Genomic DNA, 54,244 nt, shown 5'->3' on the forward strand with positions numbered 1-54,244 from the left:
CGAAGGCGGACTCTCCGCCGGTCATCGGGCCTGCGACTGCGACGGTGACATCCTGCGCGAACGCCGCGCTCGATAGCGCGAGCGACGCGCCGAATGCCAGACCGATGAGCTTCAGTGATTTCATGAGATACCTCGCGGGTGGTCGCCTGTGGAAGTTGCCGGGTACGCCCGGTCCAAACCGGCGCCATTCTCGAATGAATCTCGGGAGAAGTCACCGGCAAAATACGGGCATTGGCGGAGATATCTCGCCACATTCGGCCGCACGGGCTCCGCCGTCGGGCAACCTCAGCCGTGCCGGCCGCCTTCCAGGTAGGCGGCGCGAATCTCGGGGCGCTGCAACAACTCGGCGCCGGTCCCGGCCAGCGTGATCAGGCCGTTGACCATGACGTAACCGCGATGGGCGAGCTTCAGCGCATGGTTGGCGTTCTGCTCGACGATCAGGACCGTCAGGCCGTCCTGGCGGTTCAGGGTGCGGATCGCATCGAAAATCTGGCGCGCGATCAGCGGCGCCAGCCCGAGCGAGGGCTCGTCGAGCAGAAGCAGGCGGGGGCGGCTCATCAGGGCGCGGCCGATTGCCAGCATCTGCTGCTCGCCGCCGGACAGCGTTCCGCCGCGCTGGGCGTAGCGCTCCTTCAGGCGCGGGAACAGCGTGAACACGCGTTGCAGCGTGGCCTCGCGTTCGGCGTCGGTGCATCCGGTGGCATCCGCCCCCATCTGGAGGTTTTCCGCGACGCTCATGCGCGGGAAGATGCGGCGGCCTTCCGGCGATTGCGCGATGCGCAAATGGGCGATCTCATGGGTGGGAACGTCGGTGATGTCACGGCCTTCGTACAGGATATGGCCGGCGCGGGCGCGCGGCTTGCCGAAGATCGTCATCATCAGCGTGGACTTGCCGGCGCCGTTGGCGCCGATCAGCGCGACGATCTCGCCGGCGCTGATCTCGACATCGACGCCCTTTAGCGCCTCGATCTTGCCGTAGGCGGCGCGCAGGCCCCGGATCGACAGCAGGGGAGCGGACGACGTCACGACCCGCTCTCCATCACGGCCACGGCCTCTTCCTCGTCGGTGCCGAGATAGGCGGCGATCACCTTGGGATCGTCGCGGATCTCGCGCGGGGTGCCTTCCGCGATCTTGACGCCGTGGTCCATCACCACGATGTGGTCGGAGATCTCCATCACGACCGACATGTCGTGCTCGATCAGCAGGATCGAGGTACCGAGCTCGTTGCGGATCGAGAGCAGGAGCTCGCTCAAGGCTGCGCTCTCGCGCGCGTTGAGACCCGCGGCGGGTTCGTCCAGGCACAAAAGCGCAGGCTCGGTGCACATCGCGCGCGCAATCTCGAGCCTGCGCTGGTCGCCATAGGCGAAATTGCCGGCGGCATCGTCGGCGCGGTCGAGCAAATTGACCCGCTTCAGCCAGTCGGTGGCGAGGTCGATCGCGCGCTTTTCGGCGTCGCGGTAGCCGGGCGCGCCGATGAGGCCGAGAAAAGTGAAGCCGGAGGCGCGCATCAACGCGTTGTGCTGTGCCACCATCAGGTTTTCCAGCGCGGTCATGCCGGGAAACAGGCGGATGTTCTGGAAGGTGCGCGCCACCTTGGCCTGCTTGGCGATGCGGAAATCGTTGAGCCGCTCCAGCGCAATCAGCTTGCCGTCGTCATGGGTGAGGCGAATGGCGCCGCCGCTCGGCTTGTAGAAGCCGGTGATGCAGTTGAACACGGTGGTCTTGCCGGCGCCGTTCGGTCCGATCAGCGCGGTGATCTTCTTCCGTTCGGCCGCAAACGACAGGTCCTGCACGGCGACGATGCCACCGAAGCGCATGGTCAGCCGATCGACGCCAAGAATCTTGTCGCTAATCTTGTCGGCGCTCATCCGTGCCCTTCCTTGACGAGGTCGGAAGAGATCGCCTGCGCCTTGGTCAGATACACGGTCGGCGCGCGATGGCCGATCAGGCCGCGCGGCCGCCAGATCATGATCAGCACCATGGCCATGCCGAACACCAGCATGCGGTAGGTCTCGAGGCTGCGGAACAGCTCGAAGCCGCCGATCATGGCGAGCGCGGCGAGCGCGACGCCGAGCTGCGAGCCCATGCCGCCGAGCACGACGATGGCGAGCACCAGCGCCGATTCCTGGAAGGTGAAGGATTCCGGACTGATGAAGCCCTGGCGCGTCGCGAAGAACGCACCGGCAAAGCCGCCGAACATAGCGCCGGTCGCGAACGCCGTGAGCTTGGTGGTCGTGGTGTTGATGCCGAGCGCGCGGCAGGCGACCTCGTCCTCGCGCAAGGCCTCCCAGGCGCGGCCGATCGGCAGGCGGCGCAGCCGGATCGTCACCCAGTTGGTGAGCAGCGCAAGCGCCAGGATCAGGTAGAACAGGAAGACGATGCGCTGGGTCGGCGAATATTCGATGCCGAGCCTGGCGGCGAGCCCGTTGTCGCTGTTGTCCAGCGGGATGCCGAAGAACGAGGGGCGGGGAATGCTGGAGACGCCGTTGGGGCCGCCGGTGAGGCTCTGCCAGTTGATGATGACGAGGCGGATGATCTCGCCGAAGGCGAGCGTCACGATGGCGAGATAGTCGCCGCGCAGGCGCAGTACGGGGAAGCCGAGCAGCACGCCCCAGAACGCGGCGAGGATGCCGGCAAGCGGCAGGCAGACCCAGAACGACCAGCCGAAATTGGTGGCGAGCAGCGCGTAGGAATAGGCGCCGACCGCATAGAAGGCGACGTAGCCGAGGTCGAGCAGGCCGGCGAGCCCGACCACGACATTCAGCCCCCAGCCCAGCATCACATAGGTGAGCACGAGGATCGCGAGATCGAGGATATAGCGCTGGTCATAGAAGATCACCGGCACAAGCACCGTGAAGATCAGAAGTGCGGGCGCCAGGTAGCGGCCCAGAAACGACATGCCGCTGCGTACAGCCGGCGGCACCAGCTTGTCGGTGCCGCTGGACCCGATCCACTGTCGCAACAGCCCGAGCACGATCGAGCCGCCGAACACGGCGGCAACGAGGGAGGCGACCTCGCCGAAGCGGGTCCAATAGGTGAGCTGGCCGTCGGAACCCGCTTCGGTGCGGACGCCGACCATCAGCGAGAACAGCACCAGCGCGATCAGGGCGTTGACGAAGGCCGTCTTCAGCAGAGCGGGGATGTCCGTTGCAGGTTTGGCCGTATTGCTCGAGAGAATTGTCACGCGGCGACCGTCAGACTTTTTCGACTTCGGGACGGCCAAGCAGGCCGGTCGGCATGAAGATCAGCACGACGATCAGGATCGAGAACGCCGCGACGTCCTTGTACTCGACCGAGAAATAGGCCGACCAGAACGTCTCGATCAGGCCGATCGCGAGACCGCCCAGCATGGCGCCAGGCAGCGAGCCGATGCCGCCGAGCACCGCCGCGGTGAACGCCTTGATGCCGGCGACGAAGCCCATGAAGAAATCCACCAGGCCGTAATAGAGCAGGTACATCAGGCCCGCGACCGCGGCGAGTGCGGCGCCGATCACGAAGGTCATGGAGATGGTGCGGTCGACGTTGACGCCGAGCAGCGCCGCCATGGTCTGGTCCTGCTCGCAGGCGCGCATGTCGCGGCCGAGCCGGGTGCGCGAGACCAGCCAGGTGAAGATTCCAAGCAGCACGATGGTGGTGAGAACCACCATGATCTGGATGTTGGAGAGCTGGATCACAAAACCGTCCGCGCTTTCGTGCAGCGTATAGCCGCCGGTGATGAAGGGCGGGATCGGCTTGACGCGGGCGCCCTGCGCCACCTGCGAGTAATTGGTCAGCACGAAGGACATGCCGATCGCCGACAGCATCGGGGCGAGGCGGAAGGAATGACGCAGGGGCCGGTAGGCGATGCGTTCGATGGTCCAGCCATAGAGCGCGGTGATCGCCATCGACACCAGCAGCACCACCAGCAGGATCACCGGGATCGCGGTCAAGCCGAGTGAGATCAGGATCAGGAAGGTGATCAGGGCGATGAAGCCGCCGATCATGAAGACATCGCCATGGGCGAAATTGATCATGCCGACGATGCCGTAGACCATCGTATAGCCGATGGCGATCAGGCCGTAGATCGAGCCCAGAACGAGACCGTTGATGAGCTGCTGGGCGAAATAATCCATGGGCTGCCGTTACCAAACCTGACGCGGCTCAAAGGGAGCTCTTCGAGAGAAAGTGTGATTGAGTTTCTTCTCGGGCCCCGGCAGCCCCTAAGCATTCTTCTCGTTTTGTAACAGGAGGGAACTGGTGGCTGCAACTGGCCATGCCTCGACACAAAGGCTTGTACAGAGGTCATTTCGCTACGGATGTCATTTCGGTTCCGCAGGTGCGAGGAACCGGGTTCCGCAAAGCAACCAAACTGAATCCCGGCCGTTGTCTCTCCTCTGAGGTCCAACTAGGGAGTTCCCCCAAATGTCGAAGCAGCAAGATCAGAATCCGGGCCAGCAGACTCAGAAACCCGGGCAGCAGCAGGGTGGCGGGCAGAAACCCGGACAGCAGCAGCAGGATCCGCAGCGCCAGGGCGAGAAGCCCGGCCAGCAACAGGGCGGCCAGCACGGTCAGGACAAGTAGTTTCGGAGCCTAGACGTGAAGAGGGCCCCGCCGGGAGGCGGGGCCTTTTTCCTTGGGCGCGCCGCCCGGCGGGCCGGTTAAGGTAAACAAAGGGTTTAAATTGCCGCCATGGTCTGATGCGAGTTAGCTCCCCGGCAAAGCCTTTCCATGGAAGGCGCGCAGCGAGCGAAGCGGGAAGCGGCATGTTCAGGAATTGGCGGATCGGTTCGGTCAACGGCGCCCTGCTGGCGGCCTATTTCATCCCGGCCTGGACGCTCGTGGCCTTCAACATCATGGTGGCACCGGTGCACGGCCTCTACGAGCGGCCGAGTGTCGCGGTGGCGCTGTTCCTCAGCGATCATCTTCAGATGGCGGGGATGAGCACGGTGCGTGCCGCCTGGCTGCTGGCGCTGGGCCGGCTGACGGTGGTGGCGTTCTTTGCCATCTATCTCGCGCTTCTGTGTATTCCCCGCGTCCGCAAGAATGGCGGCAGCGACGAGGCGCTCGGCATTGCGCTTGCGATCGGCAGCCTCATCTCGTTTACGAGCATGTTGATGGCCTCGAAGGTCGGCGAGATGGCCGCGCTCCGGCTGCATGCCACCGAACTCCTGCTGCTGCTCGGCGCTGCCATCGTGGTGGTGATCGAGCGGCCCGCGCCGGCGCCCAAGAACGTTCGGGAGGCCGTCGAAACCGCCGCGCCGCTAGCTCTTGAGCAGGCCGAGCTCCTGCACAATCGCTGAGGCTTCCTTGACGGCGTGGTTCGCCGCCGGCACGCCGCAATAGATTGCCTGCTGAAGCAGGATTTCCTTGATGTCGTCGGGGGTGAAGCCGCCCTCGGCGAGCGCCGCGCGCACATGCAGGCGGAATTCGTCCCATTGCCCCAGCGCGACCATGGTGCCGATCACGAGCACGCGCCGCGTACGCTCGTCGAAATGCGGCCGCGTCCAGATCTCGCCCCAGGCGTAGCGCGTGATCATGTCCTGGAAGTCGGTGTTGAAGGCGTTGCGGCCCGCGATCGACTTGTCGACCCAGGCATTGCCCAAAACCTTCCGGCGCACATTCATGCCGGCATCGCGGCGCTTCTGGTCGTCCATGTTTTTTCTCCGGATAGCGGCTAGCGCTGCGTCAAGAAGCCCACCACCGCGTCGGTGAAGGCGTGCGGCTGCTCGACATTGGAAATGTGCGCGGCGTCGATGATGGTCATGCTGGCGCCGGGAATGTTGGAGCGGATCAATTCACCCGCCGAGATCGGCGTCGCCATGTCGTGGCGGCCGGCGATCACCAGCGTCGGGCTCTTGATCTTGGCGAGCATCTCGCGCTGATCGAGCGTCGACAGCGCCTCGCAGCAGGCGAGATAGCCCTCGACGGGGGAGGCGAGCAGCATCGACTTCATCTTCGCCGTGATCTGCGGCTCACGCTCGCGGAAATCCTGGGTCAGCCAGCCCGCGATGACGGCATCGGCCACCGCCGCGATGCCGCCCTTCTTTACCGCGTCGATGCGCTCCAGCCATTTGGTCGGCTCGGCGTAGTAGCAGGAGGTGTTGGCGAGGATGAGCTTGCCGAACCGCTCCGGCGCATTGGCCCCTAGCCACTGCCCGACCATGCCGCCCATCGACAGGCCGCACCAATGCACCTTCTCGATGTTGAGATCGTCGAGGATCGCCAGCACGTCGCGGCCGAAGCGCTCCATCGTGTAGGGGGCGGGCGGAACGTTGGACTTGCCGTGGCCGCGGCGGTCGTAGCGGATGACGCGGAACACCTGCGTCAACGCCTTCATCTGGGGCTCCCACATCTGCAACGTGCAGCCGAGCGAATTGGACAGCATCAGGGTCGGCCCGCCGTCGCGGCCCTCGACGGAGACGTTGATCAGGCAACCGTCGGCATCGATCATGGGCATGCTGGGCGTCTCCGTTCTGGAGCATGATCCGGAAAAGTGTGGGGCGGTTTTCCGAAAAAGATCATGCTCAAACAATTAATCTCGCTCGAGGCTGTCGAGCAGCCGGTCGATCAGGGCTTGGGAAGCCCCTTGATAGGCCATCGGCTCGAACAATGCCGCAATTTTTTCCGGCGAAAGATGCGCGGTGACCTGCGAATCGGCCGCGAGAACCTCGCGCAGATGCTTCTTTTCGGCGACCGCGCGCTTGCTCGCGGCCTCGATCAGATGATGCGCATCGCTCTTGCCGATCTTGTCGGCCAGCGCAAACGTAACGGCTTCCGCCATGATGAGCCCATGCGTCGCATCGAGATTGCTGCGCATGCGCGCGGCATCGACGTCGAGGCCCTCCGCGATATCGACGATGGCGGCGAGCGCGCCCGAGGCGACCAGCATCAATTGCGGCAGCGTCGGCCATTCCGCGTGCCAGGGGCCGGCGCTGCGCTCGTGGTCCTGCACCTGGGCTGCGAAGATCGTCGCGGCGAGCTGCGGCGCCATGGTCGCGCAGCCCAGCGCGCTCGCGGCTGCGACCGGGTTGCGCTTGTGCGGCATGGTCGAGGAGCCGCCGCGGCCTTCGCCGGCAGGCTCGAACGCTTCGCCAACATCGGTCTGCATCATCAGCGAGACGTCGCGCGCGATCTTGCCGCAGCTTCCGGCGAGAATCGCAAAGCATGATGCGGCTTCCGCGATCCGGTCGCGATGGGTGTGCCAGGGCGCCTCCGGCAGCGGCAGGTTGAGCTCCTGCGCCAATCGCTCGGCAACGACGAGCCCCTTGTCGCCGAGGGCCGCGAGCGTGCCGGCCGCGCCGCCGAATTGCAGCGCAAGACCCTCGCGGGAGAGCCGCCGCAGGCGGCAGCGGGCGCGGGCAAGGCTTGATGCGTATTCCGCGGCCTTGAGCCCGAACGGCATCGGCAGCGCGTGCTGGAGCCAGGTCCGCGCCACCATGGCGGTGTTGCGATGGCTCCGTGCCAGGGCGGCAAAGCCCTTGATGGCGCGGCTGAGATCGGCATCGAGCGCATCGATGCCGGCGCGAAGCGTGAGCATGGTCGCGGTGTCGATGACGTCCTGGCTCGTCGCGCCCCAATGCACGTAGCGCGCGGCCTCCGCATCGGCCTTGCCGACATTGGCCGTGAGCGCCTTGACCAGGGGAATCGCGAGATTGCCGGATCGCGTCGCGGCCTCGCCCAGAGCGGCCATATCAAAGCTATCAGCCTTGCACGCGGCTTCGATCGGGCCCACCGCGGATGCGGGAATCACATCCGTGGCGGCCTCGGCGCGTGCCAGGGCTGCCTCGAAATCGAGCATGTTCTGGAGGGTTGACCGGTCGTCGCAGACCGCGCGCATGGCTGCGCTCGACAGCATCGGCGCGAGCAGGGGGGAGAGGGCTGTGCTCATGTTGCGCGGGACCTAATCACCATGCCCCGGCTCTGCCAATCCCAAACCATCGGCGCAAAGCTCTTTGCAGTTGCGAATATGCATTGCACGTGGCCGGGGGCTGCCCTTTCCTTTGCGGCCTCCGTGCGTTACTTGAGCAGCATATAGTGAAGCATCCGGGAGGTACCCCATGGCCATGACGATGAACGGCGAAGTCCAGCTTGCGGCGCCGCGCGAGGCCGTGTGGGAGAAGCTCAACAATCCCGAGGTGCTGAAGGCCTGCATCCCCGGCTGCGAGGAGCTGGAAAAGACCGACGACGGCGGCTTTCGCGCGACGGCGAAAATGAAGGTCGGGCCGGTGTCGGCGCGCTTCAAGGGCAAGGTGACGCTGAGTGACCTCGACCCGCCGAACGGCTACAAGATCTCCGGCGAAGGCGAGGGCGGGGTCGCCGGCTTCGCCAAGGGCGGCGCCGTGGTCAAGCTCGCGGAGAAGGACGGCGGTACGCTGCTCTCCTACGAGGTCGAGGCGCAGATCGGCGGCAAGTTGGCGCAGCTCGGCCAGCGCCTCATCAACGGCACCGCCAAGAAACTGGCCGACGAATTTTTCGCGAACTTCGCCAAAGCGGTACAGGGCTGAAGGCTATCGCCTTTCGGCATGGCGCCTTGCGTCCGGGGCGATGTTGCCCCCGGGCATAATGGCCCATATGATGGGTTGGAATAATTATAAGAACCGCTTCGACGGGACCCGTCGGGGCGCTGATAGAGAGTGCTTATGGCAAAAATCTCCCTCATCGTGAACGGCAATCCTGTCACGGCCAACGTCGATCCCCGCACCCTTCTGGTGCAGTTCCTGCGCGAGAATCTGCGCCTGACCGGCACCCATGTCGGCTGCGACACCTCGCAGTGCGGCGCCTGTGTCGTGCATCTCGACGGCAAGGCCGTGAAGTCCTGCACCACGCTGGCCGTGATGGCCGACGGCCACGAGGTCAAGACGATCGAGGGACTGGCCGCCGACGGCGCTCCGCTGCATCCGATGCAGGAGGCCTTCCGCGAGCACCATGGCCTGCAGTGCGGCTTCTGCACGCCGGGCATGATCATGACGGCGATCGACATCGTCCATCGCAAGGGCCACGAGCTCGACGACCACACCATCCGTGAGGAGCTGGAAGGCAATCTCTGCCGTTGCACCGGCTACCAGAACATCGTCGCTTCGATCTCCGCCGGCGCCAAGGCGATGGCGAAATCCGATCTCGCCTAACCGCGCGCGCATTCTGCGATCAGGACATTCAGATGTACGAATTCAAATACCATCGCCCTGGGACCGTTCGCCAGGCGGCCAACCTCCTGGTGAAGAACGAAGACGCCAAGGTGATCGCCGGCGGCCACACGCTGATTCCCGTCATGAAGCAGCGTCTCGCGAGCCCGCCCCATCTGGTCGACCTCTCCCATATCGAGGGGCTCAACACGATCGAGATGAAGGGCCGTGCGCTCGTGATCGGCGCCACCGCCAGGCATGCCGAGGTCGCAAGCTCCGCGATCGTCGGTGAGGCGATCCCGGCACTGGCCAATCTTGCCAGCCAGATCGGCGACCCCGCCGTGCGCCACAAGGGCACGATCGGCGGCTCGCTCGCCAACAACGATCCGACCGCGGACTATCCGGCCGCGGTGCTCGCGCTCGGCGCCACCATCGTCACCAACAAGCGCCGCCTCAAGGCGGAAGAGTATTTCCAGGGCCTGTTCACGACGGCGCTCGAAGCCGACGAGATCATCACCAAGGTGATGTTCCCGCTGCCGAAGAAGGCGGCCTACATCAAGTTCCGCAACCAGGCCTCGCGCTATGCGCTGGTCGGCGTGTTCGTGGCGCGGCGTCCTTCGGACGTGCGCGTCGCCGTCACCGGTGCCGGCTCCGAAGGCGTGTTCCGCGTCACCGCGTTCGAGGAAGCCCTGAAGAAGCGCTTCGCCGCGAAGGCGCTCGATGGCATCGAGGTGCCGGCGGAAGGCCTCAACAGCGACATCCACGGCAGCGCCGAATACCGTGCGCATCTCATCGGGGTGCTGACGCGGCGCGCCCTCGACGCCGCCAATGCCAAGGAGTGAGTGAACCTCACGCCTCGGCCCAAACTTGTCCCCGGTGAGGGCGTAGCGAGACTGGCTTTTTCATGACTCTCACGGCCCTGCCGGCATCGGTCGATGCGATGCTCGAACTCTTGACTTCGCGCGGTTATCTCGCGGAGCGATCGCTGGCGACGGTGACCTATCTGTCGCTGCGCATGGGCCGGCCGCTGTTCCTGGAGGGCGAAGCCGGCGTCGGCAAGACCGAGATCGCAAAGGTGCTGTCGGCGGCGCTGGGGCGGAAGCTGATCCGCCTGCAGTGCTACGAGGGCCTCGACGTCTCCTCCGCCGTCTACGAGTGGAACAGCGCCGCGCAGATGATCGCGATCCGGATGGCGGAAGCCGCCGGCGACACCGACCGCGATCAGCTCTCGTCCGACATCTTCGCCGACCGCTACATGATCAAGCGGCCTCTGCTCCAGGCGCTGGAGCCCGACGTCGCGGGACCGCCGGTGCTGCTGATCGACGAGCTCGACCGCGCCGACGAGGCGTTCGAGGCATACCTGCTCGAAATCCTCAGCGACTTCCAGGTGACCATTCCCGAATTCGGCACCGTGAAGGCGCCGCATCCGCCGATCGTCATCATCACCTCCAACCGCACCCGCGAGATCCACGACGCGCTGAAGCGGCGCTGTCTCTATCACTGGGTCGACTATCCCGAAGCCGAGCGCGAGCTCGCGATCGTCAAGACACGCGTGCCCGGCATCTCGGCCAAGCTGTCGCAGCAGGTCGTGCGCTTCGTCCAGGCGCTGCGCAACCAGGATTTCTACAAGTCGCCTGGTGTCGCCGAGACCATCGACTGGGCCACAGCGCTGTCGGAGCTCGATGCCCGCTCGCTGACCCCGCAAGTGGTCGGCGACACGCTGGGGGCGCTGCTCAAGTACCAGGACGATATCACCCGGATGCAGGGCGATACCTTGCAGAAGGTGCTGAAGGAAGCGACGAGCGAGAATTGATCTTGCGTCACTAGTACTCCCGTCATTCCGGGGCGACGCCAAGTGGCGCGCCCCGGAATGACGAGGGGATGGATACGAGACCATGGCCATCAACCACCTTGCGCCCGACCAGACCGAGCAATTCGCCGACAACATCGTCGGCTTCGCCCGCGCGTTGCGCTCCGCCGGCATGCCGGTGGGACCAGGCGCCGTCATCGATGCCATGAGCGCGCTGCAGGTGATCGACATCGGCAACCGCGCCGACGTCTTCACCACGCTGGAGGCGATCTTCGTCAAGCGCCACGAGCATGCGCTGATCTTCAGGCAGGCCTTCAACCTGTTCTTCCGCGCCTCGGAAGAGTGGAAGCACATGCTGGATTCGGTGCCGTTGCCGGAGCAGGCCAAGAAGAAGCCGCAGGCCGGTTCCCGCCGCGTGCAGGAGGCGATGTCGCAGCCGCGGATGACGGAGACGCCGCAGCACCAGGAGCAGGATTTGCGCCTGTCGGTCTCCGACAAGGAAATCCTTCAGAAGAAGGATTTTGCGCAGATGAGCGCGGCTGAGATCACCGAAGCGCTCCGCGCCGTCGAGCGGATGCGGCTGCCGCAGGCCGAGCTTCTGACGCGCCGGCACCGGCCCGATCCCCGCGGGCTTCGTCTCGATTTGCGCCGCACGCTGCGCGCGTCCTTGCGCACCGGCGGCGACATCATCGACATCCATCGCCTCGGGCGCATCGAAAAGCCGGCGCCGATCGTCGCGTTGCTCGATATCTCGGGCTCGATGAGCGAGTACACCCGCCTGTTCCTGCATTTCCTGCATGCCATCGGGGATGCCCGAAAGCGCGTCTCGGTGTTCCTGTTCGGCACCCGGCTGACCAACGTCACCCGGGCGCTGCGCCAGCGCGACCCCGATGAGGCGCTGGCAAGCTGCTCGGCCTCGGTCGAGGACTGGGCCGGCGGCACCCGGATTTCGGCCTCGCTGCACAACTTCAACAAATTGTGGGCGCGGCGTGTGCTGAGCCAGGGCGCCATCGTGCTGCTGATCTCCGACGGGCTGGAGCGGGAGGCCGATTCCCGGCTCGCCTTCGAGATGGACCGGCTGCACCGGTCGTGCCGCCGGCTGATCTGGCTCAACCCGCTATTGCGGTTCGGCGGCTTCGAGGCCAAGGCGCAGGGCATCAAAATGATGCTCCCGCACGTTGACGAATTCCGCCCGGTACATAATTTGAGTTCGATCCAGGAGCTGATCACGACGCTCTCCCGGCCGCTGCCGCCGCATCATCGCAGCCTGATCCGTTCCGCAGCTTGAGAGGTTAAGCCATGCTCGATCGCGACGAGGATATTCTGAAGGCGGCGGAGGATTGGCAGAAGGCCGGCAGGGGCGTCGCGCTGGCCACCGTTGTCGAGACCTGGGGCTCGGCGCCGCGCCCGGCGGGCTCGAGCCTCGTCATCAACGATGAGGGCACGTTTCTGGGGTCGGTCTCCGGCGGCTGCGTCGAGGGCGCCGTGGTCACCGAGGCCATGGACGTGATCCAGAGCGGCAAGCCCAGGATGCTGGAGTTCGGCGTTGCCGATGAGACGGCCTGGAATGTCGGGCTGTCCTGCGGCGGCACCATCCGCGTCTTCGTCGAGAAGGTCGGCTAGCCGTGAAGCTCGCGATCCTGCACGAACTCAATGCCGAGCGCGCCGCGCGCCGACCGGTGATCCTGGTGACCGACACCGAGAGCGGCGATCAGCGTCTGGTGAAGGCTGCGGATTTTGCAAAAGACCCGCTGCGTGCCGAACTGGACAAGCAGCTTCGCATGGGCAAGAGCGCCAGCATCGAAGCCGGCGGCAAAAAGCTGTTCCTCAACGTCTACGCGCCCACCGCAAAGCTCGTCATCGTCGGCGCGGTCCATATCAGCCAGGCCCTGGCGCCGCTGGCGCGCTCGCTCGGCTACGACGTCACCGTGGTCGATCCCCGCACGGCGTTTGCGAGCGCGGAGCGCTTCCCTGACATTCCCCTGGTCGCCGAATGGCCCGACACGGCGCTGCCGCCGCTCAATGTCGATGCCTACACGGCTTTCGTCGCGGTGACGCACGATCCGAAGATCGACGATCCCGCGCTGCTGCACGCCTTCGAGCGCAACTGCTTCTATATCGGCGCGCTCGGCTCGCGAAAGACGCATGCCAAGCGCGGCGACCGGCTGCGCGCGCAGGGCGCCAAGGACAGCGACGTCGCGCGCATCCACGCGCCCATTGGGCTGGCGATCGGCGCTGTCTCGCCGTCCGAGATCGCGGTGTCGATCATGGCCGAGATCACGGCGGTGCTGCGGCTGCCTCCAAAAGAAAAAGAAGAAGCGGCATGAAATTCGGACCGGCGAGCCCCAAGGATGCGATCGGCGGGGTGACCGTCCACACCCTGCGCCAGGGTCCGCTGGTGCTGAAGAAGGGCACGACGATCGGCCCGGCCGAGGTCGAGGCGCTAACGCGCGCCGGCATCAAGGACGTCGTGGTGGTGCGCATGGAGGAGGGCGACGTCTCCGAGGATGTCGCCGCCGCCAGTATCGCGCTGGCCGTCGGCGGCGAGGGCATTCATGTCGAGCGCGCCTTCACCGGCCGCGCCAATCTGTTCGCCGCGCGCCCGGGCGTGCTGGTGATCGACCGCGCCGCGGTCGACCGCATCAACAATATCGACGAGGCCATCACCTTTGCGACGCTCACCGCCTACAAGCCGGTGGTCGAGGGCGAGATGGTCGGCACCGTCAAGATCATCCCGTTCGGCGTCGAAGGCAATTTGCGCGATGCCGCGGTGAAGGCGGCGGGCAGGGACGTGCTGAAGATCGCGCCCTACGTCATCAAGCGCGTCGGCGTGGTCTCGACGCTGCTGCCGGGCCTCTCGTCGAAGGTGATCGACAAGACGCTGCGCGTCACCGCCGAGCGGCTCGCGCCGGCCGGCGCCAGCATCATTGCCGAGCGGCGCGTGCAGCATGAGGAGCGAGCGCTGTCGGCCGCGATCAAGGAATTGCTCGGGCTTGGTGCGGAGCTCGTCATCGTGTTCGGGGCGTCCGCGATCGCCGACCGCCGCGACGTCATTCCGGCGGCCGTCACCGGGATCGGCGGCGAGATCGAACATTTCGGCATGCCGGTCGACCCCGGCAATTTGCTGCTGATCGCGCGGGCCGGCGGGGTGCCGGTGCTGGGCGCGCCGGGCTGCGCACGCTCGCCGGTCGAGAACGGTTTTGACTGGGTGCTGATGCGGTTGCTCGCCGGCATCAAGGTGACGCGTTCCGAGTTGATGGGCATGGGCGTCGGCGGCCTCCTGATGGAGATCGTCACGCGGCCGCAGCCGCGCGCAGAACCCGCGATCGAGGGCAACAGCCAGGTCGCGGCCATCGTGCTCGCGGCGGGCCGCTCGACCCGGATGGGCGGACCGAACAAGCTGCTCGCCGAGCTCGACGGCAAGAAGCTGGTGCGGATCGCGACCGAGCAGGCGCTGGCCTCCAAGGCCTCCGAGGTGATCGTCGTCACCGGCCACCAGACCGAGCTGGTCGAGCAGGCGCTGCAAGGCTTGAAGGTGAAATTCGTCCGCAACCCGGATTTCGCCGGCGGCATCGCGAGCTCGGTCAAGGCCGGCATCGCGGCCGTGCCGGAAAGTTGCGACGGCGCCGTGGTCTGTTTGGGCGACATGCCGTTGATCGATGCCGGCCTGATCGACCGTCTCATCGACGGCTTTGCGCCGGACCGCGGCAACCTCATCGTCGTGCCCGTCAGTGACGGGCGCCGCGGCAATCCCGTGCTGTGGTCGCGCCGCTTCTTCAAGGAATTGATGACGCTCGACGGCGACGTCGGCGCGCGCCATCTGATCGCCAAGCACACCGAAGCGGTGGCCGAAGTGCCCGTGGATGGCGAGAGCGCTTTCCTCGACATCGACACGCCGCAGGCGCTGGAAGCGGCACGACGCGGATGACGGTGCCGTAGGGTGGGCAAAGCGACTTGTCCGCCGTAGCTCGTAGAGCGAAGGCGGAAGCGTGCCTACCAATTTTGAATGATGGTGTGGATGGATGGTGGGCACGGCGCTTTGCGCCTTTGCCCACCCTACGGCACTCTCATTCGTTCGATTTCACCCCTCGTTCACCATCTGGAAACGTCCACCGCCTAGAGTCCTCTCCACCTGCCTTGGGGGGAGGGGTTTTTCCATGGCTTCGAATGTCGTCGCGCGCCGTTGCGCGATGTTTTTCTTTGCGCTGTCGGTTTGTGTCGCCGGCGCTCGCTACATCACGGATGCGCATGCTGCCGGTGCGTTTGCGGTCGGCAAGTGCGGGGCCTATGGCCAGGCTTTTGATTACGGCGCCGAGCGCGAGGCCCGTGGAGCGGCACAGAAGCAGTGCAAGGGGGACTGCACGACGGTGACCATGAAGCGTGCTTGCGCCGCGATGTCGGTCGATATGGCCAACCCGTGCGGCGCCTATGGCTATGCCGTCAAGCCGAAGATCTCGGCCTCGCTCAACGCCGCCACGCGCGAATGCTACAAATACGGCGGCAAGGAATGCGTGATCCGCGCCTGGGCCTGCGACGCCAAGGGTTGAATTTCTCTTGCTGTCATTCCGGGGCGATGCGTAGCATCGAACCGGGAATCCATTCGTCCACCGACTCTGTGGCCCGATGGATTCCGGGCTCGCGCCTTCGGCGCGCCCCGGAATGACAGTTCGAGGTATGCATGCAGCTCGACACCAAGATCGCGGTCGTGATCCGCGCCGATCTTCAGGCCTGGCAGAAGCTCAACGTCGCGTCGTTTCTCACCAGCGGAATTGCCGCGGCCTTTCCGGACTGCATCGGCGAGCCCTATGAGGACGGTTCGGGCACGAAGTACCACGCGCTGATCGGCCAGCCGATCCTGATCTACGGTGCCGATGGTGCCGCGCTGTCACGCGCGCTCGACCGTGCGCTCTCGCGCAATGTGACGACGGCCCTTTACACCGAGGACATGTTCAAGACCACGCGCGATGCCGCCAACCGCGAAGCGGTGAGGGCGGTTGAGCGCACCGATCTCAATCTCGTCGGCATCGCGATGCGCGCCGAGCGCAAGGTGATCGACAAGATCGTCGACAGTCTGAAGTTCCATAGCTAGCCGTACTTCAAGCAGCCTCGTCTTCGCGGTGTCGTGATGGTTCCTGCGACGGATAAACTTGCGTTCTTTGACTCCAATCAAGGGGGCGCCGCCCGGCATCGCTAGTCTGCCCTCTGTATTGCAATGGAGCAGACACATGCCGACCATGAAAGCCGCCATCGTCAAACAATTCGGCAAGCCGTTGGTGATCGAGGACGTGCCGGTGCCGCAGCCCGGTCTCGGCGAGGTTTTGGTCAAGGTGAAAGCGTGCGGCGTCTGCCACACCGATCTGCACGCAGCTTCCGGCGACTGGCCGGTGAAGCCGGTTCCGCCCTTCATTCCCGGGCATGAGGTGGCGGGAACCTTCGCTGCACTCGGGCCAGGTGTGAAAAATCTGAAGGTCGGCGATGCCGTCGGCGTCGCCTGGCTGCACGACGCGTGCATGGCTTGCGAATATTGCGAGACCGGCTGGGAAACGCTGTGCGAGCACCAGCACAACACCGGCTACAGCGTGAACGGCGGCTTTGCCGAATATGTCATCGCCTCGGCCGCCTTCGCCGCAAGGCTCCCGGCAACGATCGATTTCGCCGCCGTCGCGCCGATCCTGTGTGCCGGCGTCACCACCTACAAGGGATTGAAGGAGACCGACGCTCGGCCCGGCGAGTGGGTCGCGATCTCCGGCGTCGGCGGGCTCGGCCATGTCGCGATCCAGTACGCCAAGGCGATGGGGTTCAAGGTCGCAGCCGTCGACATCGCCGAGGACAAGCTCAAGCTCGCACGCGAGACCGGCGCCGATCTCGCGGTCAACGCGCTGGAGGCCGATGCGGTGGACAAGGTTGTGGCAGCAACCGGGGGCGGGGCCCACGGTGTGCTGGTGACGGCGGTCTCGACCTCGGCGTTCGCGCAGGCGCTGAAGATGGTGCGTCGCAAGGGCACCGTCAGCTTGGTCGGCCTGCCGCCGGGCGAATTCCCGACGCCGATCTTCGATGTCGTGCTCAAGCGTATCACCGTGCGTGGCTCCATCGTCGGCACCCGCAGGGATCTCGACGAGGCCATCGCATTCGCCGCGGACGGCAAGGTCAAGGCCGAAGTAGCCAAGGTGCCGCTCGCGGAGATCAATAACGTCTTCGACCGGATGAAGGCCGGCAAGATCGACGGCCGCATGGTGCTCGACTTTGGCTAGAGCGTTTTCGAGCGAAGTGGATACCGGTTCGCGTAAGGAAAACGCGTCAAGACAAGAATCTGGAGCCCCGTTCCGATTCCATCGGAACTTCCATCGGAACGGAAGTGGCTCTAGTGCCTCACGCTGGCGGCATGGTCTCGAATTTCGGCAGGTCTGGATCGAGACGATCCCAGTCATGTCCGCGCGCCGCGTAAGTGACCACCTGCGGCTTGTAGCGGGCGGGCTCGTCGAGGCTTGCGGCGCGGATGGTGAAGATGTCGGGCATCGCGGCGAAGGTCATGTAGACCGGCAAGCCGCACTGCGTGCAGAAACCGCGCGTCTTCACGTTGCCGCTGTCGCCGACCATGTCCCAATGCTTCGCCTCGCCCGTCACCGTGACGCCGGCACGTGCGAAGGTCATGTACGAGCCGTGGCCGCTACCGCTTTCGCGCTGGCAATCCCGACACTGGCAGTGATTGCTGAACAGCGGCTCACCGAGAATCGAATAGCGGATCGCGCCGCAGGCGCAGCCGCCGGTAAAAGGCCTGGTCATCGAAAGATCTCCCACTCACTTCTCGCCACTGATCTCGTCGAGCTGACGCACGACCTTCTTCCAGCCGCCGCTCATGACCGTGTAGGCGGACTCGTTCCTCGGCATGACGAAGCCCGCATGCACCAGGCGGATCCGCGTGCCGGCTTCGACCGGTGTGAGGGACCACGTCACGACGGTGTCGAGCGGCGCGCCGTAGCCGGTGTTGCGTTCGTCGCCGCCCTTCCAGGCATAGACGAGGCGCCGGTTCGGTACGACTTCCAGAACCCGGCAATGGATAACGCCATCCCAGTTGCCGCCCGGCGTGGTCTGGAAGGTGAAGGCCTTGCCTTCGACGGCTTCGAAGCCAGTCGGCTGCATCAGCCAGCGCGCGATCAACTGGGCGCTGGTCAGCGTCTTCCAGATCGTCTCCGGCGCGTGAGGGAAGACCTCCTCCAAAACAATGTCTTGGACGCTGTCTTTTGTCCCGGCTCTGAACTCGGCTGCACTCACGGATCGATCTCCTTCAAGAGGTCACGCAGATTCTGGAAGCGCTCGCGCCAGAACACGCCGTAATGGTCCATCCAGGTGACCAGCGGCTCTAGTCCTTGCGGCGCGGCGCGGTAATAGACGTTGCGGCCCTCGGCGCGCTCGGCGACGAGGCCGGCCTGCTTCAGCGACTTCAGATGCTGTGAGATCGCGCCCTGCGTCACGCCGCTGCCGCGGGTGAGCTCGGTGACGCTGATCTCCTTGCTCTCGAACACGCGCTCGAACACGGCACGGCGGGTCGGATCGGCGAGGGCGCGCATCACGGTCGTGACGGGATTTGGGGCGGCTTCGATCATGGGAATTCGATTAGCATTCGCTAATGCATTAGTCAATACTAATTGTTGGCTGCATAGGGTTGGATCACTGCCTTGACTATGACTGACCGGTCAGTCATAAATAGGGGATGACAAAGAAGCCCACCAAAGCAGTCACGCCAACCGCAGCTCGCGCCGATGCGAAGGGCCGTGCGCCCGCCGACGCTGCGCCCGCTTCGAACCGTGCCACGCGTGCGGCCGAGCGTCGGTCGGCCATCGTGGAAGCGGCGATGGAGGAGTTCATCGCGCGCGGCTTTGCCGCGACGCGGCTCGACGACATCGCCAAGCGGGCGGGCGTGGCCAAGGGCACGATCTACCTGCACTTCAAGGACAAGGAATCGATGTTCGAGGAGCTGGTGCGCACGGTGATCGTGCCGGTCGTGGCCAAGCTGAATGCTCTGCCGCCGCCGACGGGCTCGGTGCGCGATCTCGTCGAGGCCTTTGCCGGTAACTTCCTCAAGGAGGTCATCGGCACGAGGCGCGGCGATCTCGTGCGATTGATCGTGGCGGAAGGGCCGCGCTTTCCGTCCGTCGCCGATTTCTACTATCGCGAGGTCGTCTCGCGCGGGATCGCCGGCATGCGCGCGCTGATCGAGCTCGGCATTGCCCGCGGCGAGATCCGCGAGAAGAACCTCGCGCGCTATCCGCAGATCCTGGTCGCACCCGCGATGATCGCGGTGATCTGGCAGAGCCTGTTTGCGCGGCACGCGCCGCTCGACGCCCAGGACATGCTGCGCGTCCATCTCGATTTGATTTTTGGCGAACGGAGGACGACATGAGGTCGTCACGAGCAATTTCTGTGTTTGCATTGGCTGTCGTCCTTGCAACCGGCCTTGCCGGCTGCAAGGACAAGCGCGATCCCGGATTTCAGGGTTGGGTCGAGGCCGACATGATCTTCGTCAGCCCGGACGAAGCGGGCCGGGTGACGAAGCTCAATATCCGCGAGGGCGACGAGGTGAAGGTCGGCGATGCCCTCTATTCCGTCGACGACGATCTCCAGCTTGCCGACCTCAACCAGAACAAGGCGACACTGGCCAATGCGCAGCAGACCTATGATCGCGCGGCCTCGCTGAACAAGACTGGCTCCGGTACGCAGGCCAATCTCGATTCCGCCGTGTCGTCCTTGCGTGTCGCCGAAGCGCGGGTCGCGACGTCGGAGACGCGAATGGCGCGGCGCAGGGGCTTTGCGCCCGTTGCCGGCACCATCCAGCAGATCTACTTCCGCGAGGGCGAGATGGTGGCGGCGCAGCGGCCGGTGCTCTCGATCATGCCGCCCGGCAACATGAAGCTGCGCTTCTTCGTGCCCGAGACCGAGTTGCCGAAGCTTGCGATCGGCGACACGGTGCGCATCTCTTGCGACAATTGCGCGGCGGATCTCACCGCAAAGATCTATTTCATCGCGACCTCGGCCGAATATACTCCGCCTGTCATCTACAGCCTCGATGAGCGCAACAAGCTGGTCTATTTGATCCAGGCGCGGCCCTCGCGGCCCGATGCCCTGCGGGTCGGACAGCCGATCGACGTCTATCTCCATCCAAAAACGCCGGTGGCGGACAAGCGATGAACGGCGGCAACGGCATCGCGATCGACGTCAAGGGCCTGACCAAATCGTTTGGCGGCCGCGAGGTCGTGCACGATCTGTCGATGCAGGTGAAGCGCGGCTCGATCTACGGCTTCCTCGGGCCGAACGGCTCGGGCAAGACCACCACCATCCGCATCCTCTGCGGTCTGCTCACGCCCGACAGCGGCGAGGGTACCTGCCTCGGCTACGACATCCGGCGCGATGCCGAAAAGATCAAGCGCCAAGTCGGCTACATGACCCAGCGCTTCAGCCTGTACCAGGACCTCTCGGTGCGCGAGAACCTCGAATTCGTTGCGCGACTCTATGGCCTCGCCGATCCACGCGGCGCCGCGCGCGACATGATCAAGCGGCTCGGGCTGTCGGGGCGCGAGGAGCAGCTCGCGGGCGAGCTCTCCGGCGGCTGGAAGCAGCGCCTGGCGCTCGGGGCCTGCACGCTGCCCAGTCCGAAACTGCTGCTGCTGGACGAGCCGACCGCCGGCGTCGATCCCAAGGCGCGACGCGATTTCTGGAACGAGATCCATGCGCTCGCGGCCGACGGCCTCACCGTCCTGGTCTCGACCCACTACATGGACGAGGCCGAGCGCTGCCACGAGATCGCCTACATCGCCTACGGCCATCTCCTGGCGCACGGCACGGTCGAGGAGGTGATCGCGAAGTCCGCCCTGACGACCTACACCGTGACGGGCGAGGAGCTCAACGGGCTGACGGCCGCGCTCACCGGCAAGCCCGGCGTGGACATGGTGGCGCCGTTCGGCACTTCGCTGCACGTTTCCGGGCGCGACGTCGCCGCGCTCGAGGCCAGCATCGCGCCGTGGCGCGAGAAGGCTGGCCTGCACTGGCACGAATCATCGCCCTCGCTCGAAGACGTGTTCATCGAATTGATGAGCCGTTCCAGGGACAATTTCCAATGAGCGCCGCCGATCATCCCGCACCCGCGCGCGAAATGCGCGGGCGCTTCGGATTCTGGAAGCGCTCCTATGCGATGCTGGTCAAGGAGTTCATCCAGCTCAAGCGCGACCGCGTCTCGTTCGCGATGATCGTGATGCTGCCGGTGATGCAGCTTCTGCTGTTCGGCTATGCCATCAACACCACGCCGCACCATCTGCCGAGCGCGGTGCTGCTCCAGGAGGATTCGGATCTTGCCCGCTCGGTGTTGAAGGCGCTGGAGAACACCGCCTATTTCCGCTTCATCTACGAGGTGCACGACGTCGACGATTTCGACAACCTGCTGAAATCAGGCAAGGTGCTGTTCGGCGTCGAGATTCCGCGGGGCTTCGAGCGGGCGGTGCGGCGCGGCGACAGGCCGGCGCTGCTGGTTGCGGCCGACGCCACCGATCCCGTTGCGGCCAGCGCCGCGCTCGGCTCGCTCGGCATGGTCGTGAAGACCGCGCTTGCGCACGATCTCTATATCGGCAATCCGCCCGAGATGCCGTTCGAGATCCGCGCGCATGCGCGCTACAATCCGGCCGCGTCGTCCAGCCTCAATATCGTGCCGGGCCTCGTCGGCACCATCCTCACCATGACCATGCTGATCTTCACCGCGCTCTCGGTCACCCGCGAGGTCGAGCGCGGTACCATGGAGAGCCTGCTGTCGATGCCGATCAAGCCGGTCGAGGTGATGTTCGGCAAGATCGTTCCTTATGTGCTGGTTGGCTTCCTTCAGGCCTTCCTCATCATCGGCATCGGTGTCGGCCTGTTCGGCGTGCCCTTGCTCGGCAATCTGTTCCTGCTTGCGCTGCTGTCGACCTTGTTCATCGCTACAAATCTGTCGATTGGCTACACCATCTCGACCGTGGTGCAGAACCAGCTCCAGGCCATGCAGATGGCCATGATGTTCTTCCTGCCGAGCATTCTGCTCTCCGGATTCATGTTCCCGTTCGCCGGCATGCCGGTCTGGGCGCAATATCTCGGTGAATGCCTGCCGCTGACCCACTACTTGCGGATCGTCCGCGCCATCATGCTGAAGGGCGCGACCATGCAGAATTTGCACTTCGACACGCTGGCGCTGGCGATCCTTATGCTGGTCGCCATGACCATCGCGGTGACGCGCTTCCGCCGCACGCTGGATTGAGGCACAATGCCCCTGAATCGAGGGGAGAAATGGTCAGGTTTGCCAGCAGGAAGACCCGGCAACATGCCGTGATGTCGGAGGAGTTCGAGCGCGAGCTGACGCGAGAAGTGCTGCGGACCGAGCTGTTGCGGGTGAGGGCGCTGATCACGACGGGCTGCGTCATGATCCTGTTCCTCACCGCAACCTACCTGATCGACCCTGCCATCGTGAACCGGGTCTGGCGCGGGACGGAGGGCTTGGTCCGCGAATACATGCTCTTGGGGGGCTTCATCCTCTTCGAGGTCTGGGTCCACAGCCAGATCAGGCGAAACCTCAAGCTCGATCGCGACCTGCCGGTGATCAGGCGCTATATCGGCGCTCTCATCGAAACGTCGCTGCCGACGATCATCCTGATTCTGCAGATTCGCAGCATGGGCGCTGGGCCCGCGCTCGGTTTCGTGCTGCCACTGGCCTATTTCATCTTCATCATTCTTTCGACGCTGCGGCTCGATTTCTGGCTGTCCACCTTCACGGGATTTGTGGCCGCAGCCGAACTCCTGGCCGTCGCGCTGTACTACAATTCGGCCAGCGACGCTGGCGAACCGCTGATCTACTTTCACGCTGTGCGCAGCACCATCATCCTGATCTGCGGCGTGCTCGCCGGCTCCGTCGGCGCGCGGCTGCGGCGGCAGTTTGCCGCGAGCATCGCGGCCGCCACCGCGCGTGATCGCGTCACCAACCTGTTCGGCCAGCACGTCTCGCCGCAGGTGGTGGAACGGCTGATGGCGGCGGGGCCCAGCGCGGGCGGCGACCTTCGCCGCGTCGCGGTGATGTTCGTCGATTTCCGCGGCTTCACCGCCAGCGCGCGGTTGCGCACTCCGCAGGAGGTGGTTGACCGGCTCGACGGTGCGTTCGCCGTGCTGGTCGACATCCTCGATCGTCAGGGCGGCATCGTGAACAAGTTTTTGGGCGATGGCTTCCTCGCCCTGTTCGGCGCGCCGCTGGAGGCCTCCGACGCCGCGCACCGTGCGGTTGCCGCAGGCCGCGAGATGCTGGCCGCGATGGACCGCATCAACGCGCAAACGAGCTGGCCGCTGCGGATCGGCATCGGCATCCATTTCGGCGAGGTCGTTGCCGGCAATATCGGCTCGCCCCGGCGCAAGGAGTACACGGTGATCGGCGACACCGTGAACTTCGCCTCGCGGCTGGAGGCACTCAACAAGGAGTTCGGCTCGCACCTCCTGATCTCCGCGTCCGTCCGCGAGGCGCTCGGCGACGACGGTGAGGACGCCGTCGCGCTCGGCGAGGTCGCGGTTCGCGGCTACGAGCACAAGGTGGCGGTGTTTCAACTGGGGTGAGGGGCTCGCGTTTCGTTGAAGGCGCGTGATGAAATATCTCACGGCGATTTCCGCTCATGTTGTCAGGACGCCGAAACCTCTCGGCTTCCGTTTGCCACGCGGAGAGAACCCATGACCCGATTGACCCTTGTCTCGGCCGCCCTGATCGCCGCCGCCGTCTATCAAACCCAGGCCGCAGCCGCTCGCGACGTCGCCCCGCGGCGCGCCTCGCCTCAGGCGGCTGCGGATTGCGTGAGGGCTCCGGCACAGGGCGCGTTTGCCTCAGCGCCCTACAAGCAGCCGCCCTGCACGCCGAGGGCAGCGAATTAACGCGCAAGGCGAGGTCGGGTTGGCAACGTCCGCCGGCCCGACCTCGCGTCCCCCGCGGGCATCGCCGGTTTCTCGATTGCGGTACCTTGGTAGTGCTTGACTCCTATCTCATCTAGTCATCTATATGACTATATGAATGCAGCCCCGCACGACGACCGCCTGCCACGCTACCAGCGCCTGCGCGACGACCTCGCCGCGCGGATCATCCGCAATGAATGGCGGCCGGGCGAGCCGATCCCGTCGGAGGCCGAGCTCGCGGCGCATTACGGCGTCGCCATCGGCACCGTGCGCAAAGCGATCGATCAGCTCGTTGCCGATACCGTGCTGGAGCGCCAGCAGGGCCGCGGCACCTTCGTGCGCCGGGCGCGCTTCAACTCCTCGCTATTCCGCTTCTTCCGCTTCCAGTCCGAGAGCGGCGAGCGGCGCGTGCCGAAGAGCCGCATCATCCGGCGCAAGAGCGTTCCGGCGAATTCGGCCGTTGCGTCGGCGCTGCGCATCCCTGTCGGCGAGCCCGTGATCAGCCTGTCGCGTCTGCGCCTGATCGACGACGTACCGCTGCTCGCCGAAGAAATCTGGCTCCAGCAATCGCGCTTCGCGCCGATCCTGGAGATCGACACCGCCGAATTCGGCGACCTGCTTTATCCGCTCTACGAGGAGCGCTGCGGGGAGGTGGTGGTGTCGGCCGAGGAAATTCTGACGGTCGAAATGGCCAACGAGATGCAGGCGCGGCTGCTGCGCCTCGAAGCGCACGCACCATTGATCGTGATCGAGCGCCTCGCGCTCGATCTGGAGCGGCGGCCGATCGAATGGCGCAGGTCGAGGGGGCCGGCCGACCGGTTCCGCTACCACGCCGAGATCAGGTGAGAGCGACCTTTCAACGACATCAAGCAATAACGAATTCAAGGGAGAAACAATGTCAAACTGGTACAGCGAAAGCTCGCCGCTGGAGCGGCGCACGTTCTGGGCAAGCTTTGGCGGCTGGGCGCTGGATGCGCTCGACGTCCAGATGTTCGGCCTTGCCATTCCCGCGCTGATCGCCGCCTTCGGCATCAGCAAGGCCGATGCGGGCCTGCTCGGCTCGGTCACGCTGTTCTTCGGCGCGTTCGGCGGCTGGCTCGGCGGCGCGCTCGGCGACCGTTTTGGCCGCGTCAAGGCGCTTCAGATTACCGTTGCGACCTTTGCGCTCGCGACCTTCGCCTGCGCGTTCGCGATGACTTACAACCAGCTCCTGATCCTGAAGGCGATTCAGGGCCTCGGCTTCGGCGCCGAATGGGCTTGCGGCGCGGTGCTGATGGCCGAGATCATTCGCCCCGAGCATCGCGGCAAGGCGCTGGGCTCGGTGCAGAGCGCCTGGGCCGTGGGGTGGGGCGCAGCTGTGCTGCTCTCGGCCCTCGTGTTCACTTATGCACCCGCCGACATCGCCTGGCGGCTGCTGTTTGCGCTGGGGCTGTTGCCCGCGCTCCTCATCATCTTCATACGCCGCGGCTTGAAGGAGCCGCCGCGCGCGGTCGCAGCCGACAAGACGCCATTCTTCGCCACGCTCTCGGGCATCTTCCATCGTGACGTGTTGCGCTCGACGCTGATCGGGGGCCTGTTTGGCATCGGCGCCCACGGCGGTTACGCGGCCCTGACCACGTTCCTGCCGACATACTTGCGCGAAGTGCGGCATCTGTCGGTGCTGGGCTCCAGCGGCTATCTCGCAGTCATCATCGTTGCCTTCTTCTGCGGCTGCATCGCGAGCGGCATCATCAGCGACCGCATCGGCCGCAGGGCCAATGTCACCTTCTTCGCCAGCGCCTGCATCGTCACCGTGCTGATCTACATCTTCGCGCCGCTGACCAACGGCGAGATGCTGGTGCTCGGCTTTCCGCTCGGCTTCTTCTCGGCCGGCATTCCCGCCAGCATGGCGGCGCTTTTCAGCGAGCTCTATCCGGCCGGCGTGCGCGGCACCGGTGTCGGCTTCTGCTACAATTTCGGCCGCATCGTCTCCGCCGCGTTCCCCTTCCTCGTGGGCTATCTCAGCGACCATATCGGGCTCGGACCGGCGATCGGCATCGATGCGGCCTTCGCCTATTCGCTGGTGCTGATCGCGGTGGTGCTGCTGCCCGAAACCCGCGGCAAGGTTTTCGAACAAGCCGCGGCGACGCGCGCCTGACGCCGGATGGGGAGCAGTCACCATGATATCCCGCGAGCGTGGCCTGACGCGCCGCCAATTCGGCACAGGCCTTGTATCCCTCGTGTCGGCCACGGCCGTCGCGAGCCGAGCGAAGAGTGAGACGAGCTTGCCGACAATCGATACCCATGCCCATGTCTTCCACCGCGGCCTCAAGCTCGCGCCCGGCCGGCGCTATGCCCCCGATTACGATGCGCCGCTGGCGCTCTATCTGGAGCAGCTCGACCGCAATGGCATGAGCAATGGCGTGCTGGTGCAGCCGAGCTTTCTCGGCACCGACAATTCCTATCTGGTCGAGAGCCTGAAGACTTCCGGCGGACGCCTGCGTGGCATCGCGGTCGTCGATCCTTCCGTGACCGCGGACGAACTGCGCGCGCTTGATCGCGCCGGCGTCGTCGGCATCCGCCTCAATCTCGTCGGCCAGCCCTTGCCCGATCTCGCTGCCGGCGAATGGAAGGCGCTGCTCGGACACGTGAAATCGATGGGCTGGCAAGTCGAGCTCCAGCGCAACGCGTCCGACCTCGCACTGCTGGCGCCCCAGCTGCTCGATCATGGCGTCACCGTCGTGCTCGATCACTATGCGTTGCCGGATCCGAAACTCGGCGTCGCCGATCCCGGCTTCCAGTCGGTGCTGAAGCTCGGCGCGACGCGAAATGTCTGGGTCAAGATCTCGGCGCCGTATCGCAACGGCGCGAGCGGCGAGAGTTTTGCGAAGGAGGCCTATCCGCTGCTGCGCAAGGCTTACGGCCTCGACCGCCTGCTGTGGGGCAGCGACTGGCCGCACACGCAGTTCGAGGCGTCGCAGGCTTACGCGAAAAACCGGCAGTTTCTCGATGCGCTGATCGTCGACGACAGCGAGCGCGCGCGGGTGCTCGCATCGCCGCATCAGCTGTTCCGCTTCTGATTCTCCCTCCTGATCTCCTCGCGCGATTGCTCCGAATGCTCCGAATTTTGGGGCATGACGAGCGATGTCGCCGGCCTGTAGACTGCCGGCGATGCGGCCGGTTGAGGCCGCGATTTTCATGAGGAAGTGAAGATGCAGCGCCGCTACATCACCGTCGACGTGTTCACCGACCGCGCCTTCGGCGGCAACCAGCTCGCCGTGGTGCTCGATGCCGGCGGGCTCACGACGCAGCAGATGCAGGCGATCGCGACCGAGTTCAATTATTCCGAGACGACCTTCGTGCTGCCGCCGCGCGACAGGGCCAATGACGCCGAGGTGCGCATCTTCACGCCGGTGCTGGAGATTGCCTTTGCCGGCCATCCCAATGTCGGCACCGCCTTCGTGCTGGCCTCGATGGCAAAAGAGCTGAAACCGCGCCTGCTGTTTGAGGAGAAGGCCGGGCTCGTGCCGGTCGAGATCGTGAGAGAGCAGGGCCGGGTGGTCAGGACCGAGCTCACTGCGCCCCAGCCTTTGGCGCGGCTGTCGCAATTGTCTGCCGCTGAAGCTGCAAGCTGCGTCTCGCTCGGTGCGGATGACATCAGGGTCGATAGCCACGCGCCGCAGATCGTCAGCGTCGGAAACGCGTTTCTGGTGATGGAGCTGCATTCGCGCGAGGCGCTCAAGCGCGCCCGGCCCGATGCGGCCGCCTACGGCAAGGTCTTGCCGCGGGACGGCGCCCGCTCGGTATGGTTCTACACGCGCGACGTGCCGCCAGCGGAGGCGCCTTGCGATCGGCAGGCGCGGATGTTCATGCGCGGCGCCAGCGGCCTCGTCGAGGATCCCGCCACCGGCAGCGCGACGGTGGCCGCAGCCGCGCTGTTTGCCGATCTCGATCCCACGCGCGATGGCGAGTCGAAGCTCACCGTCGGCCAGGGCTTTGACATGGGACGGCCAAGCATCCTCCGGACGCGCGTGCGCAAGCAGGATGGTAAGATCACGTCCGCTCATGTCGGCGGCAGCTGCGTGCAGATGATGGAAGGGACGTTTCGGCTGGCGGGGGAGGGGTGAGCTCTCTCCACGCGCCAAGACGAGCTCGCGCCAGATCCGTCATCCTGAGGTGCGAGCCCTTGCGAGCCTCGAAGGATGCACGGCCGAGATGCTACATCGGGGCACGCCGTCGTCCTTCGAGGGCCGCTGAAGAAGCGGCCGCCTCAGGATGACGGCTACGGTTAAAGTCGTCCTCCCAGCCCGAGGGCCGGCTACACCTGCCGCCCCGCCAAATTCCTCACCGCCACGCCATCACGCTCTTCGATGATCTCCGCGATCATCTGGCGGTGGCAATGGGTGTGATCGCGCTCGTAGCAGAGCAGGCAGACCGGTCCGGCCTTCATCACCAGCGCCGAGAGCTCGTCCATCTCTTCCCTGGCCTGCGGCGTCTTCAGGTGCTTTGAATAGATCTTCTCCAGCACATCGTATTGGCCGCTGCGCGCGGCGAGGCGGCCTTCCTTCGGCGTGCCGAGCGCGGCGAGATGGACATAGGCGATGCCGCGCTCATCGAGGCCCGCGGCAAGCTGCTTCTTCGAAAAGCCGGGCCGGCGTGAAGAGGTCACGGCGCGCACGTCGACCACGAGCTTGACGCCGGCCTCTTCCAGCTCGTCGAGCACCGCCTTGGGCGGCGTCTGTTCATAACCGATGGTGAAGAGCTTTTTCGCCTTTGCCATGAACCATCCTCAGCTCACCCGCGCGATCAGTTCCATGGCGCCGGCCGGTGCGCGCACCTTGCCCTCGTGGATGACATAGGCGAACACGTCGCGCGGCTCCTTCTTCGGCTTGGCCTTGTCGACCTTCGGCAAATCGTCGGGTTCACTCCCCTCGGCCCAGTCCTGAAGGCGCTTGGCCCAGGCATCGAGCTGTTTCGGCGGATAGCAGGTCTTGATCTCGTCATTGCCCTTCTGGAGCCGTGCATAGACGAAATCGCCGGCGACGTCGGCGATCGCCGGATATTTGCCGTGCTCGGCGAACACGACAGGCGTCTCGAACTCGCGGATCAGCGTGACGAAGTCCGGCGCGCAAAAACTGTCGTGGCGGACCTCGACGACATGGCGCAGCGCGCGCCCATCGAGCTTGCGCGGCAGCAGCTCCAGGAACTTGCCGAAATCGGCGCCGTCGAACTTTTTCGTAGGCGCGAACTGCCACAGCACCGGTCCGAGATGGTCGCCGAGTTCCAGCACGCCGGAATCATAGAATCGCTTGATGGAATCGCCGGCCTCGGCGAGCACGCGGCGGTTGGTGGCGAAGCGGGGTCCCTTCACCGAGAACACGAAACCATCGGGCACTTCGCTGGCCCATTTGCGAAAGCTCTCCGGCTTCTGTGAGCCATAATAGGTGCCGTTGATCTCGATCGAGGTCAGCTTCGAGGCGGCGTAGGACAGCTCCTTGGCCTGCGTGAGCTTCTCCGGGTAGAACACGCCGCGCCAGGGCTCGAAGGTCCAGCCGCCCACGCCGATGAAAATGTTGCCGGATTTTTTGGACGCGGTTTTTGCTTTGGCCACGGGAGGGTCTCGCATCGACGGGGAGGGACCTCATCCTAATCAAACCAGATGTGATTGGCCAGTTGCGCCGTCCCGCCTAAGGTCGCAACGGGACCCGCGCAAAAGGAGAACAAGAATGCGGATGCTGATGGTGGGAGCGGCGCTCGTCATGATGACATCTGCTGCCATGACGTTTGGTGCCATGGCCGACGATGATGACGATGCCAAGGGTGCGCAGAAGCTCGCCATGCAGGGCCGCGACGATTACTGGCATTGCCTGGCGCGGGAATATTCGCGCGACTCCAATCAGGGAATGTCGGAACAGGATTTCGGCCGCTCGGTCGCGGGCGCCTGTCCGTCGGAGCGGCAATATTACCGGGTGGCGTTGCTCGACTATCTCACCACGCAATATCCGAACATCGATGCCGGCGCCCATCTCGCCACCGCGAACAGAGCGGTCGAGTCGGCGCAGAAGGACATCGTGACGGCCTTCGTCAAGCACAGGCCGCCCGCAAAGTAGGGCCGTCGCGAATGGCCAATCGCGAAGAGGGCACGTGAGCCGGCGATCCTCATGCGCGACGAGCCATTCGCTACTCGCCCCTTCGCGGGGGGCTCTTCCAGCTCCGCGCGCATCCATGGTATCACTGGAGGCATCTGGAACAGGGATGGGCTTCCATGTCGTCTGAGTCGATGGGTGGCATTCTGGGCGCGATCGTCGCGGCAGTCGTGCTTGCGGTCGCCGTCGTATTGGGGCCGATCGGCCAGTACGGCAAGCCGCCCAGGCCGGCAAAGGCCGAGCCGGCTCCGGCGGCAGCGCCCGCTGTCCCGGCTGCCCCCGTGCCGCGTGGGCCGGTGATCAAGGAAGTCCCGAACTAGCAAGGATCTGAAAAAGGGCCGCTATGCCCCCTTGCGAAGCGGTTTTGCCGTACCTATCTAGCTTATAACGGCGACGTTGAGCGAAACCTCCGGCGCTGGAACGACCTTGGAATAGCTTGGGCTTGCGCCGGATGTACGCGCGGTCCGCCGTTCCGGGGTCGTTGGCATTTTTGGGCCCTTTTTGGGCCTTTCCCCACAGACCCCCGGCTCGGTAGATCTTGGCAGCCCAACGTCTTGGCAGCGCAGGACGCGGCGGATATACGCTGCCGTCATGAATGAAGCGATCAGACCGGGCTCCGGCACTCCCCCGCAGGCTCAAGAGGCGCCGGAACTGTCGGTCATCGTCCCGACGTTCAACGAGCGCGACAACGTCACGGTGCTGTACCGACGGCTGGAGGCGACGCTCGCCAACGTCGCTTGGGAAGTCGTGTTCGTCGACGATAATTCGCCCGACGGCACCTGGGACGTCGTGCGCGCGCTGGCGCAGCGCGACAACCGCGTGCGCTGTGTCCGCCGCATCGGCCGCCGCGGCCTGTCGGGCGCCTGCATCGAGGGCATCCTGGCCTCCAGCGCGCCCTATGTGGCCGTGATCGATGCCGACCTCCAGCACGACGAGACGCAACTGCCGAAGATGCTGTTGCTGCTCGCAAGCGATCAGGCCGATCTCGTCGTCGGCAGCCGCTACATCGAGGGCTACAAGAGCGAAGGCTTCAACAAGCAGCGCGCCGGCGCCAGCGCGCTTGCGACCGAACTCGCCAGGAAGGCGTTGCGGGTCGAGATCGCCGATCCCATGAGCGGCTTCTTCATGGTTCGGCGCGACCGTTTCGAGGAGTTGGCGCCGAAGCTGTCGGTGCACGGCTTCAAGATCCTGCTCGACCTCGTCGCGAGCGCGAACGGTAGCTTGCGAGCCGTTGAAATTCCCTACACGTTCGGTGAGCGCCAGCACGGCGAGAGCAAGCTCGATTCCATGGTCGCGCTGGATTTTCTCGGCCTGGTGCTGGCCAAGTTCACCAACGATGCTGTCTCGCTGCGCTTCATCCTGTTCGCGATGGTCGGCGGCATCGGCCTCGTGGTGCATCTGACCACGCTGTTCATCGCCCTTCAGCTGTTCAAGGCGCCGTTCGCGGAGGCGCAGGCCGCGGGCGCCGTCGTCGCCATGACCAGCAACTTCGTCCTCAACAACTTCCTCACCTACCGCGACCAGCGGCTGAAGGGCTTTGCGCTGCTGCGCGGCCTGATCGCCTTCTACATCGTATGCAGCGTCGGCCTGCTCGCCAATGTCGGCGTCGCCTTCTCGGTCTACGACCAGGAGCCGATCTGGTGGCTGGCCGGCATGGCCGGCGCGCTGATGGGCGTGGTGTGGAACTACGCGATGTCCGGACTGTTCGTCTGGCGCAAGAAATAGCTCGACATGGGCGGGGCTGACGCGCGGATCGTCCGCAATACCGCGCTGGTGATCGTTGCGCTGGTCGGCTTGCGGCTGGTTGCGGCCGCGTTCACGCCAATCACCTTCGACGAAGCCTATTACTGGATGTGGTCGAAGAACCTCGCCGGAGGATATTACGACCACCCGCCGATGGTCGCCTATGTGATCCGCGCCGGCACCATGATCGCCGGCGACACCGAGCTCGGCGTCCGCGTGTTCTCGATCCTGCTCGCGCTGCCGATGAGCTACGCGATCTACCGCTCCGCCGCCATCCTGTTCGGCGGCGCGCGGGTGGCTGCGACCAGCGCCATCCTGCTCAACGTGACCATGATGGCCTCGGTGGGCACGCTGATCGTCACGCCGGATGCGCCGCTGCTGGTTGCCTCCAGCTTCGTGCTGTTCTTCCTCGCCAAGGTGCTGGAGACCGGCCGCGGCGTCTGGTGGCTCGCCGTCGGCGCGGCGGTCGGCGCGGCGCTGCTGTCGAAATACACCGCGATGTTCTTTGGCGCTGCGATCCTGATCTGGCTTGCGGCCGTGCCGAAACTGCGGCGCTGGTTCCTCTCGCCCTGGCCCTATCTCGGCGGTCTCGTTGCGTTCGCGCTGTTCTCACCGGTGATCCTGTGGAATGCGGATCATCAATGGGTCTCGTTCGTAAAGCAGCTCGGCCGCGCGAAGATCGAGGACTTCCGTCCCATCTTCATCGCCGAGCTGATCCCGACCCAGATCGCCTTCGCGACCCCGCTGGTCTTCATCCTCGGCGCGATGGGCCTGCACGCGCTGACCTGGCGCCGGGCCGGCGCGTTGGCCTCGCGTGTGCTGATCGAGACGCTGTTCTGGACCATCGTCGTCTATTTCGTCTGGCATTCGCTGCATGCCCGCGTCGAGGCCAACTGGTTCGCGCCGGTCTATCCGCCCTTCATCGTTGCTGCGGCCGCCGCCGCCAATCTCGTGCCGTGGCAACCACGCGCGCGCCGCCTCGCGGATTTCTGCCTGCGCTGGGCCGCGCCCGTGGGCATCGTGATGTTTGCGGCGCTGATCGTGCAGGCCAACACCGGCTGGCTGTCGGGCTATCGCCGCGACGCGACGGTGCGCAGCGTCGGCGTCGGCTGGCGCGAGCTCGCCGCCGAGATCGAAGCGGCGCGCGTGCGCAGTGGCGCGACCTGCGTGCTCGCGCAGGACTACGGCACCACGGGCTGGCTCGCCTTTTACTTGCCGCGTGGCACCTGCGTGCTGCAGCAGAACCAGCGCATCCGCTGGGTCAACATGCCCGAGCCCGATCCAAAGCTGCTTGCCGGCAAGCTGATCTCTGTCGACGAGCTGCGTCCGGACGGCCATCCCGCCCTCGACGAGCTCTTCGCGAAGGTGACGCAAATTGCGCAATTGCAGCGCAAGCGCGGGCCGCTCGTGATCGAGACCTACGGCGTTGATCTGCTCGAAGGCGCCAAGGGCGACGTGCTCGACCGCTCGCCGCCGCCGGAAGCGCGGTAGGCGGCCCCCAAAATCAGTCGATCATCTCGGCCCTGGCGGCGGCCTGGCTCGGCCCGTTCTGGTCGCGCCAGAACCAGACGGTCACGACGCCGGAGCGGCCGCGGACCTGCGTGAGCAGGGGACCTGACAGAATGCCGTCGGGAGCGCCGTGGAAGTCGGCCGCATCAAGCAGCGTATCGGTCAGCGCGAGCCGCGCGCAGTTCTGGGCGGCAACCTCCATCAAGCGGTTCGCGACGTTGACCGTGTCGCCCGTCGCCGTGATGTGCTGGTGGCTTTCGCCGAGGCGGGAGGCGATGATTGGGCCGAAATGCGCGCCGATCTTGAAACCAAGCTGGCCGCGAAGGGCAGGCGGCAGCGAAGCGATCCAGCGATCGACGCTGCGATACAGGTCGATCGAGCATTGCAGCGCGCGCGCGGCGTCGTCGGGCATCGCGTGTGGCAGCCCGAACAGGATCATGGCGCCGTCGCCGAGAAAGCCGGTGATCAGGCCGCCGCAATCGACCGCGGCCTTGTCGATCAGCGCGTGAAATGCCCTCAGCAGATGCTGCAGCTCGTCCGGATCGATCCGTTCGCTGAGCGTCGTGAAACCGGAGAGATCGATGAAGACGACGGCCGCATCCTGCCGGACCGGCCTGGACAGGAAATTCGGATCGCGCGTCAGCCATTCCTGCACGGCGGGCGCCTGAAATTGCGCCAGCGACCTGCTCTTGGCGGCAAAATATTGCGTGCGGCGGCCGCCGGCCCACAGCTGCACGCCGGCAAAGACCGCGACCGGCGGCACCGCGGCGGCAAGTGTCGTCGCGGCGTTCAGCCAAACGCCGTGCGTGAAGGCGAACAGATTGAGCCCGGCCCAGGCGATCATCACCGCGGCGGCCGCGACGATGCCGGGCGCGCTGCGCCGCCAGGCGAGCAGGCCGACCAGCAGCATCGGCAAAAGGATCGCGAAAAGCGCGTCGGCGATGTGGACCTTGCGGTCGCGCACGATGCCGTCACCGGCGACGAGATGGGTGATCGCGGTCGAGATCACCTCGACGCCGGGCATCAGGGAATCGAACGGTGTCGGATAGAAGTCGCCGCCGCCGGCGACCGCGGCGCCGATCACGACGATGCGGTTCTCGATCGCCGCGCGATTGAGCGTACCGTCGAAGATGCTCTGCGCGCTGACGGTGCGGATGGTGCGGCGCGGGCCGTAATAGGTGATCGGCAGTGCGAAATCGGAGTCGGTCGACACCGCGCGATCGCCGAGCATGAGATGATCCGGCGCGATCGTCAGCGGCTTGTCGAGCGCGCGCGTCGCGACGCGCAAGGGAAATGACAGCTCGACCTTGTCGCGGGTCCGGAACAGCATCGGCACCGAAAGCGGCGAGCCCGACTGCCCCGTCGCGACGTTGACGACTCCGACCTCGGCGTGATCGGCGAAGGCGGGCAGCGGCAGCAGGAAGCGCTCGGCCTGTGGCAGCGCGGCGAGGGGACCTTGGGTGCCCGGCTCCACGGTCTCGCTGGCGGTCGGGAAGATCGCCGCGGCGGCGAGCACCATGGGACCGGTGGCGAGCGTGTTGGCCAGCGTCGCGTCGCCGATCGCAGCGCTGCGGTCGACCAGGAGCAGGTCGATCGCGACGACCTTCGGCTTGAACTGCACGATGGTATCGACGACGCGCGCGAGATCGGCGCGCGGTAGCGGATAGCTGCCGCCGCGCTTCACGACGGTGTCGTCGATGGCGACGATGGTGACGAGATCGGGCGGAGCCTGCACGCCGCGGACCTGGGTCCGCCAATCCGTCAGCGTCGCCTCGAGCCGATCAAGAAAGCGCAGATGACCGTTGGCGTGGCCGGCATAGATGCCGGCACCCCACAGCGCGGTGAGGACGAGTGCCACCAGAATCTGAACGCGTCTAGTCATTACGTACTGCAATCTTCTTTGTCGCCCGGGCGTTGCTGCGCGGGCCTTAATTGTCCAGGCCTTATTGACCCAGTCTTGCCATCAGCGCGTCGACGCGCGGCTGGCCCCAGGTCTTGACGGTCAACGGGCCCGTTGCCTCGACATCGACGCCTTGGCCCGGTCCGAGCACGACGCCGCGTCCACGAGCCCTGCGGCTCACACCGACACGGCCATCAGCAACGAAGACCGCGGTCTTGGCCTCAGCGACATCGACGGCCCATTTGGTCCCGCGCACTGCGGCGATCGCCTGCGGCGTCAGCACCTTGAAGGGATTGCCGCCGGGCTTCTTGGGCACCTCGATCAGCAGCGCCTTGCTGCTCAACTCCACGGAGTCAATATGTCCGTCGCGGTTGGCGTCCTTAAGTTCAAATCTGGCGCCGTTTTCCGCAACGATGGTGATGCCGTTGTCACAGCGCCACACTTGCGTGCCCGCAGCCGATGGCGATGCCGTGCAGCCGACATTGGCAACCGGCTGTGCGTTCGCAGACCCGATCAACTGAAACAACCACGCCAGAGCGAAAATACCGGCGCCCGCGATCCCTCTCATGCCAGCCTCCGTTTGCGTGCTTGGCACAGTTCAAAGCGATGTTGATACGGTACCGTATCACACGCAGAGGCTGCTGAAAAGTGCCGCTCTCGGAGCTATTTCCTCGGTGCGGTCTTTTCCAGTCCGGCGCGATCAACTTTCGGTCAGGGCGCCGTGCTGCGTGAGCACTCTGTGCGCGATGTGTGATGTGGGACGGGCTCTGCCGCCACCCTGCTGACACCCGCTGGAGAGGGCAGCGCGCACCAGCCTCGCGCAACGCTTCCCCGCTATTGTCCGGGTATTGAAGACCACGAAAACGACTTGGTTGGATGGCCTTAGAGGGGCGGCCTGTGACGTCCGTCGAACGCGCCGAACCGGCCGAGAATTATAGTTAACAGATGCTGCTAAGTCCGTAGTTCTGCGGACTTTTTTCTCGAAATGGGACAGCGTTAACGCGGTGCCTCACATCTGCCCGAACTTAATCTGCATTTAACTAAAAGTCGCCTTAATGACGCTCCGACCTCCTGCGAGATGCTGTTCCCGGATCGTGACCAGCGGCACTTCGAAGGGGGACTGAGTGACACCGTCCTGGACGCAAGGCGAATGAGTACGAGTATCGCTGCGCAGAGTAACGCGGCACGGAAGTCCAAGAATTCTCTTCGGAAGCCTTCCCGGAAAATGACCACCACCAATTGGCTGGGCGCCGCGGCGATCGGCTGCGTCGTGATGGGCGCCGGCTGGACCATCTACAGCAACGTCCTCGGCGCCAGCGTCTATCCGACCGTCGGCAGCATTGGCTACGACGAGCCCGTGATCAAGCGCGCGCCCAGGGTGGCGCTGCGTGAGGCCGGCGAGGCCATCAGGGACACCTTTGCGCTGCTGCCCGACCGGCTCCAGGTCGCAGCCCCGATCTCGCGCGAGATGTTCAACGAGCGCTTTGCCGCGGCCGCGACCCAGGGCGTGGCGTCGAATGCGAGCGCCGCCCCCGCAACCCAGGTCGCCGTCGCCAAGGAAGCGTCGAAGGACGCCCCCAAGCAGAGCGTGATCGCGAAGGTCGCGGACGCGCTGAAGCCGGCGGCACCAGCCAAGATCGCGGATGCCGCGAAGGCCAAGCGCGCACCGGATGCGCAGATGCAGCTGGCTTCGGCCGATCCGGCCGAGATCGTGCCGGCGCCCGAGGCGAAGCCGAAATCGTTTGCTGATCGCGCCAAGGCCGCGGTGATGTCGATCACCGGGCCGCGCCAGTCGATGGTCGAGAAGCTCTGGGGCAAGCGCGAGCCGTCCGGCGGGCTGCTGGCCTATGCCTCGGCCGATGCCAGCGTGACCGCGTCCATCGCGCCGCGGGAGCAGAACCCCATGCTCGGCGGTTCGGCGCCCTATGAGCGGGACACGGCGGTCTACGACATCACCGCCAAGATGGTTTACCTGCCCGACGGCACCAAGCTCGAGGCGCATTCCGGCCTCGGCTCCAATCTCGACGATCCGCGCTCCTCGCGCGTCCGCATGCGCGGCGTGACGCCGCCGCACATCTACACGCTGAAGCCGCGCGAAGCGCTGTTCCATGGCGTGCCGGCGCTGCGCCTGACCCCGATCGGCGGCGAGAGCGCGATCTACGGCCGCGACGGCCTGCTCGCCCACACCTTCATGCTCGGGCCGAACGGCGATTCCAATGGCTGCGTATCGTTCAAGGACTATTACGCGTTCCTTGACGCCTACCGCAACAAGGGCATCCGCAAGCTCGCGGTGCTGGCGCGGGTCGAGTGAGCTCAGTCAAATTCGCGATGATCTCAAAGGGCCGCTTGCAGCGGCCCTTTTCTTTTCTGCTTTAGCCCGGCCAGCACTGTCCGCCGCCGTCGATCCTGAGCACCTGGCCCGAGACGAAGGCGCCCATGGGACCGGCAAAGAACTCGACGACGCGCGCGACCTCGTCGACGGTCGCGATGCGGTCGAGCGTGCCGGTCTCGACCATCCTGTCGGGGTCCACCGCGCGCGTGCCGAGGAAACGGCCGGTGCGGGTATCGCCGGGCGCGATGCAGTTGACGGCGATGTCGTAGGCGCGGAGCTGGTCGGCCAGGCATCGCGTGTAGTGGGTCACGCCAGCCTTCGACACCGCGTAGATCGAGCCCTGGGTGCGGCCCTTGAACGCGGCGACCGAGCCGAGCGTGACGATGCGGCCGCGGCGCCGCTCCATCATGCCCTTCGCGACCGCCTGGCAGGTCAGGATGGTCGAGAGCAGATTGCGCTCCAGCACCGCGCGCACATCGGCCTCCTTGATGTTCACCGCGTCGTTCGGGTCGGGCTTGCCACCGGCGGCTGCGATGTCGCCGCCGGCATTGTGCACGAGGATGTCGATCGGGCCGAGCGCGGCCTCCGTCTCGGCGATCACGCGCGCGATGTCCTCGCCCCTGGTGAGGTCGCCGAGCACGCGCTGGCTGCGGACGCCGAATTGCTGGCCGATTTCTGCCGCCACCGCGGTGAGGGTGGTGCCCTCGCCATATTCCGCCGGCCCGTTCTCGCGCATGCCGTGGATGGCGACATCGGCGCCGAGCGCGGCGAGCTTCTCTGCAAAGGCGCGTCCGAGCCCGCGTCCCGCGCCGGTCACCAACGCCACCTGTCCTGACAATACTTTCCCGTCATGTGCAGCCATGATCTTCTCCTGTTGTGAATGTCAGTCTGCCGCGAGATCGAGCCCGATCGCCATCGCCTGCACGAGGCACATCGGTGCGACCAGCGTACGCAGCGCCGGCTCGGGCATGTCCTGGATCTCGAACACGACGCTCGCGCCTTCGACGATCGGGCTTAGGAGGCTGTCGGTGATGGAAATCGTGGGCACGCCGCGCGCAACGAGTTCGGGAAACAGCCGCGCCGTATCCGGATAGTAGTTCCGGAAGCTGATCGCGACCAGCGCGTCCTCCGTGGTTGCGGCATGCGACTGCTCGTGGATGCTGCCGCCCGTGCCGTCGAGCAGGACGACGCGGCGTCCGAGCTTGCGCAGCACGTAGGCGAGGTGGGTCGCAACCGGAAACGAGCCGCCGAGGCCGAGCAGATAGATGTCGCGCGCCTTGGCGAGGATCGCGGTCGCGGCGTCGAGTTCGCGCGCATGCACGGACTGGCTCAGCGTCACCAGCGCCGATTGCGCTTCCGAGACGAAGCGCGACAGCACCGCGGCGGGCTGGCGGCCGAGCACCGATTTCTCCTCGCTCTTCATGCGGGCGAGCCGCGCCTTGTAGCTTGGTGCTACGCCGGCAACGAGCCGTGAGCGGAACACCTGCTGCATCTCGGTGAAGCCGCCAAAGCCGAGTGCATGGGCGAAGCGAACGATTGCCGACGGCGGCACGCCCGAGCGCTGCGCAACCTCCGCCACGGTGCCGAGCGCGACATCGGTCGGGTGATCGAGCACGAACTCCGCGATTTGCTGCAGCCGGCCGGACAGCGCCCGGTGCCGCTGCGCAATGGCGCCGCGCAGCTCGTCGTAGCTCATCGCGCCTTGTGCCTTGTTCATCGTCTCGGGTCTCCGGATCGGTCGCCTGTTTAACGGCATTTCACCGTTTGGATCAAATATTCTACTTTACATAACAAATGGAATGAATATTCTAATCGCAGAAAAAAGCAAAAGACTTCGAAAACGGGAGGAAACGATGAGAGGGCGTCAGATCTCACGGCGAAGCGTTCTGAAGGGCAGCTTGATGGCCAGCGTCATCGGCGGCACCGGCAGCTTCTTTGGACCGTGGAAAGAGAATCACGCGTGGGCGCAGGGCGCCAAGCCGATCAAGCTCGGCCTGACCTGCGACGCCAGCGGCCAATACGGCAACAGCGGCCAGGACGATTTCCGCGGCATCAAGATGGCGATCGACGAGTTCAACGCCAAAGGCGGCGTGCTCGGACGCCAGATCTCGTTCATCACCGCGGACACCGAGACGACGCCGGCCACAGGCAGCCGCGTCGCCGAACGCTTCATCACCCGCGAGGACTGCACCATCCTGATCGGCGCGCTGCATTCCGGCGTCGCTAACGCCATCACCCAGGTCGCCAGCAAATACGGCGTGATCTACATGAACACCAATTCCTCCGCGCCGAGCGAGGCCGGGGAGAATTGCTCGCGTGTGAAATTCGTCTGGGACGGCAACGGCACCAATTTCTCCAAGGCATCGGTCAAGAACGCAGTCGATTCCATCGGCAAGAACTGGATGCTGCTGACCAATGACTACGTCTGGGGTCACACCACGTCTGCCGCGACCAAAGCGCAGGTCGAGGCTGCCGGCGGCAAGATCATCGATAATCTGCTGGTGCCGCAGAACACCCGCGACTTCACCGCCTACCTCCTGAAGATCCAGCAAGCAAAACCCGACGTGGTCGCGACTGCGATCGGCGGCGACGACATCAAGGCACTGCGCGAGCAGGTGGCGCAGCTCAAGCTCGACGGCAAGCCCGCCTGGATCAACAACCAGCAGGACTGGCCCGACGTCTGGGGCGCGCCCGACAGCCTGTTCGGCGTGTTCGGCACCACCTGGTATCACAAGCTGCAGCTGCCCGGCGTCGCCGACTTCGTCAAGAAATGGCAGGCCGCCAACAAGGACGGCCCGATCCCGGTGCCGGGCAACGTCTCCTACAACGGCTACATGAGCACGCGCGAATTGCTCCGTGCGATCGAGCGGGCAGGGTCGACCAACAACGTCAAGATCATCAAGGAGATCGAGAACCTCAAGGTCTCGGCAACCGATCGCATGCAGCATTTCGACGCTTACATGGATCCCGTGACGCATCAGATGCAGCAGACGATCTATCTGGCGCGGCGCAACGCCAAGCCGGCCGACAACACCGATCTGTTCGATATCATCAGCTGGACCGAGCCGAAATCGGCAGCCGATGACGCTGCTCCCGGCAAGTGCAAGCTCACGCCCTACGAGCAGGTGCCGACCGTCGACTCCTAGCGACGGTGCGTCGCGTCGTGGAACGAGCGGCGCGCATGTCGCGCGCCGCAGCCCGGGCCTTTGAGGGCTTGGGGGAGCAATGCCAGTTGCGAGAGTCAAAACCTTGTTCGACCTTCTTCCGCATCTCCTGAATGGCCTGACGCTTGGCCTGTTGTTCGCGCTGATCGCGCTCGGCTTCATGCTCATTGTCGGGCTGATGGAGCAGATCAACCTTGCGCATGGGTCTCTGTTCGCGCTCGGGGCCTATGTCGCCATGCAGCTCACCGGACCGCGCCCGCCATTGCCGGCCGATCTTGCGAAAGCGTGGCTCGCGCTGCCGCTGGGTTGGCGCTATGTCGCGACGCTCGTGATCGCGCCCGTGATCGTGAGCCTCGTCGGCATGCTGATCGAGCTCTGCATGCGGCGGACCTACGGCAAGGATCCGCTGTACGGACTGCTCCTGACCTTCGGCGCGGCGATGGTGATCGAGGAGCTGATCCGCCTTGTCTGGGGGACGCGGGACTATGTGCTGCAGGTTCCGTCCGCCATCAACGGCGGCTTCCTGTTCGGCGACCTGATCTGGTCGACCTATCGCTTCTACGCGGCGGGCATCGCGGCCGGAATCATCGGCCTGGTCTGGCTGTTGATCGAAAAGACGTCGTTCGGCGCAACCGTCAAGGCCGGCGCCCATGACAGCGAGATCGTCCGCGCGCTTGGCATCAACCTGTCGCGCTTGCGGCTGCTGGTCTTCGTGTTCGGCACGATGCTTGCCGCGATCGCGGGCATTATCGTTGCGCCGATCTGGGGCATTCGTCCGCATATGGGCGTCGATGCCGTCATCCCCGCGTTCCTGGTGATCGTGCTCGGCGGCGTCGGCAGCTTTTGGGGCGCTGTCGTGGCGGGGCTGCTGGTCGGACTCTGTGTCGGTCTTGCCGGCGCTTACGCGTCCGAATGGTCGCTGTTGTCGATGTACATCCTGCTGGTCGCCGTCGTGACGTTCCGTGCGCGCGGTTTGTGGGGCAAGAAAAGCGTGCTCGAGGCCTAGGGAATGATTGTGGGATCAAAATCGTCATCCGACGCTGCGCGCCTCGTCACGCCGACGATGCTGGTGCTCTGGCTCGTGCTCGCAACCGTGCCGCTCTGGATCACGCGGATCGGGCTCTATCCCTATCTCGGGATCGAGATCCTGATCTGGTCGCTCTATGCGCTTGCGTTCAACCTGGTGCTGGGCACGGCCGGACTTCCCTCGTTCGGACATGGCGCCTATTTCGGCATCGGCGCCTATGCGTTCGGGCTCTGCCAGTTCGACATTGTCGCCAATCTCTGGATCTGTCTCGCTGCCGCGGCCGTGGTCGCGGGGCTTGCCGGCGTGCTGGTGGCGCTGTTCATCTCGCACCGGCGCGGCATCTACTATGCCTTCATGACCATCGCCTTCGGCCAGATCTTCTGGACGCTGGCGATCAAGTCGCACCGCATCACCGGCGGTGAGGATGGGCTTCTCAAGATTAAGCGGCTGCCGGCCGATTTCGGGCTGGTGTCGTTCGATCTCACCGACAATGTCGCGTTCTACTATTTCGTGCTCGCGGTGTTCGCGGTCGGTACCGCCGTCTTGTGGCGGCTGGTGCATTCGCCCTATGGCCGCGTGGTCGCTGCGATCAGGCAGAGCGAGGTTCGCGCCGCCCATCTCGGCTATAACGTATGGCTCTACAAGGCATCGGTGTTCGCACTGTCGGCGGCCGTGTCCGGCTTTGCCGGCGGACTGTTCGCGATGGCGCAGCTCGCCGCGTTCCCCGATGTGATGAGCCTGCATCAATCGGGCTACGTCGTGATGATGACGCTGGTCGGTGGCGGGCTCGTCAGCTTCTGGGGGCCGGTGATCGGCGTGTTTCTCTTCCTCACCGCGCGCGACGTGATCGGGGCGCTGACCAATGCCTGGATGCTCTATTTTGGTCTGCTGTTCATTGCGATCGTGCTGTTCCGCCCGGAAGGCATTGCGGGCGCGCTGTCGGCCGTCGTGCAGCAGCATTCATTGAACGCGCTAAGGCGACGCGGCACGTCCGCGATGCGTCTGCTGGTCGGGGGCGGGCGATGAGCATGATCGAGGCCGCAGGTGTGCACGTCCGCTTCGGCGATCGCGTCGTGCTGGAAAGCGTCGATCTCGCGGTTGCCGAGGGCGAGTTTCACGGCGTGATGGGCCCGAACGGCGCGGGCAAGACCACCTTCTTCAACGTCCTCACCGGCAGGGTGAAGCCGAGCCGCGGCCGAGTCCTGCTCGGCGGCGAGGATGTCACGGGATTGAGTCCGCACCGCATCGCCGCCAAGGGCATCGCCCGCTCGTTTCAGATCATGACCCTGTTCGACGAATTCTCCGCCCGCGACAACGTCATGATGGGCTTGCCCGCGTTTCGCGCCCGTGGCCTCGATATCGCGCGGGCGGCGGCTGGAGATCGCAGGTTTGCCGAGCAGGCATCCGAAGCGCTCGCCGCGGTCGGGCTTGCCGACAAGGGCGATGTCCGCGCCAAAGACCTGTCCTATGGCGACCGCCGCGCGCTGGAGATCGCGGTCGCGCTCGCGCAGGCCCCGCGCGTGCTGTGCCTGGACGAGCCGACCTCCGGCCTCGGCTCCGACGGCGTGCAGCGGCTGGCAGCTCTAGTGGCGCGCCTGAAGGGCCGGCTGACCATCGTCGCCATCGAGCACGACATGGAGTTCCTGTTCTCGCTCGCCGATCGCATCTCGGTCATCCATTGGGGCCAGGTGGTAGCGCGCGGCACGCCGCACGAGCTGCAGCAGAACGAATGGGTGCGTCGTTCCAATCTCGGGAAGTTCGCATGATCCTCGAAGTGGACGGGGTCGATACCTTCTACGGCGAGACCCAGGCGCTGTTCGGCGCCTCGCTCGCCATCGAGCACGCCAAGGTGTTTGCACTGCTCGGGCCCAACGGCGCCGGCAAGACCACCATGCTCCGTTCGATTCTCGGCCTGACGCGGCCGCGTCGTGGCGCGGTTCGCTTCGACGGGCATGACGTGACGCGCGATCCGACCCACGAGATCGCGCGCGCCGGCATCGGCTGGGTGCCCGACGACCGGCGGCTGTGCCCAACCTTGTCGGTGGCGCGCAACCTCACCATCGCGCAGAAGCGCACGCGCTTTCGCAACTGGAGCGTCAAGGAGGCAGCCGCGATCTTCTCCCCGCTCGAATATCTCATGGAGCGCGACTGCGAGAACCTGTCGGGCGGCGAGATGCAGATGGTCGCCATTGCGCGCGCGCTGGTCGGTTCGCCGGGACTGGTCCTGTTCGACGAGCCGAGCCAGGGTCTTGCGCCAAAGATCGTCGGCGACGTGCTCGCGACGATATTGCGCATGAAGGACGAGGGCATCGCCTCGCTGGTTGTCGAGCAGAATGCCGAGATCGCGCTGTCGGTCGCGGACCATGCCGCGGTGATCGATCGCGGCCGGATCGTCTGGACCGGCGAGGCCGCCGTCTTGCGCGATGACCGCGCCCTTCGTCAGCGCTTGTTGGGAGTACAATAAGTGGCCGCACCGCTGCTCGTCCTCGATGACGTTCGCAAGGTCTACACCAGGGGCCGCGTCATCCGCCGTCCGACGTTCACGCTTCAGGCAAACCTGTCGCTGGGAGAGCCGGGTATCGTCGGCGTGGTCGGGCCGAACGGCGCCGGCAAGACGACGCTGTTCGAGATGATGACCGGCTCCAACGCGCCGACCTCGGGCCGCGTGCTGGTCGCGGGCACCGATATTCATGGCGTCAAATATCGCGAGCGCGACCGGCTCGCGATCCACTATCACCAGTCCTATCAGGTCCGGCGTTTTCGCAAGCGCATTCCGTCCGCCTTGCTGGTGCCGTCGCCGACCCGGACGCCGCTGGTTCATCTGTTCGACGAACCGCAGTTCAACCTGCAGGACGGCTATATCGGCTTCATGCTCGATTTCTTCCGCAAGCTGCGCGACGAGGGCAGGCTGGTCATCCTCTGCATGCATCCGACAGCTAGCTGGCACCTCGACATCCTCGCCGAGATCGCCGGGCAATTCCTGTTCGTCGCCGGCGGCGGGGTGACGCGGATGGCGGACTTCCGCACGCTCACCGCCGAGCCGCGCTTCCGCCTCTATCTCGGACCGGAGATGACGCGCGCCGCGGACGCCATCTGTCACAGCTCGACCTAAAAGGAGACTCCGTTGGCCTATTCGAACACGCAGCTTTTCATTGCCGGCAAATGGCGCCCGGCCCATTCGGGCAAAGCGATCGAGGTGCGCAATCCCGCGACCGAGGAGGTGATCGGCACCGTCGCGCATGCTGGCCAATCCGATCTCGACGAGGCGCTCGCCGCCGCTTCCGCCGGCTTCAAGGTCTGGCGTAACGTTGCGCCGTTCGAGCGCTGCCGGATCATGCGCAAGGCCGCTGCGATCATGCGCGAGCGCAATGACGAGATCGCGCTGCTGCTGACGATGGAACAGGGCAAGACGCTTGGTGAAGCGAAGATGGAGGCGATGGCCGCCGCTGACGTCATCGAGTGGTTCGCGGAGGAGGCCAAGCGCGCCTATGGCCGTCTGATCCCCGCGCGCGGCCCCGGCATCTACCAGATCGCGATGAAGGAGCCGGTCGGCCCGGTCGCCGCGTTCACGCCGTGGAATTTCCCGATCAACCAGGTCGTGCGCAAGCTTTCCGCAGCGCTCGCCGCCGGCTGCTCGATCATCGTCAAGGCGCCGGAGGAGACACCAGCTTCGCCCGCGCAGTTGATCCGCGCGTTTGCGGACGCGGGCGTGCCCGACGGCGTCATCAACCTCGTCTACGGCGTGCCGTCGGAGATCTCCGAATATCTGATCCCGCATCCGGTGATCCGGAAAATCTCCTTCACGGGCTCGACCCATGTCGGCAAGCAGCTCAATGCGCTTGCGGGCCTGCACATGAAGCGCGCCACCATGGAGCTCGGTGGCCATGCGCCGGCGATCGTCTTTGGGGATGCCGACGTCGCGTCGGCCGCGAAGATTCTGGCGGCGGCGAAATATCGCAACGCCGGCCAGGTCTGCATCTCGCCGACGCGGATGCTGGTGCAGGACGACGTGTTCCGCGAATTCATCGACAAATTCGTCGACAGCGCCAATGCGTTCAAGGTCGGCAACGGCCTCGATCCCGAGTCCAAAATGGGCTCGCTCGCCAATCCGCGCCGCGTCACCGCCATCGAAGGCATGGTGCAGGATGCCGTCGGCAAGGGCGCCAGGCTCGAGACCGGGGGCAAGCGTGTCGGCAACAAGGGCCATTTCTTCGAGCCGACCGTGGTGAGCGATGTGCCGAAGGATGCGCGCGCGATGAACGAGGAGCCGTTCGGCCCGCTCGCCCTGATCTCCCGCTTCTCGTCATTCGACGACGTGGTCGAGGAGGCGAACCGGCTGCCCTTTGGCCTTGCCTCTTACGCCTTCACCAGCTCGGCCAAGACGGCGGCTGCGATCGGCGCGGCGGTCGAGGCCGGCATGATGTCGATCAACAGCTTTGGTCTGGCGCTGCCCGAGGTGCCGTTCGGCGGCATCAAGGATTCCGGCTATGGTTCGGAAGGCGGCACCGAGGCGATGGAAGGCTACTTCAACACCAAGTTCATCAGCCAGACGGGCGTGTGAGCGGGCGTGCACGCGAGGCCGCGCGATCATCGCGCGGCTTAGCGCTTGACGAAAACCAGGTTGCAGGCACGCGCCTCGTTGCGCTTTCCGCTGCCACGGGTGCGATCGAACTGCGCATCGACCGTAAAGGCGTAAGGCGAGCCGGGTGCGAGATTGTTGAGTGTGTAGGTGCTCGCCCCGGTCGTGCCGCGCGCGCTCAAGGTCGTCTTGCCGTCCGCGGGGATCTGGCCGTCGATCTCCAGCCGATTGACACCGCCCGTACCCTGCACCTCGGCGTGAAACACGCCATTGGTCACGGTGGCGACCAGGGGCCTGGTGAAGCCCTGCGCCTTGCCGGAAGCCGGGCAGTTCAACGTCACGTCCCAGCTGCCGTCGAAATCCTTGCTGCCGGTGGTTCTGGCATTGCCGCTCGGCGCGACCGCCACTTTCTGCTTCAGGCCTTCAATGCGTGCCTTGGCGAGGGTGGCGAAGATGCAGTTCGGGAATCTCGCGAGATGATCCTCAAAGGCACCCAGCGTGCCGATGCCCTCAGCAGCCTTCCAGTGCGCCTCGGCGGCCGCGCAGGGATCGGCCTTCGGTGCAGCTTGGGGGGCCGCCGGCGCGACCGTGACCGTTACAGGCCCGTTCAGGTAGAACTTGCCGATGATCGACAGCGAGAGCTCCGGCAGCTGGGTCTTGCCGCTGGAGTCATAGACGTCGCTGCTGATGTCGCGAAAGACGTCGCCGATTTCCTGCGGTTCCTCGATATGCTTGAGGAACGCGGTCGTGTAGGGGCTGTTGCGGCCGGTGCCGTCGGCGGCGACCTGCCCTGATTGCGTCGAGAACGACACGATCGTGCCGCGCGGCGCCTCGACTTTCGACAGGCCTCGTCCGATCGAGGCGGCGCGCGTCGAGCCGGCAGAGCGCTTCAAGGTTTCGGCCAGCGGATTGTCGCGGCAGGAATCGAGCACGAGGATGCGCAAATTCTTGGCCTGCTGCAGATCGTTCACGATGTCGTCGACCCGCACGAAGCGCTTGAGGTCTGCTTCATCCATCAGCACGGCGTCGACGGGCATCAGATAGTTCACGCCGTTGTACTGCATCGCATGGCCGCTGTAATAGAACATCGCGACGTCGGCGCGGCTGGCGGCGCGCGCGAAGCGGATGGTCAGGTCCTGCATGTCGGCCTGGCGCAGGTCGATTCCCTGGAACACCTCGAAACCGCTGCGTTTGAGCGAGGCTGCGACGTCTTCGGCATCGTGCGACGGGTTGGGTAGCTGCGCCGTAGAGACATAAGCGCCGTTGCCGATCACCAGCGCGACCCGCGTGTCCGCCGATGCGGGGGTAAGGCTCAGCCAGAGGGCGAGGAGGGGCAGGAAATAATGACGCAAAATTCCAGAAGGAGCACGCATGAATGCCTTCCAGGGAAATATCGAAAAATATCCCCCAGATTAGCGCATGCCGCGTCGGTATCAATGCCCTCGCTGTGGACCCGTCAGATTTGGCGACCGTGACATCCTGTCACGCCGGGTTTGCCGCCACCGTCTTGCGTAGCTCCATCTCGGTTGCAATCGCATCACGCACGGCGGGCCGCGCCTGCATGCGCGCAAGATAGGCCGACAGGCTTGGCCATTGCGCGATGTCGACGCCCGCGGGACGGAGCAGCAGCAGGGCCCAGGCGAGGTGGGCATCCGCGACAGTGAAACGGTCACCGACGACGAATTCGCGGTCCGCGAGATGCGCCGATGGCACCGCCAATGTCTGCGTGATCCTCGCACGCGGCTTAGCGAGCGAGCCGTCGTCCTTGTACCAGAAGGTCGGAAACAGGAATGCCTTGTGGATCTCGGTGCCGATGAAGCTCAGCCATTCCTGCAGGCGGTAGCGGTCGGGATCGCCGAAGCGGGGCGCGAGACCCGCCTCCGGCTTCGCATCGGCGATGTATTGCAGCACCGCCGCGCTTTCGGTCAGCCGTTCGCCGTTCTCCAGCACCAGGACCGGCACCGCGGCCTTCGGCGACACGCCGCGGAAATCGCCGTCGTCGTCCGCGACCGTCTTGGTCCGGAGATGCACCAGATGATAGCGCGCATCGAGGCCGGCTTCCATCAGCGCGATGCGGCTCGCAAGCGAGCAGGCCATCGGCGAGAAATAGAGCTGCAGCATCGCGTTGCTCCGTTATTTCAGCGCATCGCCGCGCGCGATGATCGCGAAGCGGTCGGATAGCTCGGCGAGTGCAACCTCGTGGATGGTTCGGGCGTCCAGCGTGCCGCCGCGGCCGTCGGGCAGGTCGCGCGTGGCGCAGGCATCGGCGTCAACAGTCGTGCGAAAGCCGAGGTCGAGCGCGGCACGGGCGGTGGAGCTGACGCACATATGCGTCATGAAGCCGGCCAGTACGATGTTCTTCCTGTCGGTTGCGGCAAGGCGCGCCTGCAGATCAGTGCCGGCAAACGCATTCGGCAACTCCTTCTCAATCACCAGCTCGCCGGCGCGGGGGCTCAGCTCGGCGACGATGGCGCCGCGGTCGGCACCGCGATCGAACAGGCTGCCGGACTTGCCGCGATGGGCGATATGGATGATCGCGGCTCCGCTCTCGCGTGCCCGTGCCAGGAGCGCAGCCGCCCGCGCGATCGCAGGTCCCGCGTCGGGCAGAGCGAGGGGACCTGCGAGATATTCGTTCTGGATATCGATCAGCACCAGCGCAGCGTCGCCAAGACGCGGCGGGTCGAGATCGGCACCGGCGAGCTGCAGCAGGGTCTTTGCGGTCGTCATGGTCTGGAAATCTCCGGGGCAAAAGGCTGCACAAACATAGCCCCAGGAATGCCTGCCGATATGCAGGGATATTGCAGCGGGTGGCTGCGATATTGCAGGCTGCTCCCGGCCGGTATAACCTGACGCAATGAACTGGGACGATCTGCGCATCATCGCCGCCGTCAGGGACGAGGGCACCTACGCGGGCGCCAGCGCGCGGCTGCGCATCGACGAGACCACGGTCGGGCGCAGGCTGTCGCGCATCGAGCGTGCGCTCGGTTTGCGTCTGTTCGAGGCCGCCGACGGCGTCCGCAGGCCGACGCGGAGTTGCGAGGCGGTGCTGGCGCATGTCGAGGCGATGGCCGCACATGCCGCCGAGATCGGTCGCGTTGGCGCGAGCCTGGCAGGTCCGGTGGGCCGCCTGCGCATCGCCTCCACCAACACGTTCGCCGAGGAGGTGCTGTCGCCGCGCGCGAGCGACTTCCTGCGCGCCAATCCCGGCCTGACGCTGCAATTCCTCACCTCGAGCGAGAACGTCAAGTTCTCGCGCTGGGAAGCCGATCTCGCCATCCGGCTGCGCAAACCCGACAAGGGTGACTTCGCGATCTCCAGGCTCGGCGAGATCCGCATTTATTATTTCGAGCCTGTTGCGACCGAGGGCGAGCCGGTGCTGTGCGCCTATCCGGACGAACTCGGTGCCATTCCCGAGATGCAATTCCTGCGCATGAAGCAAGCCCGTGCGCGCTGCGTCACCGACAACGTTCGCGTCATCCGTAACCTGATCCGCGCGCATCGGGCCGCCGGCGTGTTGCCGGAGTATGTTTGCGCGGACTTGCTCGGCGATCGCCGCCTGCGCGCCACGCTGCTGCCGAAACGGCGCGACGCCTGGCTGCTGGTGCAAAACCACCTCAAGCGCGATCCCGCGACGCGTGTGACGATCGACTGGGTGAGGGCGTGTTTTCAGGAAACGTCGCGCGGTTGACGTCACATCGCATTGTGATCATCGCGTCACAGTGCGGAGTGCGTGACGAAAAATCTTGGCTTTCCCCCTTGCAACCCGAACGTGCTTCGTCTATTAGCGCCCTCCTTCGCTAGGCCATGGGTTCGGGCTCTCTGAGATCCCGACTGGCGCGAGCCGCTCTGCGGTTTCGTGTTCCGCCGAATGAAGGGCAAACGCAGGACGTAGCTCATGGAGAGCGTCGGGCTGAACACCCGAAGGCATCGGTTCGATTCCGGTCTCTTGCACAAAGGATAGCTCAGTTTGGTAGAGCAGATGACTGTTACTCATCCTGTCGCGGGTTCGAATCCCGCTCCAGCGCTCCGTTTCAGCCTGAAAAGCTGATACCTCTGACGAGGACCGGACGCGCGCTTCAGTCGCAGTCCGGCCGTTTTGCCGAAAGGCTTTCCGTCCGAACCTAGACACTGTGAGACCGGCTTTGCGCCGCGGGTCGATACCGCTTGCGCTGATGCCGGGTGGCTCCGCATGACCGCTCGACACGCGTCGAGCGATCGCGCGCGTGCGCCCGTCATCGTGCAAGCTCAAGCCCCGGCCCGCCGCTTTCCCGGGAAGCGTCGTCCGCGTCCTCACGTCCTTTGCAAACGAAACCTGTTGTCCGGCATCCGGCCGGGCGCAAACGAAGGAGGCGTGCCATGACATCTAAAGAGACCTGGCATTTGCTGATGCTGAACGTGACGGTGAAGGATGGCGAGCGTGCGTTGCTCACGCGCAACGGACAGCTCGTGCGCGTGCTCGCGCCCGGCAAGCACCGGCTGTTCGATCCCCTGCACGAGCTGAAGGCCGAGGTGCTCGACGTGGTGCGCAGCGAATTCCCTGCGGATCGCTACGCGGTGCTGAAGGCCGCGCGGCCTGATCTGGCCGGTGAGCTGTTCGAGGCGATCGAGACCAAGGCGGACGAGATCGCCATCGTCAGCCTCGACGGCCGGCCCGTGCATCTGATGACGCCCTGGCAGGTGCGCGTCTACTGGAAGGTCGCGACCCGCATCGATGTCGAGCGCATCGATGTGTCCGCCGATCCCCGGGTTGGCGCGCGGCACCTGACCATGATCGAGCGCAACCGCTCGACCGTCGTGATGGAAGCGGTGGTCGAGAACCACGAGGCGGGCCTGCTCTATGTCGAGGGCCGGCTCGTGGAGCGGCTTGCGCCCGGCCGGCACGCCTTCTGGACCGTCGGCCGCAAGATCGAGGTGAAGCGCCTCGACCTGCGGCCCCAGGCGGTCGAGATCACCGCGCAGGAGATGCTGACCAAGGATCGCATCGCGCTGCGGGTGACGCTGACGGCGTTCCGCAGGATCGTCGATCCCGAGCGCACGGTTGCGACCGTGCCCGACGTGGATGCGTGGCTGTACCGCCTGGTGCAGTTCGCGATCCGCGAGGCGGTGGCGGGCCGGACGCTGGACGAGGTGCTGTCTGCGAAGGCGGCGCTGGATGCGGAGCTGCGCGACTATGTGCGTGCACGCGTCGCGGAGTCCGGCATGGAGGTGACCGAGCTCGGCGTCAAGGATGTGATCCTGCCCGGCGAGATCCGGGAGCTGGTGAACAAGGTGGTGGAGGCGGAGCGGGTCGCGAAGGCGAACCTGATCCGCCGGCAGGAGGAGACCGCGGCAACGCGTTCGCTCCTGAACACCGCCCGCCTGATGGAGGAGAACCCCCTGGTGCTGCGGCTCAAGGAGCTGGAGTCGCTGGAGCGGCTGGTCGAGAAGGTCGGCCGCATCGACCTCCATGCCGGCAACGGCGAGGGCCTCGATGCCCTCCTGACCCGGCTCGTGCGCCTGAAGGCGCCCGAGAGCGCGTGAAGCAGAAGGGCCGCCCATGGGCGGCCCTTCACATCTCCATTGTCGACGCTTGCGATGAACGCGTGCGCGCGCCCGTGCGACCAAAACCATGAGTGGGTATTGCACGCGCGCGAAGGTTGCGTAATCTCACGGTGACGACCACAATCTCGACCATGGCAAGCGAATGACCACTCTTCAGCAAACGATCCGCCCTACGGCCCGGCCGCGGGAATGGAAGGCGATCGTCGTCCTGATCCTGATGATCCCGGTGCTGTGGTCGCCGCCGTTCCTGTTTCGCTTCTTCCTGTATCAGCCGTTCAACATCCCGTCGGGTTCGATGGCACCGACGCTGATGGTCGGCGACTACGTCCTTGCCGCCAAATATGCTTATGGCTACGGCCGCTATTCCTTCCCTTTCGCGCCGTCCTGGATCTCGGGCCGTGTCTTTGCCGCCGAGCCCGAGCACGGTGACGTCGTCGTGTTTCGCGCGCCAAAGGACACCTCGGTCGACTACGTCAAGCGCGTGGTCGGGGTGCCCGGCGACCGCATCCAGATGCGGCAGGGACAGCTTGTCCTCAATGACAGACCGGTGACGCGCGTCGCGCTCGCAAACGGGCTCGCCGGCACCGCCTGCGGTCTGGATGGCAGCGTCAAGGTCAAGCGCTGGCGCGAGACGCTGCCCAATGGCAATTCCTACATCACCTACGACTGCGTCGAGAACGGCTACTACGACAACACCAATGTCTACACCGTGCCGCCCGGCCATTTCTTCGTGCTGGGCGACAACCGCGACAATTCGAGCGACAGCCGCGTGATGGCAACGATGGGTTTCATCCCGATGGACAACCTCGTCGGGCGGGTGACCCTGATATTCTGGTCGCTCGATGAAGACGGCGAGCCGCACATGGAGCGGCTGGGGAAGGTCTGGTGAGGGGCCCCGTCATTCCGGGCTCGCGCTCCGCGCGCCCCGGAATGACGGGGGGAGAGAGTTTGCCTAAAACAAAAACCCCGGCATCGCTGCCGGGGTTTCGTAGTTGTTGAGGTGGTTGGACCTTAGAAGTCCATGCCGCCCATGCCGCCGCCCGGGGGCATTGCCGGACCGGCGCCGCCCTTCTTGGGCAGCTCGGCGACCATGGCTTCCGTGGTGATCAGGAGCGCGGCAACCGAGGCTGCGTTCTGGATCGCGGTACGGACCACCTTGGTCGGGTCGATGATGCCCTTGGTGACCAGGTTGACGTACTCACCCGTCTGGGAGTCGAAGCCGTAAGCGTAGGTCTTGTTCTCCAGGATCTTGCCGACGATCACCGAACCGTCTTCACCGGCGTTGATCGCGATCTGGCGAGCGGGAGCCGACAGCGCCTTGCGCACGATCTCGACGCCGGTCTTCTGGTCGTCGTTCTTGGTGCGCAGACCCTTGAGCTGCTCGGAGGCACGGAGCAGAGCGACGCCGCCGCCCGGGACGATGCCTTCCTCGACCGCCGCGCGGGTCGCATGCATCGCGTCATCAACGCGATCCTTGCGCTCCTTCACCTCGACCTCGGTCGCGCCGCCGACGCGGATCACCGCGACGCCGCCTGCGAGCTTGGCGAGACGCTCCTGGAGCTTCTCACGGTCGTAGTCCGAGGTGGTCTCCTCGATCTGCGCCTTGATCTGGGCCACGCGCGCCTCGATGTCGGCCTTCTTGCCGGCGCCGTTGACGATCGTGGTGTTCTCCTTGTCGATCATCACCTTCTTGGCGCGACCGAGCATGTTGAGCGTGACGTTCTCGAGCTTGATGCCGAGATCTTCCGAGATCGCCTGGCCGCCGGTCAGGATCGCGATGTCCTGCAGCATGGCCTTGCGGCGATCGCCGAAGCCCGGAGCCTTGACGGCCGCGACCTTCAGACCACCGCGCAGACGGTTCACGACGAGGGTCGCAAGCGCTTCGCCTTCGACGTCCTCGGCGACGATGACCAGCGGCTTGCCGGTCTGCACCACGGCCTCGAGCAGCGGCAGCAGCTCGTTCAGCGAGGAGAGCTTCTTCTCGTTGATGAGGATGTAGGCGTCGTCCATCTCAACGCGCATCTTGTCGGCGTTGGTGACGAAGTAGGGCGAGATGTAGCCGCGGTCGAACTGCATGCCCTCGACGACGTCGAGCTCGGTCTCGAGCGACTTGGCTTCCTCGACGGTGATGACACCCTCGTTGCCGACCTTCTTCATGGCGTCGGAGAGGAACTTGCCGATTTCGGCATCGCCGTTGGCGGAGATGGTGCCGACCTGGGCGATCTCGTCGTTCGAGGTGACCTTCTTGGAGTTCTTGACGAGGTCGGCGACCACGGCTTCCACGGCCAGGTCGATACCACGCTTCAGGTCCATCGGGTTCATGCCGGCGGCAACCGACTTTGCGCCTTCACGAACGATCGCAGCCGCGAGCACGGTTGCGGTGGTGGTGCCGTCGCCGGCCGCGTCAGCCGACTTGGAGGCGACTTCGCGCACCATCTGTGCGCCCATGTTCTCGAACTTGTCGTCGAGCTCGA

59 protein-coding genes and 2 tRNA genes (2 of these 61 only partly in view) are annotated in these 54,244 nt (G+C 65.3%); 40 read left to right on the forward strand and 21 right to left on the reverse strand.

Features of this window, described 5'->3' with window-relative positions; genetic code table 11:
* The 5 genes from AB7Z56_RS15745 to AB7Z56_RS15765 form a co-directional block, all read right to left on the reverse strand.
* Positions 1 to 124: the beginning of a branched-chain amino acid ABC transporter substrate-binding protein gene (locus AB7Z56_RS15745; RefSeq protein WP_231142275.1), read on the reverse strand. The gene continues 995 nt to the left of window position 1, outside the view; 124 of the gene's 1,119 nt are visible here — the first part of the coding sequence; the start codon lies at positions 122 to 124; its stop codon lies off the left edge, out of view.
* Positions 125 to 285: 161 nt separating this feature from the next.
* Positions 286 to 1,026, reverse strand: coding sequence for an ABC transporter ATP-binding protein (locus tag AB7Z56_RS15750; protein ID WP_231142274.1), 741 nt, complete (start codon positions 1,024 to 1,026; stop codon positions 286 to 288).
* Positions 1,023 to 1,868 carry an ABC transporter ATP-binding protein gene (locus tag AB7Z56_RS15755; RefSeq protein ID WP_085404327.1) on the reverse strand — a complete coding sequence of 282 codons (846 nt, stop codon included), beginning with the start codon at positions 1,866 to 1,868 and terminating at the stop codon, positions 1,023 to 1,025. The genes AB7Z56_RS15750 and AB7Z56_RS15755 overlap by 4 nt, the downstream gene beginning before the upstream one ends.
* A complete protein-coding gene (gene livM / locus AB7Z56_RS15760) occupies positions 1,865 to 3,184 on the reverse strand; it encodes a high-affinity branched-chain amino acid ABC transporter permease LivM (RefSeq protein ID WP_085404375.1) in 1,320 nt (439 codons plus the stop codon). The genes AB7Z56_RS15755 and livM overlap by 4 nt, the downstream gene beginning before the upstream one ends.
* 10 nt (positions 3,185 to 3,194) lie before the next feature.
* A complete protein-coding gene (locus AB7Z56_RS15765) occupies positions 3,195 to 4,112 on the reverse strand; it encodes an ABC transporter permease subunit (protein ID WP_028147449.1) in 918 nt (305 codons plus the stop codon).
* 289 nt (positions 4,113 to 4,401) lie between these two features.
* Between AB7Z56_RS15765 and AB7Z56_RS15770 the strand changes: the two genes are divergently transcribed.
* Together AB7Z56_RS15770 and AB7Z56_RS15775 are read left to right on the forward strand one after the other, a co-directional pair.
* Positions 4,402 to 4,560 carry a hypothetical protein gene (locus AB7Z56_RS15770; RefSeq protein ID WP_166091448.1) on the forward strand — a complete coding sequence of 53 codons (159 nt, stop codon included), beginning with the start codon at positions 4,402 to 4,404 and terminating at the stop codon, positions 4,558 to 4,560.
* Positions 4,561 to 4,742: 182 nt separating this feature from the next.
* Entirely contained in the window at positions 4,743 to 5,279 is a 537-nt protein-coding gene (locus AB7Z56_RS15775; protein ID WP_085404328.1) for a hypothetical protein, read from the forward strand.
* On the opposite strand, the gene AB7Z56_RS15780 is transcribed toward AB7Z56_RS15775, so the two are convergent.
* From AB7Z56_RS15780 to AB7Z56_RS15790, 3 genes are all read right to left on the reverse strand, one after another.
* The gene (locus AB7Z56_RS15780) at positions 5,241 to 5,633 is read right to left on the reverse strand and encodes a carboxymuconolactone decarboxylase family protein (RefSeq protein ID WP_039152041.1); all 393 of its coding nucleotides are present in this window, start codon (positions 5,631 to 5,633) and stop codon (positions 5,241 to 5,243) included. The genes AB7Z56_RS15775 and AB7Z56_RS15780 overlap by 39 nt on opposite strands.
* Positions 5,634 to 5,653: 20 nt before the next feature.
* Positions 5,654 to 6,436 (reverse strand): 3-oxoadipate enol-lactonase, encoded by a 783-nt coding sequence (pcaD, locus tag AB7Z56_RS15785; protein ID WP_166091455.1) that lies wholly within the window; start codon positions 6,434 to 6,436, stop codon positions 5,654 to 5,656.
* Positions 6,437 to 6,511: 75 nt separating this feature from the next.
* On the reverse strand, positions 6,512 to 7,867 hold the full coding sequence (locus AB7Z56_RS15790) for a 3-carboxy-cis,cis-muconate cycloisomerase (RefSeq protein ID WP_354124506.1): 1,356 nt from the start codon (positions 7,865 to 7,867) through the stop codon (positions 6,512 to 6,514).
* A 169-nt stretch (positions 7,868 to 8,036) separates the two neighbouring features.
* Between AB7Z56_RS15790 and AB7Z56_RS15795 the strand changes: the two genes are divergently transcribed.
* From AB7Z56_RS15795 to adhP, 11 genes are all read left to right on the forward strand, one after another.
* Positions 8,037 to 8,483 (forward strand): SRPBCC family protein, encoded by a 447-nt coding sequence (locus tag AB7Z56_RS15795; RefSeq protein WP_071912467.1) that lies wholly within the window; start codon positions 8,037 to 8,039, stop codon positions 8,481 to 8,483.
* Between the two features lie 135 nt (positions 8,484 to 8,618).
* Positions 8,619 to 9,104, forward strand: coding sequence for a (2Fe-2S)-binding protein (locus tag AB7Z56_RS15800; RefSeq protein ID WP_014494194.1), 486 nt, complete (start codon positions 8,619 to 8,621; stop codon positions 9,102 to 9,104).
* 32 nt (positions 9,105 to 9,136) lie between these two features.
* The gene (locus AB7Z56_RS15805; RefSeq protein ID WP_014494195.1) at positions 9,137 to 9,943 is read left to right on the forward strand and encodes an FAD binding domain-containing protein; all 807 of its coding nucleotides are present in this window, start codon (positions 9,137 to 9,139) and stop codon (positions 9,941 to 9,943) included.
* Positions 9,944 to 10,005: 62 nt separating this feature from the next.
* Positions 10,006 to 10,914, forward strand: a complete 909-nt coding sequence (locus AB7Z56_RS15810) for an AAA family ATPase (protein ID WP_014494196.1) — start codon at positions 10,006 to 10,008, stop codon at positions 10,912 to 10,914.
* A gap of 82 nt (positions 10,915 to 10,996) precedes the next feature.
* Positions 10,997 to 12,199, forward strand: a complete 1,203-nt coding sequence (locus AB7Z56_RS15815) for a vWA domain-containing protein (RefSeq protein WP_354124505.1) — start codon at positions 10,997 to 10,999, stop codon at positions 12,197 to 12,199.
* 11 nt (positions 12,200 to 12,210) lie between these two features.
* A complete protein-coding gene (locus tag AB7Z56_RS15820; protein WP_007602422.1) occupies positions 12,211 to 12,534 on the forward strand; it encodes an XdhC family protein in 324 nt (107 codons plus the stop codon).
* A 2-nt stretch (positions 12,535 to 12,536) separates the two neighbouring features.
* Positions 12,537 to 13,238, forward strand: coding sequence for an XdhC family protein (locus AB7Z56_RS15825; protein WP_354124504.1), 702 nt, complete (start codon positions 12,537 to 12,539; stop codon positions 13,236 to 13,238).
* Positions 13,235 to 14,839 (forward strand): molybdopterin-binding/glycosyltransferase family 2 protein, encoded by a 1,605-nt coding sequence (locus AB7Z56_RS15830; RefSeq protein WP_354234156.1) that lies wholly within the window; start codon positions 13,235 to 13,237, stop codon positions 14,837 to 14,839. The genes AB7Z56_RS15825 and AB7Z56_RS15830 overlap by 4 nt, the downstream gene beginning before the upstream one ends.
* Positions 14,840 to 15,068: 229 nt before the next feature.
* Positions 15,069 to 15,458 carry a DUF4189 domain-containing protein gene (locus AB7Z56_RS15835; protein ID WP_354124502.1) on the forward strand — a complete coding sequence of 130 codons (390 nt, stop codon included), beginning with the start codon at positions 15,069 to 15,071 and terminating at the stop codon, positions 15,456 to 15,458.
* Between the two features lie 131 nt (positions 15,459 to 15,589).
* Entirely contained in the window at positions 15,590 to 16,000 is a 411-nt protein-coding gene (locus tag AB7Z56_RS15840; RefSeq protein ID WP_354124501.1) for a DUF2000 family protein, read from the forward strand.
* A gap of 136 nt (positions 16,001 to 16,136) precedes the next feature.
* Positions 16,137 to 17,162: an alcohol dehydrogenase AdhP gene (adhP, locus tag AB7Z56_RS15845; protein WP_354124500.1), complete on the forward strand. Its 1,026-nt coding sequence runs from the start codon at positions 16,137 to 16,139 to the stop codon at positions 17,160 to 17,162.
* A gap of 118 nt (positions 17,163 to 17,280) precedes the next feature.
* On the opposite strand, the gene AB7Z56_RS15850 is transcribed toward adhP, so the two are convergent.
* Genes AB7Z56_RS15850 through AB7Z56_RS15860 form a run of 3 tightly spaced genes read right to left on the reverse strand, consistent with a single transcriptional unit; the run spans position 17,281 to position 18,515 of the window.
* Positions 17,281 to 17,694, reverse strand: a complete 414-nt coding sequence (locus AB7Z56_RS15850; protein ID WP_354124499.1) for a GFA family protein — start codon at positions 17,692 to 17,694, stop codon at positions 17,281 to 17,283.
* A 15-nt stretch (positions 17,695 to 17,709) separates the two neighbouring features.
* Entirely contained in the window at positions 17,710 to 18,183 is a 474-nt protein-coding gene (locus tag AB7Z56_RS15855; protein ID WP_354124498.1) for an SRPBCC family protein, read from the reverse strand.
* A complete protein-coding gene (locus AB7Z56_RS15860) occupies positions 18,180 to 18,515 on the reverse strand; it encodes an ArsR/SmtB family transcription factor (protein WP_441256355.1) in 336 nt (111 codons plus the stop codon). Before AB7Z56_RS15860 ends, AB7Z56_RS15855 begins: the two co-directional genes overlap by 4 nt.
* Positions 18,516 to 18,622: 107 nt before the next feature.
* Between AB7Z56_RS15860 and AB7Z56_RS15865 the strand changes: the two genes are divergently transcribed.
* The 10 genes from AB7Z56_RS15865 to AB7Z56_RS15910 all read left to right on the forward strand — a co-directional run bounded on the left by AB7Z56_RS15865 (position 18,623) and on the right by AB7Z56_RS15910 (position 27,956).
* Positions 18,623 to 19,312 carry a TetR/AcrR family transcriptional regulator gene (locus AB7Z56_RS15865; RefSeq protein ID WP_354124497.1) on the forward strand — a complete coding sequence of 230 codons (690 nt, stop codon included), beginning with the start codon at positions 18,623 to 18,625 and terminating at the stop codon, positions 19,310 to 19,312.
* Positions 19,309 to 20,097: an HlyD family secretion protein gene (locus tag AB7Z56_RS15870; protein WP_354124496.1), complete on the forward strand. Its 789-nt coding sequence runs from the start codon at positions 19,309 to 19,311 to the stop codon at positions 20,095 to 20,097. Before AB7Z56_RS15865 ends, AB7Z56_RS15870 begins: the two co-directional genes overlap by 4 nt.
* Positions 20,094 to 21,026: an ABC transporter ATP-binding protein gene (locus AB7Z56_RS15875; RefSeq protein WP_354124495.1), complete on the forward strand. Its 933-nt coding sequence runs from the start codon at positions 20,094 to 20,096 to the stop codon at positions 21,024 to 21,026. Before AB7Z56_RS15870 ends, AB7Z56_RS15875 begins: the two co-directional genes overlap by 4 nt.
* Positions 21,023 to 22,186: an ABC transporter permease gene (locus AB7Z56_RS15880; RefSeq protein WP_354124494.1), complete on the forward strand. Its 1,164-nt coding sequence runs from the start codon at positions 21,023 to 21,025 to the stop codon at positions 22,184 to 22,186. The genes AB7Z56_RS15875 and AB7Z56_RS15880 overlap by 4 nt, the downstream gene beginning before the upstream one ends.
* Before the next feature lie 29 nt (positions 22,187 to 22,215).
* A complete protein-coding gene (locus AB7Z56_RS15885) occupies positions 22,216 to 23,523 on the forward strand; it encodes an adenylate/guanylate cyclase domain-containing protein (RefSeq protein WP_247309422.1) in 1,308 nt (435 codons plus the stop codon).
* A gap of 111 nt (positions 23,524 to 23,634) precedes the next feature.
* Positions 23,635 to 23,832 carry a hypothetical protein gene (locus tag AB7Z56_RS15890; RefSeq protein ID WP_085404340.1) on the forward strand — a complete coding sequence of 66 codons (198 nt, stop codon included), beginning with the start codon at positions 23,635 to 23,637 and terminating at the stop codon, positions 23,830 to 23,832.
* A 132-nt stretch (positions 23,833 to 23,964) separates the two neighbouring features.
* Positions 23,965 to 24,696, forward strand: coding sequence for a GntR family transcriptional regulator (locus tag AB7Z56_RS15895; protein ID WP_354124493.1), 732 nt, complete (start codon positions 23,965 to 23,967; stop codon positions 24,694 to 24,696).
* A 49-nt stretch (positions 24,697 to 24,745) separates the two neighbouring features.
* Complete coding sequence (locus AB7Z56_RS15900; protein ID WP_085404342.1) at positions 24,746 to 25,987, forward strand: MFS transporter; 1,242 nt, start codon at positions 24,746 to 24,748, stop codon at positions 25,985 to 25,987.
* A 22-nt stretch (positions 25,988 to 26,009) separates the two neighbouring features.
* Complete coding sequence (locus AB7Z56_RS15905) at positions 26,010 to 26,909, forward strand: amidohydrolase family protein (protein WP_283016973.1); 900 nt, start codon at positions 26,010 to 26,012, stop codon at positions 26,907 to 26,909.
* 132 nt (positions 26,910 to 27,041) lie between these two features.
* Positions 27,042 to 27,956, forward strand: a complete 915-nt coding sequence (locus AB7Z56_RS15910; RefSeq protein WP_283016972.1) for a PhzF family phenazine biosynthesis protein — start codon at positions 27,042 to 27,044, stop codon at positions 27,954 to 27,956.
* Positions 27,957 to 28,147: 191 nt separating this feature from the next.
* Here AB7Z56_RS15910 and AB7Z56_RS15915 read toward each other — a convergent pair whose 3' ends face one another.
* On the reverse strand, positions 28,148 to 28,609 hold the full coding sequence (locus tag AB7Z56_RS15915; protein WP_247309434.1) for a DUF488 domain-containing protein: 462 nt from the start codon (positions 28,607 to 28,609) through the stop codon (positions 28,148 to 28,150).
* A gap of 9 nt (positions 28,610 to 28,618) precedes the next feature.
* Positions 28,619 to 29,455 carry a DUF72 domain-containing protein gene (locus tag AB7Z56_RS15920; protein ID WP_354124491.1) on the reverse strand — a complete coding sequence of 279 codons (837 nt, stop codon included), beginning with the start codon at positions 29,453 to 29,455 and terminating at the stop codon, positions 28,619 to 28,621.
* A 100-nt stretch (positions 29,456 to 29,555) separates the two neighbouring features.
* On the opposite strand from AB7Z56_RS15920, the gene AB7Z56_RS15925 reads away from it, so the two are divergent.
* The 4 genes from AB7Z56_RS15925 to AB7Z56_RS15940 all read left to right on the forward strand — a co-directional run bounded on the left by AB7Z56_RS15925 (position 29,556) and on the right by AB7Z56_RS15940 (position 33,209).
* Positions 29,556 to 29,939: a hypothetical protein gene (locus tag AB7Z56_RS15925; RefSeq protein ID WP_063982423.1), complete on the forward strand. Its 384-nt coding sequence runs from the start codon at positions 29,556 to 29,558 to the stop codon at positions 29,937 to 29,939.
* 155 nt (positions 29,940 to 30,094) lie between these two features.
* Positions 30,095 to 30,295 (forward strand): hypothetical protein, encoded by a 201-nt coding sequence (locus tag AB7Z56_RS15930; protein ID WP_063982424.1) that lies wholly within the window; start codon positions 30,095 to 30,097, stop codon positions 30,293 to 30,295.
* Between the two features lie 271 nt (positions 30,296 to 30,566).
* Entirely contained in the window at positions 30,567 to 31,700 is a 1,134-nt protein-coding gene (locus tag AB7Z56_RS15935; RefSeq protein WP_166091576.1) for a glycosyltransferase family 2 protein, read from the forward strand.
* Positions 31,701 to 31,706: 6 nt separating this feature from the next.
* Entirely contained in the window at positions 31,707 to 33,209 is a 1,503-nt protein-coding gene (locus tag AB7Z56_RS15940; protein ID WP_354124490.1) for a glycosyltransferase family 39 protein, read from the forward strand.
* A gap of 13 nt (positions 33,210 to 33,222) precedes the next feature.
* Here AB7Z56_RS15940 and AB7Z56_RS15945 read toward each other — a convergent pair whose 3' ends face one another.
* The gene (locus AB7Z56_RS15945) at positions 33,223 to 35,109 is read right to left on the reverse strand and encodes a CHASE2 domain-containing protein (protein WP_354124489.1); all 1,887 of its coding nucleotides are present in this window, start codon (positions 35,107 to 35,109) and stop codon (positions 33,223 to 33,225) included.
* A 61-nt stretch (positions 35,110 to 35,170) separates the two neighbouring features.
* Positions 35,171 to 35,695, reverse strand: coding sequence for a FecR domain-containing protein (locus AB7Z56_RS15950; RefSeq protein WP_038943999.1), 525 nt, complete (start codon positions 35,693 to 35,695; stop codon positions 35,171 to 35,173).
* Between the two features lie 657 nt (positions 35,696 to 36,352).
* Between AB7Z56_RS15950 and AB7Z56_RS15955 the strand changes: the two genes are divergently transcribed.
* Positions 36,353 to 37,438 (forward strand): DUF2778 domain-containing protein, encoded by a 1,086-nt coding sequence (locus AB7Z56_RS15955; protein ID WP_354124488.1) that lies wholly within the window; start codon positions 36,353 to 36,355, stop codon positions 37,436 to 37,438.
* A gap of 61 nt (positions 37,439 to 37,499) precedes the next feature.
* Here the strand turns inward: AB7Z56_RS15955 and AB7Z56_RS15960 are convergent, their stop codons facing one another.
* Together AB7Z56_RS15960 and AB7Z56_RS15965 are read right to left on the reverse strand one after the other, a co-directional pair.
* Complete coding sequence (locus AB7Z56_RS15960; protein WP_071912509.1) at positions 37,500 to 38,321, reverse strand: SDR family NAD(P)-dependent oxidoreductase; 822 nt, start codon at positions 38,319 to 38,321, stop codon at positions 37,500 to 37,502.
* 21 nt (positions 38,322 to 38,342) lie between these two features.
* Positions 38,343 to 39,176: a MurR/RpiR family transcriptional regulator gene (locus AB7Z56_RS15965; protein WP_028147416.1), complete on the reverse strand. Its 834-nt coding sequence runs from the start codon at positions 39,174 to 39,176 to the stop codon at positions 38,343 to 38,345.
* Between the two features lie 136 nt (positions 39,177 to 39,312).
* Between AB7Z56_RS15965 and AB7Z56_RS15970 the strand changes: the two genes are divergently transcribed.
* From AB7Z56_RS15970 to AB7Z56_RS16000, 7 genes are all read left to right on the forward strand, one after another.
* Entirely contained in the window at positions 39,313 to 40,605 is a 1,293-nt protein-coding gene (locus AB7Z56_RS15970) for an ABC transporter substrate-binding protein (RefSeq protein WP_441256356.1), read from the forward strand.
* A gap of 103 nt (positions 40,606 to 40,708) precedes the next feature.
* A complete protein-coding gene (locus AB7Z56_RS15975) occupies positions 40,709 to 41,629 on the forward strand; it encodes a branched-chain amino acid ABC transporter permease (RefSeq protein ID WP_354124486.1) in 921 nt (306 codons plus the stop codon).
* A 3-nt stretch (positions 41,630 to 41,632) separates the two neighbouring features.
* The gene (locus AB7Z56_RS15980) at positions 41,633 to 42,676 is read left to right on the forward strand and encodes a branched-chain amino acid ABC transporter permease (RefSeq protein ID WP_354124485.1); all 1,044 of its coding nucleotides are present in this window, start codon (positions 41,633 to 41,635) and stop codon (positions 42,674 to 42,676) included.
* The gene (locus AB7Z56_RS15985) at positions 42,673 to 43,416 is read left to right on the forward strand and encodes an ABC transporter ATP-binding protein (RefSeq protein WP_028158494.1); all 744 of its coding nucleotides are present in this window, start codon (positions 42,673 to 42,675) and stop codon (positions 43,414 to 43,416) included. The genes AB7Z56_RS15980 and AB7Z56_RS15985 overlap by 4 nt, the downstream gene beginning before the upstream one ends.
* On the forward strand, positions 43,413 to 44,114 hold the full coding sequence (locus tag AB7Z56_RS15990) for an ABC transporter ATP-binding protein (protein WP_354124484.1): 702 nt from the start codon (positions 43,413 to 43,415) through the stop codon (positions 44,112 to 44,114). Before AB7Z56_RS15985 ends, AB7Z56_RS15990 begins: the two co-directional genes overlap by 4 nt.
* On the forward strand, positions 44,115 to 44,762 hold the full coding sequence (locus AB7Z56_RS15995; protein ID WP_354124483.1) for an ATP-binding cassette domain-containing protein: 648 nt from the start codon (positions 44,115 to 44,117) through the stop codon (positions 44,760 to 44,762). It begins immediately after the preceding gene.
* A 12-nt stretch (positions 44,763 to 44,774) separates the two neighbouring features.
* Positions 44,775 to 46,211 carry an NAD-dependent succinate-semialdehyde dehydrogenase gene (locus tag AB7Z56_RS16000; protein ID WP_354124482.1) on the forward strand — a complete coding sequence of 479 codons (1,437 nt, stop codon included), beginning with the start codon at positions 44,775 to 44,777 and terminating at the stop codon, positions 46,209 to 46,211.
* Positions 46,212 to 46,249: 38 nt separating this feature from the next.
* Here the strand turns inward: AB7Z56_RS16000 and AB7Z56_RS16005 are convergent, their stop codons facing one another.
* The 3 genes from AB7Z56_RS16005 to AB7Z56_RS16015 form a co-directional block, all read right to left on the reverse strand.
* Positions 46,250 to 47,602: a caspase family protein gene (locus AB7Z56_RS16005; RefSeq protein WP_354124481.1), complete on the reverse strand. Its 1,353-nt coding sequence runs from the start codon at positions 47,600 to 47,602 to the stop codon at positions 46,250 to 46,252.
* 109 nt (positions 47,603 to 47,711) lie between these two features.
* Positions 47,712 to 48,350 (reverse strand): glutathione binding-like protein, encoded by a 639-nt coding sequence (locus AB7Z56_RS16010; protein WP_354234144.1) that lies wholly within the window; start codon positions 48,348 to 48,350, stop codon positions 47,712 to 47,714.
* 12 nt (positions 48,351 to 48,362) lie between these two features.
* Complete coding sequence (locus AB7Z56_RS16015) at positions 48,363 to 48,956, reverse strand: cysteine hydrolase family protein (RefSeq protein WP_354124479.1); 594 nt, start codon at positions 48,954 to 48,956, stop codon at positions 48,363 to 48,365.
* 127 nt (positions 48,957 to 49,083) lie between these two features.
* Here AB7Z56_RS16015 and AB7Z56_RS16020 point away from each other — a divergent pair, with 127 nt between their 5' ends.
* The 5 genes from AB7Z56_RS16020 (at position 49,084) to lepB (ending at position 52,659) form a co-directional block, all read left to right on the forward strand.
* Entirely contained in the window at positions 49,084 to 49,917 is an 834-nt protein-coding gene (locus AB7Z56_RS16020; protein WP_071912531.1) for a LysR family transcriptional regulator, read from the forward strand.
* Positions 49,918 to 50,110: 193 nt separating this feature from the next.
* Positions 50,111 to 50,180 (forward strand) — tRNA-Phe (locus AB7Z56_RS16025).
* 4 nt (positions 50,181 to 50,184) lie between these two features.
* Positions 50,185 to 50,250 (forward strand) — tRNA-Asn (locus AB7Z56_RS16030).
* A 335-nt stretch (positions 50,251 to 50,585) separates the two neighbouring features.
* Positions 50,586 to 51,749 carry a slipin family protein gene (locus AB7Z56_RS16035; RefSeq protein WP_354124478.1) on the forward strand — a complete coding sequence of 388 codons (1,164 nt, stop codon included), beginning with the start codon at positions 50,586 to 50,588 and terminating at the stop codon, positions 51,747 to 51,749.
* Between the two features lie 163 nt (positions 51,750 to 51,912).
* Positions 51,913 to 52,659, forward strand: a complete 747-nt coding sequence (gene lepB, locus AB7Z56_RS16040; RefSeq protein ID WP_354124477.1) for a signal peptidase I — start codon at positions 51,913 to 51,915, stop codon at positions 52,657 to 52,659.
* 122 nt (positions 52,660 to 52,781) lie between these two features.
* On the opposite strand, the gene groL is transcribed toward lepB, so the two are convergent.
* Positions 52,782 to 54,244, reverse strand: partial view of a chaperonin GroEL gene (groL, locus tag AB7Z56_RS16045; protein ID WP_071912538.1) — the 3' portion only. Its footprint extends 178 nt past the window's final position; the window shows 1,463 of its 1,641 coding nt (coding positions 179–1,641); its start codon lies beyond the right edge, outside the window — the gene reads right to left on this strand; its stop codon occupies positions 52,782 to 52,784.

The organism is Bradyrhizobium sp. 482_C4_N1_8 (assembly GCF_052075965.1).
GTDB classification, from domain to species: domain Bacteria; phylum Pseudomonadota; class Alphaproteobacteria; order Rhizobiales; family Xanthobacteraceae; genus Bradyrhizobium; species Bradyrhizobium barranii.

Bases quoted from the DNA above. Each gene is read 5' to 3' on its own strand.
- AB7Z56_RS15780 (WP_039152041.1), bottom strand. From the start codon at position 5,633: ATGGACGACCAGAAGCGCCGCGATGCCGGCATGAATGTGCGCCGGAAG.
- AB7Z56_RS15860 (WP_441256355.1), bottom strand. From the start codon at position 18,515: ATGATCGAAGCCGCCCCAAATCCCGTCACGACCGTGATGCGCGCCCTC.
- AB7Z56_RS15945 (WP_354124489.1), bottom strand. From the start codon at position 35,109: ATGACTAGACGCGTTCAGATTCTGGTGGCACTCGTCCTCACCGCGCTG.
- AB7Z56_RS15765 (WP_028147449.1), bottom strand. From the start codon at position 4,112: ATGGATTATTTCGCCCAGCAGCTCATCAACGGTCTCGTTCTGGGCTCG.
- AB7Z56_RS15815 (WP_354124505.1), top strand. From the start codon at position 10,997: ATGGCCATCAACCACCTTGCGCCCGACCAGACCGAGCAATTCGCCGAC.
- AB7Z56_RS16035 (WP_354124478.1), top strand. From the start codon at position 50,586: ATGACATCTAAAGAGACCTGGCATTTGCTGATGCTGAACGTGACGGTG.
- AB7Z56_RS15925 (WP_063982423.1), top strand. From the start codon at position 29,556: ATGCGGATGCTGATGGTGGGAGCGGCGCTCGTCATGATGACATCTGCT.
- AB7Z56_RS15990 (WP_354124484.1), top strand. From the start codon at position 43,413: ATGATCCTCGAAGTGGACGGGGTCGATACCTTCTACGGCGAGACCCAG.
- AB7Z56_RS15950 (WP_038943999.1), bottom strand. From the start codon at position 35,695: ATGAGAGGGATCGCGGGCGCCGGTATTTTCGCTCTGGCGTGGTTGTTT.
- AB7Z56_RS15895 (WP_354124493.1), top strand. From the start codon at position 23,965: ATGAATGCAGCCCCGCACGACGACCGCCTGCCACGCTACCAGCGCCTG.
- AB7Z56_RS15900 (WP_085404342.1), top strand. From the start codon at position 24,746: ATGTCAAACTGGTACAGCGAAAGCTCGCCGCTGGAGCGGCGCACGTTC.
- AB7Z56_RS15980 (WP_354124485.1), top strand. From the start codon at position 41,633: ATGATTGTGGGATCAAAATCGTCATCCGACGCTGCGCGCCTCGTCACG.
- AB7Z56_RS15840 (WP_354124501.1), top strand. From the start codon at position 15,590: ATGCAGCTCGACACCAAGATCGCGGTCGTGATCCGCGCCGATCTTCAG.
- AB7Z56_RS16015 (WP_354124479.1), bottom strand. From the start codon at position 48,956: ATGACGACCGCAAAGACCCTGCTGCAGCTCGCCGGTGCCGATCTCGAC.
- AB7Z56_RS15790 (WP_354124506.1), bottom strand. From the start codon at position 7,867: ATGAGCACAGCCCTCTCCCCCCTGCTCGCGCCGATGCTGTCGAGCGCA.
- AB7Z56_RS16005 (WP_354124481.1), bottom strand. From the start codon at position 47,602: ATGCGTGCTCCTTCTGGAATTTTGCGTCATTATTTCCTGCCCCTCCTC.
- lepB (WP_354124477.1), top strand. From the start codon at position 51,913: ATGACCACTCTTCAGCAAACGATCCGCCCTACGGCCCGGCCGCGGGAA.
- AB7Z56_RS15930 (WP_063982424.1), top strand. From the start codon at position 30,095: ATGTCGTCTGAGTCGATGGGTGGCATTCTGGGCGCGATCGTCGCGGCA.
- AB7Z56_RS15940 (WP_354124490.1), top strand. From the start codon at position 31,707: ATGGGCGGGGCTGACGCGCGGATCGTCCGCAATACCGCGCTGGTGATC.
- adhP (WP_354124500.1), top strand. From the start codon at position 16,137: ATGCCGACCATGAAAGCCGCCATCGTCAAACAATTCGGCAAGCCGTTG.
- AB7Z56_RS15755 (WP_085404327.1), bottom strand. From the start codon at position 1,868: ATGAGCGCCGACAAGATTAGCGACAAGATTCTTGGCGTCGATCGGCTG.
- AB7Z56_RS15885 (WP_247309422.1), top strand. From the start codon at position 22,216: ATGGTCAGGTTTGCCAGCAGGAAGACCCGGCAACATGCCGTGATGTCG.
- AB7Z56_RS15820 (WP_007602422.1), top strand. From the start codon at position 12,211: ATGCTCGATCGCGACGAGGATATTCTGAAGGCGGCGGAGGATTGGCAG.
- AB7Z56_RS16010 (WP_354234144.1), bottom strand. From the start codon at position 48,350: ATGCTGCAGCTCTATTTCTCGCCGATGGCCTGCTCGCTTGCGAGCCGC.
- AB7Z56_RS15870 (WP_354124496.1), top strand. From the start codon at position 19,309: ATGAGGTCGTCACGAGCAATTTCTGTGTTTGCATTGGCTGTCGTCCTT.
- AB7Z56_RS15835 (WP_354124502.1), top strand. From the start codon at position 15,069: ATGGCTTCGAATGTCGTCGCGCGCCGTTGCGCGATGTTTTTCTTTGCG.
- AB7Z56_RS15850 (WP_354124499.1), bottom strand. From the start codon at position 17,694: ATGACCAGGCCTTTTACCGGCGGCTGCGCCTGCGGCGCGATCCGCTAT.
- AB7Z56_RS15915 (WP_247309434.1), bottom strand. From the start codon at position 28,609: ATGGCAAAGGCGAAAAAGCTCTTCACCATCGGTTATGAACAGACGCCG.
- AB7Z56_RS15800 (WP_014494194.1), top strand. From the start codon at position 8,619: ATGGCAAAAATCTCCCTCATCGTGAACGGCAATCCTGTCACGGCCAAC.
- AB7Z56_RS15865 (WP_354124497.1), top strand. From the start codon at position 18,623: ATGACAAAGAAGCCCACCAAAGCAGTCACGCCAACCGCAGCTCGCGCC.
- AB7Z56_RS15805 (WP_014494195.1), top strand. From the start codon at position 9,137: ATGTACGAATTCAAATACCATCGCCCTGGGACCGTTCGCCAGGCGGCC.
- AB7Z56_RS15775 (WP_085404328.1), top strand. From the start codon at position 4,743: ATGTTCAGGAATTGGCGGATCGGTTCGGTCAACGGCGCCCTGCTGGCG.
- AB7Z56_RS15935 (WP_166091576.1), top strand. From the start codon at position 30,567: ATGAATGAAGCGATCAGACCGGGCTCCGGCACTCCCCCGCAGGCTCAA.
- AB7Z56_RS15965 (WP_028147416.1), bottom strand. From the start codon at position 39,176: ATGAACAAGGCACAAGGCGCGATGAGCTACGACGAGCTGCGCGGCGCC.
- AB7Z56_RS15955 (WP_354124488.1), top strand. From the start codon at position 36,353: ATGACCACCACCAATTGGCTGGGCGCCGCGGCGATCGGCTGCGTCGTG.
- AB7Z56_RS15920 (WP_354124491.1), bottom strand. From the start codon at position 29,455: ATGCGAGACCCTCCCGTGGCCAAAGCAAAAACCGCGTCCAAAAAATCC.
- AB7Z56_RS16020 (WP_071912531.1), top strand. From the start codon at position 49,084: ATGAACTGGGACGATCTGCGCATCATCGCCGCCGTCAGGGACGAGGGC.
- AB7Z56_RS15810 (WP_014494196.1), top strand. From the start codon at position 10,006: ATGACTCTCACGGCCCTGCCGGCATCGGTCGATGCGATGCTCGAACTC.
- AB7Z56_RS15960 (WP_071912509.1), bottom strand. From the start codon at position 38,321: ATGGCTGCACATGACGGGAAAGTATTGTCAGGACAGGTGGCGTTGGTG.
- AB7Z56_RS15770 (WP_166091448.1), top strand. From the start codon at position 4,402: ATGTCGAAGCAGCAAGATCAGAATCCGGGCCAGCAGACTCAGAAACCC.
- AB7Z56_RS15890 (WP_085404340.1), top strand. From the start codon at position 23,635: ATGACCCGATTGACCCTTGTCTCGGCCGCCCTGATCGCCGCCGCCGTC.
- AB7Z56_RS15795 (WP_071912467.1), top strand. From the start codon at position 8,037: ATGGCCATGACGATGAACGGCGAAGTCCAGCTTGCGGCGCCGCGCGAG.
- AB7Z56_RS15875 (WP_354124495.1), top strand. From the start codon at position 20,094: ATGAACGGCGGCAACGGCATCGCGATCGACGTCAAGGGCCTGACCAAA.
- AB7Z56_RS15985 (WP_028158494.1), top strand. From the start codon at position 42,673: ATGAGCATGATCGAGGCCGCAGGTGTGCACGTCCGCTTCGGCGATCGC.
- AB7Z56_RS15905 (WP_283016973.1), top strand. From the start codon at position 26,010: ATGATATCCCGCGAGCGTGGCCTGACGCGCCGCCAATTCGGCACAGGC.
- pcaD (WP_166091455.1), bottom strand. From the start codon at position 6,436: ATGCCCATGATCGATGCCGACGGTTGCCTGATCAACGTCTCCGTCGAG.
- AB7Z56_RS15880 (WP_354124494.1), top strand. From the start codon at position 21,023: ATGAGCGCCGCCGATCATCCCGCACCCGCGCGCGAAATGCGCGGGCGC.
- AB7Z56_RS15970 (WP_441256356.1), top strand. From the start codon at position 39,313: ATGAGAGGGCGTCAGATCTCACGGCGAAGCGTTCTGAAGGGCAGCTTG.
- AB7Z56_RS15910 (WP_283016972.1), top strand. From the start codon at position 27,042: ATGCAGCGCCGCTACATCACCGTCGACGTGTTCACCGACCGCGCCTTC.
- AB7Z56_RS15830 (WP_354234156.1), top strand. From the start codon at position 13,235: ATGAAATTCGGACCGGCGAGCCCCAAGGATGCGATCGGCGGGGTGACC.